Annotated in this window: 43 protein-coding genes and 1 pseudogene; 28 read left to right on the plus strand and 16 right to left on the minus strand. The window is 53.3% G+C overall.

The features are described 5' to 3' along the window. From DXY31_RS10465 to DXY31_RS10490, 7 genes are all read left to right on the plus strand, one after another. Positions 1-1340: hypothetical protein (locus DXY31_RS10465; RefSeq protein ID WP_170953665.1), on the plus strand; the 1340-nt coding region annotated here is incomplete at its 5' end. A 293-nt stretch (positions 1341-1633) separates the two neighbouring features. Continuing rightward, complete coding sequence (locus tag DXY31_RS10470; protein ID WP_244279697.1) at positions 1634-2995, plus strand: MFS transporter; 1362 nt, start codon at positions 1634-1636, stop codon at positions 2993-2995. Between the two features lie 19 nt (positions 2996-3014). Next, positions 3015-4199, plus strand: a complete 1185-nt coding sequence (locus DXY31_RS10475; protein WP_170953666.1) for a saccharopine dehydrogenase NADP-binding domain-containing protein — start codon at positions 3015-3017, stop codon at positions 4197-4199. A 38-nt stretch (positions 4200-4237) separates the two neighbouring features. After that, on the plus strand, positions 4238-4414 hold the full coding sequence (locus tag DXY31_RS17035; protein ID WP_170953667.1) for a hypothetical protein: 177 nt from the start codon (positions 4238-4240) through the stop codon (positions 4412-4414). Positions 4415-4546: 132 nt separating this feature from the next. Next, positions 4547-5263, plus strand: a complete 717-nt coding sequence (locus DXY31_RS10480; protein ID WP_114993729.1) for a class I SAM-dependent methyltransferase — start codon at positions 4547-4549, stop codon at positions 5261-5263. A 1-nt stretch (position 5264) separates the two neighbouring features. Next, positions 5265-6422, plus strand: coding sequence for an NAD(P)/FAD-dependent oxidoreductase (locus DXY31_RS10485; RefSeq protein WP_114993730.1), 1158 nt, complete (start codon positions 5265-5267; stop codon positions 6420-6422). Then, positions 6413-7510, plus strand: a complete 1098-nt coding sequence (locus tag DXY31_RS10490) for a type III polyketide synthase (protein WP_114993731.1) — start codon at positions 6413-6415, stop codon at positions 7508-7510. Before DXY31_RS10485 ends, DXY31_RS10490 begins: the two co-directional genes overlap by 10 nt. Positions 7511-7539: 29 nt before the next feature. Here DXY31_RS10490 and DXY31_RS10495 read toward each other — a convergent pair whose 3' ends face one another. Then, positions 7540-8202: a hypothetical protein gene (locus tag DXY31_RS10495; protein WP_114993732.1), complete on the minus strand. Its 663-nt coding sequence runs from the start codon at positions 8200-8202 to the stop codon at positions 7540-7542. A gap of 21 nt (positions 8203-8223) precedes the next feature. Next, a complete protein-coding gene (locus DXY31_RS10500) occupies positions 8224-8703 on the minus strand; it encodes a nucleoside deaminase (RefSeq protein WP_114993733.1) in 480 nt (159 codons plus the stop codon). A gap of 32 nt (positions 8704-8735) precedes the next feature. Between DXY31_RS10500 and DXY31_RS17715 the strand changes: the two genes are divergently transcribed. Further along, positions 8736-8858, plus strand: a complete 123-nt coding sequence (locus DXY31_RS17715; protein ID WP_256359627.1) for a hypothetical protein — start codon at positions 8736-8738, stop codon at positions 8856-8858. Between the two features lie 204 nt (positions 8859-9062). Here DXY31_RS17715 and DXY31_RS10505 read toward each other — a convergent pair whose 3' ends face one another. Beyond that, entirely contained in the window at positions 9063-10403 is a 1341-nt protein-coding gene (locus DXY31_RS10505; protein WP_244279699.1) for a carbohydrate porin, read from the minus strand. A 122-nt stretch (positions 10404-10525) separates the two neighbouring features. Between DXY31_RS10505 and DXY31_RS10510 the strand changes: the two genes are divergently transcribed. Then, complete coding sequence (locus DXY31_RS10510) at positions 10526-11260, plus strand: hypothetical protein (RefSeq protein ID WP_244279700.1); 735 nt, start codon at positions 10526-10528, stop codon at positions 11258-11260. A 64-nt stretch (positions 11261-11324) separates the two neighbouring features. Continuing rightward, positions 11325-11963 (plus strand): nucleoside deaminase, encoded by a 639-nt coding sequence (locus DXY31_RS10515; RefSeq protein WP_114993765.1) that lies wholly within the window; start codon positions 11325-11327, stop codon positions 11961-11963. 151 nt (positions 11964-12114) lie between these two features. On the opposite strand, the gene DXY31_RS10520 is transcribed toward DXY31_RS10515, so the two are convergent. Continuing rightward, on the minus strand, positions 12115-13452 hold the full coding sequence (locus DXY31_RS10520) for an FAD-binding oxidoreductase (RefSeq protein ID WP_114993735.1): 1338 nt from the start codon (positions 13450-13452) through the stop codon (positions 12115-12117). 189 nt (positions 13453-13641) lie between these two features. Beyond that, a complete protein-coding gene (locus DXY31_RS10525) occupies positions 13642-14862 on the minus strand; it encodes an MFS transporter (RefSeq protein WP_114993736.1) in 1221 nt (406 codons plus the stop codon). A gap of 285 nt (positions 14863-15147) precedes the next feature. Between DXY31_RS10525 and DXY31_RS17040 the strand changes: the two genes are divergently transcribed. From DXY31_RS17040 to DXY31_RS10545, 5 genes are all read left to right on the plus strand, one after another. Beyond that, complete coding sequence (locus tag DXY31_RS17040; RefSeq protein WP_170953669.1) at positions 15148-15294, plus strand: hypothetical protein; 147 nt, start codon at positions 15148-15150, stop codon at positions 15292-15294. Positions 15295-15989: 695 nt separating this feature from the next. Beyond that, on the plus strand, positions 15990-16145 hold the full coding sequence (locus DXY31_RS17045; protein WP_170953670.1) for a hypothetical protein: 156 nt from the start codon (positions 15990-15992) through the stop codon (positions 16143-16145). Next, positions 16145-16948 carry a hypothetical protein gene (locus tag DXY31_RS10535; RefSeq protein WP_114993737.1) on the plus strand — a complete coding sequence of 268 codons (804 nt, stop codon included), beginning with the start codon at positions 16145-16147 and terminating at the stop codon, positions 16946-16948. Before DXY31_RS17045 ends, DXY31_RS10535 begins: the two co-directional genes overlap by 1 nt. A gap of 37 nt (positions 16949-16985) precedes the next feature. Continuing rightward, positions 16986-17867, plus strand: coding sequence for an LOG family protein (locus tag DXY31_RS10540; RefSeq protein WP_114993738.1), 882 nt, complete (start codon positions 16986-16988; stop codon positions 17865-17867). Between the two features lie 228 nt (positions 17868-18095). After that, positions 18096-19664, plus strand: coding sequence for a multicopper oxidase family protein (locus DXY31_RS10545; protein WP_244279702.1), 1569 nt, complete (start codon positions 18096-18098; stop codon positions 19662-19664). 173 nt (positions 19665-19837) lie between these two features. Here the strand turns inward: DXY31_RS10545 and DXY31_RS10550 are convergent, their stop codons facing one another. Beyond that, positions 19838-21283, minus strand: coding sequence for a glycoside hydrolase family 13 protein (locus DXY31_RS10550; RefSeq protein ID WP_114993740.1), 1446 nt, complete (start codon positions 21281-21283; stop codon positions 19838-19840). A gap of 679 nt (positions 21284-21962) precedes the next feature. Here DXY31_RS10550 and DXY31_RS10555 point away from each other — a divergent pair. From DXY31_RS10555 to DXY31_RS10565, 3 genes are all read left to right on the plus strand, one after another. Then, entirely contained in the window at positions 21963-22970 is a 1008-nt protein-coding gene (locus DXY31_RS10555; protein WP_114993741.1) for a hypothetical protein, read from the plus strand. 230 nt (positions 22971-23200) lie between these two features. Continuing rightward, a complete protein-coding gene (locus DXY31_RS10560; RefSeq protein ID WP_114993742.1) occupies positions 23201-23419 on the plus strand; it encodes a hypothetical protein in 219 nt (72 codons plus the stop codon). 92 nt (positions 23420-23511) lie between these two features. Continuing rightward, a complete protein-coding gene (locus tag DXY31_RS10565; protein ID WP_114993743.1) occupies positions 23512-24762 on the plus strand; it encodes a chloride channel protein in 1251 nt (416 codons plus the stop codon). A 189-nt stretch (positions 24763-24951) separates the two neighbouring features. Here DXY31_RS10565 and fghA read toward each other — a convergent pair whose 3' ends face one another. The 6 genes and pseudogenes from fghA to DXY31_RS10600 all read right to left on the minus strand — a co-directional run bounded on the left by fghA (position 24952) and on the right by DXY31_RS10600 (position 35035). Beyond that, the gene (fghA, locus tag DXY31_RS10570; protein ID WP_170953674.1) at positions 24952-25818 is read right to left on the minus strand and encodes an S-formylglutathione hydrolase; all 867 of its coding nucleotides are present in this window, start codon (positions 25816-25818) and stop codon (positions 24952-24954) included. 8 nt (positions 25819-25826) lie between these two features. Beyond that, a pseudogene (locus tag DXY31_RS10575) lies at positions 25827-26269 on the minus strand (zinc-binding dehydrogenase); the annotation flags it as partial. 324 nt (positions 26270-26593) lie between these two features. Then, positions 26594-30160, minus strand: a complete 3567-nt coding sequence (locus DXY31_RS10580; protein WP_114993745.1) for a DUF1996 domain-containing protein — start codon at positions 30158-30160, stop codon at positions 26594-26596. Positions 30161-31272: 1112 nt separating this feature from the next. Further along, entirely contained in the window at positions 31273-32106 is an 834-nt protein-coding gene (locus DXY31_RS10585; RefSeq protein WP_114993746.1) for an NmrA family NAD(P)-binding protein, read from the minus strand. A gap of 1457 nt (positions 32107-33563) precedes the next feature. Next, a complete protein-coding gene (locus DXY31_RS10595; protein WP_114993748.1) occupies positions 33564-34748 on the minus strand; it encodes an iron-containing alcohol dehydrogenase in 1185 nt (394 codons plus the stop codon). After that, on the minus strand, positions 34745-35035 hold the full coding sequence (locus DXY31_RS10600) for an antibiotic biosynthesis monooxygenase (protein WP_114993749.1): 291 nt from the start codon (positions 35033-35035) through the stop codon (positions 34745-34747). The genes DXY31_RS10595 and DXY31_RS10600 overlap by 4 nt, the downstream gene beginning before the upstream one ends. A gap of 670 nt (positions 35036-35705) precedes the next feature. Here DXY31_RS10600 and DXY31_RS10605 point away from each other — a divergent pair. Genes DXY31_RS10605 through DXY31_RS10615 form a run of 3 tightly spaced genes read left to right on the plus strand, consistent with a single transcriptional unit; the run spans position 35706 to position 39194 of the window. Continuing rightward, positions 35706-36581 (plus strand): MoxR family ATPase, encoded by an 876-nt coding sequence (locus tag DXY31_RS10605; RefSeq protein WP_244279704.1) that lies wholly within the window; start codon positions 35706-35708, stop codon positions 36579-36581. After that, positions 36568-37425, plus strand: coding sequence for a hypothetical protein (locus tag DXY31_RS10610; RefSeq protein WP_114993751.1), 858 nt, complete (start codon positions 36568-36570; stop codon positions 37423-37425). Before DXY31_RS10605 ends, DXY31_RS10610 begins: the two co-directional genes overlap by 14 nt. Beyond that, on the plus strand, positions 37422-39194 hold the full coding sequence (locus tag DXY31_RS10615) for a transglutaminase domain-containing protein (protein ID WP_114993752.1): 1773 nt from the start codon (positions 37422-37424) through the stop codon (positions 39192-39194). Before DXY31_RS10610 ends, DXY31_RS10615 begins: the two co-directional genes overlap by 4 nt. Positions 39195-39527: 333 nt before the next feature. On the opposite strand, the gene DXY31_RS10625 is transcribed toward DXY31_RS10615, so the two are convergent. After that, positions 39528-40835 (minus strand): MSMEG_0569 family flavin-dependent oxidoreductase, encoded by a 1308-nt coding sequence (locus DXY31_RS10625; RefSeq protein WP_114993754.1) that lies wholly within the window; start codon positions 40833-40835, stop codon positions 39528-39530. Positions 40836-41001: 166 nt separating this feature from the next. Here DXY31_RS10625 and DXY31_RS10630 point away from each other — a divergent pair, with 166 nt between their 5' ends. The 7 genes from DXY31_RS10630 to DXY31_RS10660 are packed head-to-tail and all read left to right on the plus strand — an operon-like array spanning position 41002 to position 45841. Next, positions 41002-41484, plus strand: a complete 483-nt coding sequence (locus DXY31_RS10630; protein ID WP_114993755.1) for an MSMEG_0572/Sll0783 family nitrogen starvation response protein — start codon at positions 41002-41004, stop codon at positions 41482-41484. Between the two features lie 24 nt (positions 41485-41508). Further along, complete coding sequence (locus tag DXY31_RS10635; protein ID WP_114993766.1) at positions 41509-42507, plus strand: Nit6803 family nitrilase; 999 nt, start codon at positions 41509-41511, stop codon at positions 42505-42507. Then, the gene (locus tag DXY31_RS10640) at positions 42500-43591 is read left to right on the plus strand and encodes an MSMEG_0568 family radical SAM protein (protein WP_114993756.1); all 1092 of its coding nucleotides are present in this window, start codon (positions 42500-42502) and stop codon (positions 43589-43591) included. Before DXY31_RS10635 ends, DXY31_RS10640 begins: the two co-directional genes overlap by 8 nt. Before the next feature lie 2 nt (positions 43592-43593). Continuing rightward, positions 43594-44262, plus strand: a complete 669-nt coding sequence (locus tag DXY31_RS10645) for an MSMEG_0567/Sll0786 family nitrogen starvation N-acetyltransferase (protein WP_114993757.1) — start codon at positions 43594-43596, stop codon at positions 44260-44262. Next, on the plus strand, positions 44259-45236 hold the full coding sequence (locus DXY31_RS10650) for a sll0787 family AIR synthase-like protein (RefSeq protein ID WP_114993758.1): 978 nt from the start codon (positions 44259-44261) through the stop codon (positions 45234-45236). The genes DXY31_RS10645 and DXY31_RS10650 overlap by 4 nt, the downstream gene beginning before the upstream one ends. Before the next feature lie 52 nt (positions 45237-45288). Continuing rightward, positions 45289-45570, plus strand: a complete 282-nt coding sequence (locus DXY31_RS10655; RefSeq protein ID WP_114993759.1) for an MSMEG_0570 family nitrogen starvation response protein — start codon at positions 45289-45291, stop codon at positions 45568-45570. Positions 45571-45598: 28 nt separating this feature from the next. After that, entirely contained in the window at positions 45599-45841 is a 243-nt protein-coding gene (locus tag DXY31_RS10660; RefSeq protein WP_114993760.1) for a DUF1348 family protein, read from the plus strand. A 661-nt stretch (positions 45842-46502) separates the two neighbouring features. On the opposite strand, the gene DXY31_RS10665 is transcribed toward DXY31_RS10660, so the two are convergent. The 3 genes from DXY31_RS10665 to DXY31_RS10675 all read right to left on the minus strand — a co-directional run. Continuing rightward, positions 46503-50489 carry a DUF4347 domain-containing protein gene (locus DXY31_RS10665; protein WP_170953673.1) on the minus strand — a complete coding sequence of 1329 codons (3987 nt, stop codon included), beginning with the start codon at positions 50487-50489 and terminating at the stop codon, positions 46503-46505. Between the two features lie 179 nt (positions 50490-50668). Beyond that, entirely contained in the window at positions 50669-50977 is a 309-nt protein-coding gene (locus DXY31_RS10670; protein ID WP_137024962.1) for a hypothetical protein, read from the minus strand. Positions 50978-51191: 214 nt separating this feature from the next. After that, positions 51192-53266, minus strand: a 2075-nt coding sequence (locus DXY31_RS10675; protein WP_198410872.1) for a SwmB domain-containing protein, incomplete at its 5' end; no start/stop codon positions are given.

Genomic DNA, 53266 nt, shown 5'->3' on the forward strand with positions numbered 1-53266 from the left:
CGACGTTCAACGTACTAGGTGATACGTATGTGAATCCATTTGCCGTATCAGCAGATCCTGAGATCAATGGTTCCATTGATTCAGTGCTTGAGCAGTCTCATGACTCTTTAGATCTTGATCCTTCGTCTATCGAACCTCAAGATTTCTCGAGCGAAGTTATTGATGAACAAGTGCCAAGTGAAGGTATCGAGAAGTCAGTTCCCAAATCACTTGCTGGGCTCGATTCGGGTGAAACGCTGCTGCTTATCGGGCAAACCTTTCAGCAAGAATATCAAGACTTTATTACTGGTGTCGGCTTGACTCCAGCAGGCTCGTCCCATTATGCAACTTTTTATCTGGGTCAGGTTGAGCAGGGAGATGATTCCCCAAACTTGCAGTTCCTTGACTATGTTTCTGACAATAATCTGGGTGATTATGCATTAGTTGCTCTTAGCTTTAAGGACAACACAATGGCGGGTGGCTATGGGCAAATGATTGATGATAAGCAGCCAGACTTTAATCCTAATGCTGTTTATGATGCACTCGTTGATGTTGTGTCTGGTGACTGGGACGCTCAGATTGATCAGTTTGCGCAGAGTATGGCTGATCGTCCTGAAACACAATTTTTGCTACGTGTAGGCTATGAGGTTAGCCTTTTGTTATTTGGTTATCAGGGTGATGGCTACGTTGTTGACTGGATTAATCAGCAGGCCTCTTCGGGTGTGAATGTTTTTGATGACCCAAGTCAGATTGAAGATCTCAATACTGACGCCTATATCAATGCATATAACTATGTTGCTCAAAGAATTGGCGAAAGAGCGTCTAATGTAGAGTTTGGGTATCACCCTGTTAGGGGGTTCAACGATACCCAATTCTTGTATCCCGGAGTTGATAATGTTGATTGGGTAGGTTTTTCTGTCTTTAATAACGATGTAGGTATGGAGGTCAATGGAGTCTTTAATTCAGTTGAATCAACCATCGATTCAAATCTCGATCAAAGCATACAATTTGCTCAATCAAAGGGTCACGATATTGTGATTGCTGAGGCTGCAGCTCAATTTCCAGCCACAAGTGATCCTCGACAATTCATTGAGTATTTATCAAGGCTTGATGGTTTGATTGAAAGCTATGACGTTCGCGCTCTAGCGTATATTAATTCGGATTGGCCGTCCAAAGGATGGGGGCCAGAGTGGGGAGACTCTCGTGTCGAGGTGGATGACGATGTCAGGGAGTATTTTCTGTCAACTTTCGGAGAAGATTCTCGCTATCTTTATTCGAGTAACTCAGGTGCAGAACAAGATGATCAACACTTGTCGATGTCTTTGGGTTTCGATGTGCAGCCTTTGTCAGGGCTTGAGTAGCTAGGTTTGCGGAAATCCCAATAGCTATGCGCCGTGATCAGTTGCTGCTGATTTGCTGGGTAAAATATATCTGGAAGTTGTTGATGAGATCTTTTTTTAAAGCTTGTTGAAATTAATCTGAGGTTTGCTAGCAGATACCTTCTTTGGCATGGTCATCGGGAGAGCGCATTTTTCTTTGTTGTGTGTTGCTTGACGTTCTGAATGGCTGACACGGCGCGACCTCTGTCTCAATCGTGGCTAACAAGAAACATGACGATGTCTCAATACAGCCCCACCGCTTATTCCTATCAGCGATGAGTGATGCTCCAAAAGGATCGTCTGGTGGAAGACCCGCACATGATGCGGCCCAGCGCCATCTCAAGGCCTGCCATCTGCGCGCCAAGCGCGCCCGGCAGGGTTGGCGGCCTTGGATGTTGTTCGGCATCGCATCACTTTTCTACTTCTACGAATTCTTTGCAAGGGTTGCTCCCGGAGTGCTGCACTCGGAGCTGACAAAGGTTTCCGGCGCCAGTGAAGGTGTGTTCGGTTTCTCCATGAGTCTGTATTTTCTGGCCTATGCGCCTGCGCAGCTTCTCGTTGGCCGTCTGCTGGATCGCCATGGTGTTCGAGCTGTTGCGGCCCCGGCATCGCTGCTCGTTGCACTCGGATGCCTGCTTTTCGCCACATCAGACAACATCATCCTGATGGGTCTGGGACGGTTTCTACAGGGGCTTGGCAGTTCCGTGGCCTATCTGGGTGTGATCTATCTCTCCCTAATCTGGCTACCGCCTCAGCGTCACGGCATGATTCCCGGAATGGTTACCGGCATCGGCACGCTGGGGGCGGCGACAGCGCAGTTTCCCCTGCTGTTGATTTCAGATCACTTCGGGTGGAGGGTGCCGCTGTTGATCTGCACGGCGGCTGGAGTGATTATCGCTTGGCTGATCTGGAGCTTTCTTCCGAAACGACCGAACTGGTTTATGGAGCTGATGCGAGAGGATGGCTTTGATCCGGACAGTCCCGAGCCGATGGGATTTCAGATCAACAGAATTCTGCACAAACGCAGCCTCTGGATTCTTTCGCTTGCTGCCGCAGGTATTTATCTGCCGGTTTCTGTGATCGGTGATCTCTGGGGTGTGTCCTTCTTCAGCATCGAGACTGGTCTTCCCGATAATCAAGCCAGCCTGATCACCACCCTGGTGTTCATCGGCTTCGCGATCGGCGGTGTGGTCGCTGGCCACTGGTCTGACCGTATTGGTCGCCGCAAGGTCTTGTTCACATCAGGTGCCGTCAGTGCAGCCTGCTTTGCCTTACTGCTCTGTTTCTCAAGCCGTCTTCCGGTCAGCCTTGTGGCTGTGTTGGTGGCCGCTCTGGGACTCACCTCTGGCTGTCAGGTGCTGGCCTTTGTGATGGTTGCCGACACAGCAAAGCGGCATACGCGAGCGATCACGCTTGCCTTCGTCAATTTTATCGTGATGTTTTTCCCGGTGATTGTGCAGCCGGCCGTGGGTCTGTTTTCCCAATGGGGGCTGCCGGCGGGAACACGACCCTCATCCCTGCAGGAGCTGCAGGGATATGCCGTTGTGGTGGTAGGGATGCTGGCCGCGGCAGGCCTGAGTCTTCTTGTGCAAGACACCAAGCCGCGAGATGAGGAAGGCATTCTGTTGAGTCATTGAAAACAGGCAGGTCCCAGCAGTGAAGGAGACGCCATCAACTGTTGATGTGCTCGTTGTCGGCGGTAATGGGCGCGTCGGAGCTTCAACAGTGCGCTGGCTCAACCGGCTCTCCCGCCGTTACGCAGAAAGTACTCCTTTCAGGCTTGCCATCGGCGGTCGCAGCAGGGCCAATTTTGAGGTTGTTCGCAATCGACTCGATCTCCCGGAGCTCGTCTTCAGGCCAGTGGATCTCGAGGCTGGTTTTGAGGCGCTTGTCGCCGTCGTTCGTGGGGTCAAGTTGGTTGTGCATACGGCGGGACCGTTCCAGGGGCGAACGCAACCTGATCTGCTGCGGGCCTGCATCGATGCAGGGGTTCCGTATTGCGATGTCTGTGATGAGTTCAGCCTCAGTCGACATGCCAAGGACCTCTTTGGAGATGCTGTGGCGGCAGGGATTCCTGCCGTGGTGTCTTGCGGAATCTGGCCTGGAGTCAGTGCACTGATGGCGGCTGAGGCGGTGCAAAAGCTTGGCGGCCCGGAGAAGTGTGAACGCGTGGAGTTCAGCTTCTTCACGGCTGGAACCGGTGGGGCTGGGCCCACCATCGTGAGTGCCACCTTTCTGCTTTTGGCCAGCAGGGTGTTGACCTATGTGGATGACAGGCTCACGTTCAAGGAGCCATGGACCGAGCGTCGCGTTGTTGACTTCGGTGCAGGCGTGGGCAGCCATGCCTGCTTTTTGCTCGACAATCCCGATGTGCCAACCACCGTTGAAGCATTGGCCGTAGCCAACTGCGCTTCGCGTTTTGGCACTGCACCGGGGATCTGGAACAGTCTTTTCGCTGCCATGAAACTGCTTCCGAGCGATGTGCTCGTCAATCGCGCTGCGATGCAGGGTCTGGCTCTGTTTTCGATGCCGATCATCCGGGTGGTCGACAAGCTTGTCGGAGCCACCAATGCCATGCGTGTTGATGCGGTCAGCAACGGTGATTGCGATTCAGGTCTGCCCGCCAAGGTCACGTTGCGTTGCGTGCATGCGGATCTCGAAGATTGCGTCGGTCAGGCCACAGCAGCATTCGCGATCGAGATGCTGCGCGGATGCCCAGGCCTCTCTGCTGCTGAGCAGACCATTCCTGCAGGCGTCTGGTATCCGGCCGAGCTGCAGGCGAAGGCACGCAGCAACATCCTCCAGGTGGCCAGTGAGAAGGCTCTGCTCTGGGAGATCTGAGCGGTCAGTTCCACGGTTGCGGTCAGCAGTTCCTCGAGATGCGGTATTGGCATGCCGCGAAGGTCCCCGCCACTGCAGTAGCAGCCGAGATCACCGAAGCCGTTGTTGTCGGCGAGCATCAAAACAATGTTTGGCAGGTCATTGTCGGCCTTCCAGGAAAGGTTCCCAACGGCGCCTTTCATGTTCAGAGCGAGAGGCGTTTGTTGTTCCGATAGCTCGTTTCATTGTTTCGCTTCTCACAGCGAAGCTCATCTCACACAGTTGGGACCAAGGCTCCTGAATCAAACCAGCGCGAAGCAGTTGGCGCCGTGTGGCGCCTAGCTTTAACAACCTTTGACCTCAGTCCAATGATTCCGGGTCAGGCCCCGATGCTGCGTGATCGCAGGCCTGAGGTGATGGATCAGCCTGGTCTGGATCCCGCCGAACATGACCGGGCACTTCGTGGTCTGCGCAGAATCAATGCAGTCAGTCGCTGTGTTCCTGGACTGTTTCGCCATCTGGAGGCGCTGGCGCTTGAGTCTCCTGCAGAGCCTCTGAGTGTGCTTGAACTGGCCTGTGGAGGGGCCGATACAGCCATCGAGCTGGCCGCAATGGCTCAACGACGACAGCTGAACTGGTCGATCCAGGCCTGCGATCTGAATCCAGAAGCGATTCGCATCGCCCGTCGCAACGTCGCCAGGCACAACAGCAGTGTTGGTCTGTTCGTTGCTGATGCGCTGGCCCCTCCTGAGTCAGAACCATTTGATGTCGTTTACTGCACCCTTTTCGTTCACCACCTTGACCCTGCCGATGTGGTGCGACTGCTGGCCGTGATGGCTGCCCGTGCACGTCGTCTTGTGCTGGTGGATGATCTGATCCGCAGTCGCCTGGGGTACGCGCTGGCCTGGGCTGGTACTCGCTTGCTGAGCCGATCCTGGGTAGTCCATTACGACGGTCCGCTGTCGGTTCAGGCGGCATTCACGCCCTCGGAAATTCTCGAGCTCGCTGCCCAGGCCGGATTGCACAATCCCTTGTTGGAACGCAACTGGCCTGAGCGATACCGGCTTTGCTGGAGACCCAACTGAAATGCAAAAGAGCTGGGATGTTGTTGTGATCGGCGCGGGAGTCGCTGGTGGGCTGGCCGCCTATGACTGCGCGCGTCGAGGTCTGACAGTTCTGCTCGTTGAGAAGCGTTCTTTCCCGCGTTGGAAGGTTTGCGGTTGTTGCTTCAACGCCAATGCCTTGGCTGCCTTAACTGCGGTTGGGCTGCCGGACCTCATCGGTGATCAGGGAGGTGTGCCTCTCGATCAAGTGCGTCTTGGCTGGAACGGCAGCTCGCTCAATCTGGCTTTGCCCGGTGGCTGGGCCCTTTCTCGGGAGCGTTTTGACCAGGCTTTGGTCCATGCGGCTGAGGCCGCAGGAGCCACGCTGAGGTTCCAGACCAGTGCCGTTCTTGAGCAGACTTCCGCCAGTGAGCGAGTGGTGCGACTGCGTCCTTCCGGCGGTGCGCCAGCCGAGCGGGTTCGGGCCCGTGTTGTTCTGGTCGCGGCCGGTTTGCAGCATCAGGTCTTGGCGTCGAGCGATCATTCGAGGCTCCGGATCGCCGAGAGATCAAGGGTCGGAGCCGGTTGTTTCATCAACGACGACGATGATGTTTACGCATCCGGTGTGATCCACATGGCTATCGGCCGGCATGGATACGTTGGCCTGGTGAGACGTGAGGATGGAGCGCTCAACCTGGCAGCTGCTTTCGATCCCGCTGCCCTCAGGTCTGCAGGTGGAGCGGCTTGTGCGGCAGATCTGGTTCTACGTCGGGCCGGTTTCGCTGTTCCGCGAGCGCTGGAGATATCACGCTGGCAGTTGACCCCAGAGCTCACACGCCGAGCTGATGTGTTTGCCGGTGAGCGCTTTTTGCTGCTGGGCGATTCCTCCGGTTATGTGGAACCCTTCACCGGTGAAGGCATGGCCTGGGCTCTCGCTGCCGGAGCGGCGGTGGCTCCTTTTGTGGAGGAGGCCCAGGGAGCATGGAGCGGTGCTCTTGAGCGGCGTTGGCAACAGAGATTGGAGGAGCTGACGGTGAGTCGTCAGCGTCTTTGTCGACTGTTGTCGACATTGTTGCGTCAACCGCTTGCCACCGCTGCCGTATTCAGGTTGGGATGCCACTGGCCAGAAATACCTGAGCGTGTCATCAGCGCTCTCAATCGGGATGTTCCCCATACGGCTTGCTCTGATCCATGCCTCTGACACTCCATGGCATCGGTACTGCAGTGCCCACTCAGAGGCTGAGTCAAGCGGAAGCTGTGGAGGTGGCGCATCGGATCAATGCCGAAAGTCCCGATCAGGCCAAGCTGATGGCCCGGATCTATCAGAAAACCAAGGTGCTCAACCGTGGAAGTGTGCTGCTCGGCAATGATGCAGACCATGCCACCAGCCAGAAACGTCTCAGTTTTTACGGACCCGATAGTCCTGGCACCGCAGAGCGGATGCAAGCCTTCGACGATCATGCCGGCTGGCTTGCCCTGGAGGCCGTCCGTGAGGCGTTAGATGATTCCGGCTTGCCGCCATCAACGATTACTCATCTTGTGACGGTGAGCTGCACTGGCTTTCAATCCCCTGGGGTCGATCTGTTCTTGATGGACAAACTTGGTTTGTCCGCTGCGGTGCAGCGAACCCATATCGGATTCATGGGCTGTCATGGAGCGCTCAATGGCCTACGAGTCGCCCATGCTTACGCCGAGATGGATCCCAACGCCGTGGTTCTGCTCTGCGCCGTGGAGCTTTGCAGCCTGCATATGTCGTATGGCTGGCATCCCGAACAAGTGGTGGCCAATGCGTTGTTCGCCGATGGAGCGGCAGCCGTTGTCGGCTCAGCTGGTCCGCCATCCTCTGATCGGAACCTTGTGTTGCAGAGCAGCGGTTCGATGGTGATTCCCGATAGTGCTGATCTCATGCACTGGGAGATTGGTGATCACGGCTTTTCCATGGGATTGTCGCCGTTAGTGCCCGAAACGGTGGGGTCAGTACTGCAGCCCTGGTTGCAGGATTGGCTGCAGAATCGGGCCGTTGATCTCTCGGAGATACGCAGCTGGGCCGTGCACCCAGGTGGTCCGAGAATTCTCTCGACCTGTGCTGAAGCGTTGGCACTCGACACAAAGCTTCTGGAGGAATCCAGAGTCGTTCTCCAGGACCATGGCAACATGTCGTCGGCGACGATCCTGTTCATCCTTGAACGCTTGCGTCAGCGATCGGTTGCTGGCCCTTGTCTTGCGCTGGCTTTTGGCCCGGGGCTGAGTGCAGAGGTGGCACTTCTCGATCTTCACCATGCTGCGTAAATGTCTTCAGCGCCTGATCCGTCGGAGGGTCAAGGCCCTGTTGTGTTCCACGGAAAGCCTGGAACAGTGGAGAACACCATCAGCAAAAGCCCCTGCGCAACAAGAATGGTGCTGCAACCGACCAACGTCCAACGCTGGGACGCTGTGGACAACCAGTTGGAGTACAGGCGACTCAGCCATGGCACCAGCAGGTAGCCAGTGAGCAACACGGTGATCAGGTTGCTGATCACCATGTTGAGGGGTAAAGGTAGTTTGCCGAGCGTTGATCCCCCGAGCCACATCAGCAACATCACAGAGGGATATAACGCCAGCCAGACAAGCAGGTTCACCTTCCAGATGGGTGTTCGCGATGTTTCTTTGGCCTGAATCCACTGGTCAAAGGAGTTTGAATCCAGGCGGAAGCGATATCGATAGCCGATCAGTTTTTCTGCTTGATTGAGCAACTCTCTTCGCTGTGAGCTGTCCAGCCAGAGCAGGCACTGCTCCAGTTGCTCAAAGCGAACATGCGTGGTGACCTTCAGTTGTGAACCAGTGCCTGAATTCTCGTAAACAACATCCTGTCCGAGGTAACCGTTAAAAGCCTGTGCAGCATGATTCATACGCTCCTGAATGTTCTGATAGTCCTCACGCTGTGAGGCTTCGATTGAGCTGTGAATCGTGTAAACAAATCGACTTTCCGTTTGCTCAGACATGTTGACTCTGGCTTTTGAGGCTCAATAGCGTGCCCCGTCGGGCAGCTCGCGAAACTCATCCCACACGTTGCAAGCCTCGCATTTGAGGATCTGTGTGAGTTTGACCTCACGCTGATCCTTCGGTCTCTGCATGTCGTGATTGATGGCTTCATCGGAAAACAGATCGTTGTAATCCGACCAGGAGGCCGCGTAGAACACGTTACGAATGCCGGCCCAGTAGGCCGTGGCGTAACACATCGGACAGCATTCACAGCTGGTGTACATCACACAGCCAGACAGATCCCATGTCCCTAGTTTCTTGCAGGCCGCTCGGATCGCGTTCACTTCAGCATGAGCGCTCGGGTCAAGATCCCTGATCACGCTGTTGCCGGCCGAGGCCACGATTTCGCCATTCTTGGCAACCACAGCACCAAAGGGGCCCCCGGATTTATTGACGACCCCGGCTTCACGCATCTGATGAATCGCTTCACGCATTAGGGCTTCATCATGTTTTGCTGCCATGGCCAGGAGGAGCACTCTGTTGAATCTTGACGATGACCATCGCCAACGACAACGAAAGGCACCAAAACGAAAAGTTTTCGGCAGCCAATCATCAAACACCAGTTTCAATCGCAGCAGCTATCAAGGCGAAGCCGATCACTGCACTGCCAGCTTGACCGTGAACGGGTTCTGATCATGGAACGGGGGATGCCCTTCTTGAATGGTGTCATTCACCTGGCTGCCATGGCTGCAATCACAGCCATGAATCACTGATGGGAAAGAAGAGTGGCAAAGTGAAGCTGGAGCTCAGGTCTTTGGCGCAAGCAACGGCACACTCCATCGGTCCTTGAACCAAAGTCATCCGGACTTGGACAACGCACTCAAAACAGCATGGTGAGTTGCAGAAGACCACTGACCGAATCATCTTCTGCGTCACGGTCACCAACAAGAGGCAGCACAGTGACTGTTGGCTGAAAATAAAGCGAATCGGCGAGGGCGATTTGTGCATATCCCTGCAACATCAGCTCATTGGGATTGAACTCAGCTTCCAAAAATGGTTCGCTTCTATTGATCTTTGCCCATGAGACACCGACACCGATGCTGTCGTTCGGACGGCTTCCCAGAGGCCCCATCGCCGTGAACCCCGCCGTGACGGACGCACCCATCTGATTGCTGATGGACGGCGACCATCCAGCACTGAGAAAACCACTGATCCCACTGCTGTCCTGCTGAGGCCGAAAACTAGACAATCGCTGATTCAGCAGGGCATACACCCCCCATGCACCCAATTCGGTGAAGCAATTCGTGGTGCTGCCGCTTTGGCAGACCACAGATTCGCCCCCCTGCGACCAGGCACCTAACCCAAAGGATCCTGGTTTGCGAGCTTTACCAGCGACCCATCCACTCCCGGCTTCAGCGATGCTGAACAGCGGACCACTGAGAGATGGGGCATCTAGACCGGTCTGGACCGATGCATCACGGAGGCCTCCGCGACCGTCGTAGACACCGGCACTGAAGTAAGCACGGCCATCCAAAACATCAGGCTGTGCAGTGATTGTCAGTCCGAGAGCTGAGTTGGTGTAGCCCGGCAACCGACCCAAGAGCGTCGGCATGGAATAGATGGGTGTGAAGGCCAAGCTGGTGAGATTGTCAACCTGATAACGCGCCACATCGGTCTTATCAGGTCGGTTGATGTTGGCGAAGGTGATGCTGGTTGACTGCTTTCCAGCAATCACACGAAGCCGTCCATCCAAGAAATCCTTGCGAATGGCGAACTCAAACAGCTCCGAACGGTTTAGCGGAGGAGACGTAGTCAGGCTATTGGCTCCCTGCATACTTCCAGTGACCTGCCCAGCACCGGTTGTGGCATTCACCTGCAGTCCCTGAATCCAGATCCAGGTGTGATCGAGACCGATGGCTTTCCCCAGATCCAAACTTGCTTCCAGCAGCAGTTGTTGAACACCATTAACGGCGTTTTGATTCGAAACGCCTCCCGACCACTGGGATGTGCCATTTCCAACCCAAACACCACCGATGCGCAGAGCGCCATCAGCAGGAAGGCCCAGCAAACGCCCCAGTTCACCGGTGCCAGGAGCTGTCTGAGAAGCAGCCGGATTACTCGTTGGTGGGGACGACTGGGCCATCACTGGTGCAACGCCTACCCAAACGCATGCGATCAAGCCGCGAATCACTGTTGAACCAAGAGCATAGACAGCGTGCACCTAGCTCATGTCGATAAAGAACTGACAGGGCCAGCACAACATCTGCAGCACAAAACGGCAAGGTTGTATGACATCTCGTACTCAAGAAGCCATCGATTGAGGACAATCAGCGCGACTGTTCATTGGACGAACCGACAAAAGCGATGATCCGATTTGTATTGGCCGCACTGGTATTCGTCTGCGTCACACTGACTCCGGTCCTTCCTGTTTGGGCCGTTTCAGCTTCCGACCTGGAGTATCAACTCAGCAGCAAGGAAGGAATCTCTCGATTGCTGCCGTCTTTTCGTGATAAGAGGGGCCACTTCAAGGTGCCTGATCCCACAAAGGATCCGCAGGCGTTTCTGACGGCTCAGCAGACATTGACAATTCTCATTGATCAGGCCGAGAGTCTTGCCTTGAATCGATTAAGCCCCAACGACCTTCAACGACGGCTGAGTGAAACGCCCACGCACCTACCTCCACAATGGAAACGCGCTGAAATCGCCATACGGACGGACGGACGGACACAAAGCTGCGCCGATGAAGACATGGACTGCTCGGCCTACGGTTCAGGGTCATTTCTTAACACCCTGGAACCAGTGGAAGGCCTCAAGCAGGCTTTTTACACAAGCGTGAATAACCAAGGGGATGCAGAAGCACTGGTCTATCTCCAGCCAACAGCAGTTGCCAGCGTGAGCCGGATTCTCTTGGCAGCCTCAAACTCGGCAGGCGTCTGGATTCCAGCGGCCTATGCCCTGGGCCCAGCAGGCGGCGACGCCTTCTTGATTGTCAACAACTGCCTTGACCTTGCCGAAGCCAACAACGGCATCCTCAAACCGGCAGCGATGCTTGTCGCTGCACTGCAGTGGGTTGAGTAGGTGAAGAGCAGCAAACTCAAACTGTTGCCATGCTTTGGAGAGCTTTCGGTTATGGCTCGACTTCATGGCTGCAACACAACGCCCAGGACAACTTGTTAGCCCAGACCCTCGCCTGATTGATCGTCTTCTCAGTGTGATGGAAGATGAGATTGTGCCTCTGACATCACGGGAAGTTGTCAAAGGTAACAAGTTGTTCGGCGCAGCGATGTTGAATAAAAAAGACCTCTCAACCATTATCGCAGGCACTAATCAAGAAACACTTAATCCATTGTTTCATGCAGAAGTTCAAACAATCAACAGCTATTATAACTTAAAAAGCGAGCAGCATGTTGCCCCCAAGGAGGTTCTTTTCTTGGCCACGCATGAACCCTGTACACTCTGCTCGTCGGCGATTACATGGGCGGGATTTGACAATTTCTACTACTTTTTTAGTCACGAAGATTCCCGTGATTCATTCCAGATCGGGCATGATCTTAATATCCTCAAAGAGGTCTTTAAGCATGATCCAGGAGAGTATGCACGCGCAAACAATTACTGGACGGGCTATAGCATCTGCGACCTAATCGATAATTGCGATAGCAGCGACAAATATTCGTTCAATCAACGCGCCACATCGCTTCGTGGAACCTACCAGAAACTCTCCAGCCAGTACCAAAAAAGCAAAGGGCAATCATGTGACCCCGCTTATATTCCTCTGAACTAATCGAGACCGCTATCACATCGAACCATCGTGAAGAGTGGCTTAGAGTCGTTTAATTAATCATGAAACAGGTCGAATTGGACGAGCCATTCAGGAGAACAATCGGAATGCAATTGTAATTGCAGGAATCATAACTCTCAGGACTCCTCAGGGATCACATGCAAGCCGGTGACGGTGCATCGAGTGTCGGCAAGATCTGATCTGGATCCCAGCGGCGTTTGATCTCTTGCAAAAGCGCAAGATCCTCGGCATAGGCCAGCTGCAATTGACGTCCGTAGCGAATTGTTCCGGGATGGCGTTCCACCAAATAGACGTGGCAACAGATTGGGGCTAAGGCATCAAAAAGGGCATCAGACCATTGCCTCACCAAAGGCCCAGCCTGCCTGTCGTCAGGATGCCAGAGACCCGAAATCACAATTGACCATTCGGCATCTCGCCCCCTGTAAGTGGAGCTGTGCATCGCTTGATCGCGCACCGCTCCACCGATGTGTTGCAAATCAATTCGACAGAGAGGATTCGGAGCTCGTTGAATCGCTTTGTTTAGAGAGCAGGCTAGTGATTCCGTCTGGCCAGATTTCACGCTGATGGCATGAATCCAGGAACGAAGTCGCCGTCGCCGATTGGTATCTGCTGCCGGCTCGACCGGAAAGGTTCCGTCATGCAGGGGCATGTTGAAATCCGGTAAGTCCTCCAGGCCCATCACGCGATCCCACCAGACACCCAAGGAATCTGCTTCGGGTGGGGAATCGTCGCTATCTCTTGCGACGTTGACGACGTAGCTCAGCACAGCAGGCTCTTTGCTTTCGGGAGGGGTCCCCAACACAAATGAGCACGACCTGGATCGAGGCATGACTTCCGCCTCCTGCAGATAGCTTTGCAATCCCTCAAGAGCATGCAGGGAACGCATCACATCCAACGATTGTCGTGCGTGGGTCCGAAGCGTGGCCTCCGTGATCACAGCGAGAAAGGGCGCAGCTCCCCGCAGCAACCTCCAGGACGTAGGGTCCTGCGCTTCCCCCTGCAAGACAAACGGCGTGCCATCGGCGCGAACACCCCGCAACGCCACGATGCTGTCGAGGGTGAGACCGAGACTTCGGCTGAGATGGCCGATGCCGCCCATCAAGAGCAGACCAAAGCCGGGCGTTGCATGAGTGCCCACAGGGAGCATGCATTGATGGGGTGACAAATCCCGAAGCAGTGCTCCCATACCCACGCCTCCCTGCACCCGCACCTGATCTTCCTCAAGCTCAATGGCTGTGAAGTGCGCAGAAAGATCCAGCACCAGTGCTCCATCGGCCGCACAGAAGCGGCTATGGCCTCCGCTGCGTACCATCAGGGGCACACCGGCTTGGCGTGCCTGCAGAACAGCAGCAACCACATCCTGTTCGCAGCGAGGCCGAAGAATCATCAGCGGATCCGAAGCCGCAGCGTCACCGTTAAACAAGTCAGCGAGTGCTTGCTCATAGTCAGCATGCCCTGGATGCAAAGCCATTGACGTCTTCTAAAACGGAGGCGAGTGCTGAAGCCGTTCGTTCATGCTGAATGGCGTCTGAACCGTACGCACCAACAAGCGACAAAGCGCAACAGCGCTTTGGGCTAACAGAAACCAATTCAGCTGCTCGGCGCGGAAGTCAGAATGATGTCAATCGACGTATGGCGCGAGGGGTGCATCGCCAACGACTCATTCTCCTGAGCTGATCTCGCGAGCTGGTGAGCGAATCAACAGACTCAATACGGCTGCTATGGCCACTGGAACGATGAAGAAGCTCATGGACTGCTGGTAGTTCAGGAATGTGAGCCGTGACACCTCAGAGAGGTCCTCTCCGACGAGAGACATCAACAAACCTCCGCCTACAAACACAAATGTGAGTAGGAGCGGGGAGGCCACAGCGACTGCCTTTTCGGGAAGTTCCTGACGAACAAATGACAATCCCAGGGGCGCGGCCCCAAGTCCAAATCCAAGGACGAACATGGCCAGAAACGCCAGGGAGATGCTTAACGAGACACTGAATAACAAGACCATGGTGAGCAAGGCAAGCGCCGAAAACACCCTGGACGGAGTCGTCAGCCCCGACCGAGTAGCCCAGAGGCCACTGATCACTCCGCCAAGCGTGAGTCCAGACACGAGCATGGAGTTCATCGAAGCAGCACGGCCTGAGGTTGCGTCAAAAAGATCGATCTGAAAGCGGATATTCCAGAGATCCTCGAGAGCCAGGAAACAGGAGAAGAGACCGACGAAGTACAACGTCCCAACCCAGAAACGTGGCGACCTGGTGCACAGCACAAGAGACCGTCCAATATCGACCCAAGAAGGGACCATTTGTCTCGGCGATGCTGGACCCTGCGGCTGAGGCGACAACAGCAAAAGCATCAGCAAAGAGAGACTCAGTAAAACAACTGTGCTCAATCCAAACAAACGACTCGGATTGCTAATCCATGGCAGAAAAGCGAAGACGCCGGTTAAAGCTCCCACACCATTGGCACAGCTTTGGCTGATATTGAGCATCAGTGGAAAGCGGCGCGAATAAACCATCGAAACCACCTCGACAACACCAACAAAAGCTGATCCAAAACCAATTCCAAAGAGACACCTGGCCAGAAGCAACTGAGGAAAAGAGTCAGCAAATGCCATCACCCAGGCCCCAGAAGCGGCAATCCAAGCTGAAGCCACCATCAGCAGACGCATCGGAACGCGGATCAGCAGAATTCCTAGGAAAAATTGAGAGATGGAATAAGCAAAGAAATACACTCCACCAGCCAAACCAATCTGGGCCTCATTCAGTCCTAACTTTGAAGACAATCCACCAGCTGCGATTGCGTAACCAACAACACAAACTAAATTCATGCAGAAGAAGGTCTGCACAACGAGCCATTTCAATAAACCTGATCGGCCGATTTCCATGGCAAACACATTGTGATAGAACAGTAGCCACCAAAAGCAGCGATGGCATTAATCACTTCACAGGGGACCATTCAGCATGAAGGCAGCAAGGATAGTCGGCAAAGCGAATACCTTTTGAAGATGATGCAAAATTGTCAGTCCAAAGATATTCATGGCTTTCAATAACAATGATATGTTTCATGCACTGACAGTCAAAATAATCGATCAAAATAAATAAAACTCTCTATCTTCCTTCCTTGTGTTTAGGCATAGAAGTCTGCCAAGTACTCCCGGTATGGAGCACCTTTGACCCTTGGCGTTATCCGCATCGAGAGAGGTGACTACGTGCCCTGTCGTGTGGCTGAATGGCGAGTGGTTTTCTCAGAGCCAGCCGTGGAAGTGTTGCTGGGTGATAGAAGTATGGCTGCCACAAAGGCTCCCTATGAGTACTGAGGGTAGAGACCCCATCAGTCTTCTTCAGGGCCTTCAAGCCCCCTTTTTGTTGTCTCTTTGTCAACTCAGGAACTTGAAACCATACCCTTGTTTTCCTTAAGAACACCTCAGGGATACCGATTTCAATTGTTTACACCGATAACAAGAACTGACCCCTGAACCCACTGATGCAGCTGGGATATCAGGCATTCACTGTCAATTAAACTTCTCAAATGAGAGAAGGCCGCCCTTCCCGGTGGAAAGACGGCCTAACTCGCTCGTTTGTGCATTGTTCAACCCGTTACTTGTGGCAAAAGGAAGGGGTCGAAGCTTCTGGCTAGAGGCACCCTGGGGCCATTGGCTCTAGGTGTCGGGTTGTGACCTCCTAGGGCACCTAGGGCGGTGCAAGCGGAGTGTCGATTGGCGTGGCGCACAAGGTCTGCCTACCAAAGGACCAACCCAGGTCATTGTTGAGACTGTTGGAGCAGGGGCCAGAAAGTCAGTCTGCTTCTGCAATCTGCTCAGGTGGAGTATCGGCCGTCATGGGCTCCTCCGATGTCGTGGCCTTACTCTCCACCCGCAGTGGGCCTTTTGACATCGGTTGAATCGCGCATTGCCTTCCAAGGCAAAACCTCCAATAGTGGAAATGGCGTGGCTTGAGCGTTTTCGCTGATCTCAGGTCGTTATCCAGGCGACAGTTTTAAGGAAGCGCCCGGTTGTCCACGCTGATTCTTGAGTGGGAGAAACCGATGGACTACAGAGTGGACGCGGTACTGAGCGTCAGCGTGAAAGGAACCCTTGAGCGGTCAACAAGATTGCAGAAGCAGACGGCGAGTGTTGACGTCAGCAAATCAGCAACCCTGATTGGCTGATGACGGGATTCGCGAAAGAGATTGAGGTCGGTGATGGTTACTCATCCAAGCGGACCAAAGAGATCTTCAATCAGAACTTCAAGGACGCCACCCCTGATGAGATTGAGGCTTCCCAGAAGTGCTTCGATCACGACAGATGGGCTGAGGAGAACCAGAAACACAAAATTTGGAAACCAGACCTGTTGGCCCCTGTCCCAGAGGGGCAACAAGGCCATGGTGTGTTCGTGGTCAAGCACTCGAACACCATCACCTTCATGTGTGGGCTTTGGGCGGTTGTGCTTGCGCTTACCGACGAAGCAGGCAAGAGGCATAAATATCCGTTGTGGACATTAGGAGTGAAGACCGGTAAACGATTCCGATGCTCACCCTCAGGTATTCGGGAGCTGATCTTGGATCAGTTCGATGAGGAGACCTACACCGCGTGGAAACAGCTGGTGATGAGCAATAAGGAAGGGGCTTATGAAGCTCTTGCTTCGGCATGCGACTGGCTTGGTCACAAAAAGAAAGTCGGGTTGAGCTACATCAGCGGGCGCTCATCAATGCAGCTCTTAACCGAGCTGGGGATTCGATGCGAAAGAGACCATGCCTTCCTCTACCCCCATTACAAAAAGATGTTTGAGGAGAAGCTTTTGAATGAAACCAAGTCGGAATATGAACAGTGGCTGAAACAGGCTTCAAACGAACATCGAGAGATGTTCCGGCAGATGGTGGCGAACACTAAGAGAGAGAACCCAAGGCTCACCGAAGCAGGCGCACGACAACAGGTCATGATTACTCTCCATGAGATGGGCGTGATGACATAAAACCCTCTGCCAGCATGTTTGTATGGATGTCTCATCAATGTCTTCAGCATCAAGCGACTCCAGATTCCCAGTCGAAGATAAGCGCTTAATTGCGCAAAATCTTGATCAAATTGTCAACTCTGATACCTACAAATTGGTACAGCATGATCTTGATCTGATTAATAGCCCTACGATGCGCGGCGTTAAGATGCTTTTGGAGGTCGGCAAGCCTGAACTTCGCTTGGAGGAGGCTGGAATCACTTCCACTGTTATTGTATTAGGTGGAGCCCGAATTCAGGAGCGTTCAGAAGCAGAGTTAAGTCTAGCTAATCATCTGAATGCACTGGCTGCTGATCCCGATTCTGCCCTTCTTCAGCGCAAGGTTTATCAAGCCAGAAGGCTTGTAGATTTGTCGTGCTATTACGATGACGCCCGGGAATTTGCATTTTTAGTGTCTAGTCATGGACAGCAAAAAGATAAGGCATTGGATTGTGGCTCATCACCTGTGATTGTCACTGGTGGTGGCCCTGGGATCATGGAAGCTGGCAATCGCGGCGCTTTTGATGCTGGGTGTCGATCGATAGGCCTAAATATTGACATTCCGAATGAGCCTCCAAATCCTTTCATAACACCGGACTTATGCTTCAAGTTTAATTATTTGTCGCTGCGCAAGCATCACTTTATAATGCGTTCGGTTGGAGCAATCCTGTTTCCAGGGGGATTTGGTACTTTGGATGAAATGTTTGAGATTTTAACATTGCGGCAGGTGGGGGTGAAAAGCGCAATGCCGATCATTCTCTTTGGTAGTGAGTATTGGTCTCGAATCATTGACTTCGAATTCATGGCCAATTCAGGGCTGATTGATGACGAAGATCGCCAGTTATTTCAGTATGCTGATACTGCTATTGAAGCTTGGGATTTGATTCGTGAGCAGTTTTAAAGGCTTTCTTGAAAGGGTCTCCGATGGTCATCCTTGTGTGAAATGCTGTTGTTTCGCCTGGCTTCTTGCGATGCAAGTTGGCAGTTGGTCGCTTCGGCTCGTTTCAGCCTGCTGAGTCATCAAAGCTGAGAAGAGAATGCTTTTTAAGCGATCAGCAAGTGACCGTGATTAAACCAGTGAGGACTGGCTTAGAGATTCTTGCTTCGTCGTTCTTTTTTGCGATTAGGTGTGCTCGCTGCTCTTGTTGGCAGCGCAAGCCTTGAAGTGCTCAGGACAACCCAAGCCAAAGCTCGATCTTCCTGGGAACGATTCATCAGTCAGCCGGCATTGCAGCGACCCCGTAATGCAGAGACTGTCGTCCTTGAAATCGCAACGGCAGCGATCACTGTTCTCGGGCGAACAGTTGTCCGTGGCTGCATTCGTCAGCTTGATGGTCAGCGTGGGTACACCACGTCCCAACGCAAAGGCATCAATCTCGAATTGATCAATCAGTTGCCGGTGCCGACAACGGTGCATTGGCATGGGTTGATTCTTCCCAATGTCATGGATGGCGTGCCGTTTGTTACGCAACCGCCCATTCCCCCAGGACAACGCCAAAGGATCCACTACTCGTTGGTGCAAAACGGCACCTTTTGGATGCACTCGCACTATGGGCTGCAGACCCAAAGCTATGTGGCTGAGCCTTTTGTGATCCTCAATGAGGAACAAGAACGTTGGGCTGATCGAACGATCACTGTGATGCTGAGGGACTTCAGCTTCACGCCCGCTAGTCAAATTCTTGACAACGTTGTTGCTGGTGAGCGCGGCGGTGGTACCGCTATGGCCAAAAGCTTGGCTGATTTCGATTGGCACCAGCCGCGAATGCTGCTCACTCAACAGTGGGATCACGTGAAGCAGCGTTTCAGTTGGAAACAAGAGAAAGGGGTCTTGATGATGGCCCCGGATGTTGTGTATGACGCGCTGCTGGCGAATGAGCGCAGCCTTGACGCTCCAGAAATCATTGATGTGGAGCCTGGTGAAACTGTGGCGATTCGCTGGCTTGCGGGTAGCGCCTTTATGAGCTTCTTTCTTGACCTTGGTGATCTCGAAGGTGAGCTGCTTCGCACTGATGCCAACCCCGTGGAGCCGATTAGTGGATCAGTCTTTCAACTTGCTCTGGCCCAACGTTTGACACTGCGTGTCAAGGTTCCTGAAAAGCTTGGGGTCTTTCCATTGCTGGCCTTAGGTGAGCGCAGCAACCTGCGCTGTGGTGTGGTGCTGCGCAGTCATCCAAATCTCCATGTGCCCGATTTGGCACCGAAAACCGATCAGTGGACCGGACGCCTCGATTTCACACAAGATAAACAACTGCGCGCAGGAAGGCCTCTTGCCGTTCGTGCTGCTGATAACACAATTCCGATTGCACTGACAGGCCCTGCTCCCAAATACACCTGGGGCCTTAACCATCGGTTTTACCCCTATCGAGATCCCTACTGGGTGGAGCAAGGGCAACGGGTGGAAATGGTGTTCTCCAATCCCACCCCGATGGGTCATCCCATGCATCTGCATGGCCATGAATTTCAAATTCTCGAACTGGATGGTGTGCCCTTGGCTGGAGCCATGCGCGATACCGTTTACGTGCCGAAAGGCGGGACTTGCCGCATTGCTTTCGATGCCAATAATCCAGGGATTTGGGCGTTCCACTGCCATATCAGTTATCACCATGTGCGAGGCATGTTCAATGTGGTGGCTTATCGCTCCGCTGATTTGGGTTGGTGGAATCCAGCAGGCTTCGGTCATGAATACCTGCCGTTTTGATGCTCTCCTGACTGGCGTCTACCCCAGCTCGGCATTCCTTTTGCTCTGTATTGCAGCGATCTTCCGCGTGGCCAATGGATCCTTTGCTGAGTCCATGCACTGGAAAGCGTCTTTCGAAACGCTGCAACAGCTTGTACGCCGGTATCTTTTCGCTGTTTTCCACTCAAGGACTGTTATCTGGGAGATGTCCCCAGCAGCACTGCTGATTGCATCGAGATAGACCCCAATGCATTGTGCTGATCACTGCTCCAGAGAACGTTGGTAGTGGCTTGGGGGTCAGGTAATTCCAGTGGTTGGGTTCGGCTGCGATTGATCCACACCTCCAGCCCCTCTGCTTGGCCGATCAGTCCATCGCTGCCAGCGCATCTCCAGACCAGATCTGTCTGATGCAGGTCCGGATAGCTGTTGCGTAGTTTTGCCAATTGCTGGATGTAGGGCCTGAGGTCGGCTGACCAGCGTTGATCCCATGGAAAAGCCTCCCTGCAGGCCGGTTCTGGCCCACTGGATCGTTTGGAGCTGGGCCCGCCAGCCAGGCCAGTTTCTGTGCCGTAAAAAATGCACGGAGCACCGGGCTGCAGGAACAACAACAACAGTGCCAGCCTCATGGCTTTGAGATCCCCATTGAGACTGTGCAAGGCCCTGGGCACATCGTGACTGTCGAGCAGATTCATCTGCCCCCGGTTGACCTGCGGACGGTACCAAGCGGTTGTGGTGTTCCAGATGTTGATTAATTCCTTTGTGTTGAGGGGATTGAGTGGATAGCCCGGCTCTTGGTAGCCCTGACGTAACGCGTCGCCCCCAACCCAACCAAGGATGCTCCAGCCGATGCGGTAATTCATCACTCCATCGAAATGCTCCCCTTGGAGCCACGAACGTGCATCTCCCCAGATTTCTCCAACGATCCAAGCGTCAGATTTCACCTCTCGCACCACATGCCGGAATTCAACCCAGAAGTCTTTCGGTACTTCGTCAGCAACATCAAGGCGCCATCCATCGATGCCCCGTTCCAGCCAATGGCGTGCGACGGCGAGTAAGTAGTCCCGAACCGCTGGGTTGGAGTGGTTGAATTTCGGTAGGTCCGGGATAGACCACCAACAGTCGTATCCGCAACTCTCGCCGCTTCCTGGATAAGGATTGATAGGCCACTGCTTAATATGAAACCAATCCCTGTAGGGCGAGGCTTGACCGTTTTCCACAACGTGGTGAAAGGGCCAGAAACCTCGACCGCAGTGATTGAACACACCGTCGAGCACCAGGCGCATATCCCGTTCGTGCAATGCGGTAATCAAAGCATCGAGTGCAGTGTTGCCGCCCAAAAGTGGATCGACTTGGAAGTAGTCGTAGGTGTGGTAACGATGGTTGACGGCTGAACGGAAGATGGGCGTGAGGTAAAGGCAGGTTATTCCCATCGACTGGAGTTGATCGAGTGCATCGATCACGCCATAGAGATCACCACCCTGGAATCCCTGTTCGGTTGGATCACTACCCCATGGCTTCAACGCCAGGTGGCGCTGCTCCTCAACACGTCCACTGCGGCGGAACCGATCAGGAAAGACTTGATAGATCACAGCCTCTGCCACCCAAATCGGTGGATCGTTAAAAGCCGTGACTGACTGCAATCGTACTGAGCCTGCTGTCCTTTCTTTAGCAGGCAGCACAACGACCAATGCCCTTGCTGGACATTATTGGCAGCTGATGCAACCTCTGATGTGTCGGATCTCCTTCGCTAGTCAAGTCTCAGGCTCTGCAGCATTGGCCGCTATTGCGATCTCGCTTCCAGGGACTGGAATGGGGCTAAGAGTCCTGTCATTTCCTTGTCTCTGATTTTTTTGGGCAATCGCAGATGATTGTTGGCTTCCGTTATGTCCTGTCGACGAATCTTTGATGTCATGCTGTAAGTTTGGTCCTCTTTTTTGAATGCTTACGTCGATTCAGGAGTGATCTTTTGAACCTTTAAAAACTGCTATTATTGGCTCGAAGTGCTACCCTGTATAGTAACTTCGTCTTGCTGTGATACGGTAAATCTGGTTTTAATCGTTAATCGTTAATCGTTAATCGTTAATTGTTAAGCGTTGATCGTTGGGTATCTGTCTGGCTCTGATTCAATCAGGATGTGGATAAAGACAGGCCTAAATAACACTACTTATGATCGCTATGTAGTCAAGAACTCGTTTAAATATGGATGATGCAAGTTGTTGTTTCGGAAGCTACTTTGCTGTAGGTTCCTATGGCTTGTGTTCGGTAGGCATGTCAGCCCTGCCAAAGACCGCTAGGATTGAATATTCAATGATTTAATCCATGCTCGATACAGGGTATACCCGGGAGCAAGTTGCTGCACTTTTGTCTGCAATGCTCACCGTTGCGCCAGATCGAGACGATGAACATCGTCCTGCCAGGCATTTCGCGACGGCACTGCGTGACCATCTATTCAAGATGCCGGATCTCGATCTTGATAAACTCCCATATTCAACGCCAGAAGGTTTCACTGAAGTTTTCTTGGATGAACGTCAACGCATGCAATCACTGCAGCTGTTGATCATCATGCCTTACCTTTCGGGTAAACTTCATGATGACGATGTTCAACGGGTTGATCTCTATGCTCGCACGGCAAATTTATCCCCTGACTCACTCCAAGATCTTAATAACCTTGTGAACGGACGTATTAAAAAAGCCTTGATCTTGTATGGTCGCAGAGCAGCTAATGAATTCACGCCTGGAACACCTGTTCAGAAGCTTAAATCCATCGTAAGAGAGGTCCATAGCCTCGCAGGTGATAAAAAAAGAGCTGAAGTATACGAGCAACTTTCAAGCCTTGAGGAAGGAACATTTGGGAGAACACTCTATAATTTTTATCGCAATCGAGATTTTAAATTTCCAGGACAGAAAGGAAACTTAGGAGAGTCAGCGGTAAGGCACGATTGTGTTCATATTTTATCAGGAACAAACACTGATTATGCTGGAGAAATTGCTGTTTCAGCGATTGAAGCCGCGATGGCTAGTTCTGAAGTGGGATGGGAGATGGTGACAGAGGTTTTGGTTGATTTTCAACTAGGAATCGCCTGGACCCTGCCTGGTGGCATCAAAGCGGAGACGATGAATTTTGATCCGGATCTTTTTAGTAGGGGACTTGCTGTTGGGTCGAAAATCAATACGGATTTAATCCACGACTGGAACTTCTGGGATGATATTGAAACTCCAATCAGTGTTCTCAGGCAGCGTTTTGGTATCACTGATGTCGATATCGTTGATATGCCAGCTCCTGAAAAAGATCCAGGGGCCCAAACAAGTTATTGGAATATTGATTAGCTGATAATGACGGTTGTATAAGAGCGCGTTAGCTCAAATATTACTTCGAGGTGGTTTGCCGCTGAACACCTGTGTAAATTTTGTTGGTGATGCCTGAAGGATCATTCAATGGGTGGTTGAGGATGATTCCGTCTTGGCGCTCACGCTGATTTGCCAATGCCGTGGATAATTATATTCTTCATGAATTGGTAGAAAGTGATTGCTTTTCTTTTCGGATTCGAAGTAACAGGTTGTCGCGTTTCTGCACGAACGATCTGTCATCACCACCAGGGAAAAGAATTCAACCTTGTCGTATTTTCTTTTACGCCAGCAACCTGGGAGGCAGTGCGTTCCACAGCCAGATCAACTATCACCAGGTGAGTGGCATGTTCAAGGTTGTTGCTTCTCGCTCCGCTGATCTGAGTTGGTGGGATGCAGCGGGCTTCAGTGACGAAAGCCTGCTTGCATGAACGTCTCAGGTCTCACCATCAAGACAAACGCAACCGATCGATGACCAACGCATCAACGACAACATGGTTCATCTGTAACGCCAGCTCCTGAGATGACTTGGCTGTGGCTGCTTGTGCTCGGAGCCGTGCTGGGGCTGTTTTCACTGCCTTATCAGGCTCTCTCCAGTCTTGGACTCGTTCTTCAGAACGATCTCTGGCTCAGCCGCGAAAGCATCTCACCGGTTGCTGTCGCACTCGTGTTTGCTTCTTCCATGGCACTGGTGCTGCTGGGTTGGGGACCCTTGCAACAAGCGCGTGGGGGTGGGCTGACTCCTGTGATTGCGATACAGGACAACGTCTCCGGTCAACAGGCTTCACTCTTAAAACAACTCAGCTTGCAAACCCAACTCCAGCGGCTGCCACTGATGGTGCTCACCCATCTCGGCGGATTAACGGTTGGCATCGAATCACCCTCAGCCTCCCTGGGTGCCTCGCTGATGTTGGCCATCCGCAGGCGCTGGCCCCGGTTCACACCGCTTGCCGTCCTGCCACTGCCGATGCTCTGCGCCATCGGCGGCGGCGCTGGCCTGGGTGCCGCCTTTCGCTCTCCACTTCTAGGGGTGACCTATGCCATCGAAGAGTTGGGCCGCAGTTCTGGTCGCAGCTTGGTGTTGCCCGTGTTGCTGCTTAGCGGAAGTGGCGCTGGCATCAGCCTCTGGCTAGGGCCAGGAAGTAGCAGTCAAGCTGCCGTGGTGGGCGCTTTGCCGGTGGGGCTATGGCCCTATGCCTTGCTGGTCTGCGGGTTGTGCAGTCTGCTCGGATCGCTGTTCGTGCGCCTGCTTGTGCCGATGGCACGGGTCACTCAAGCAGCCCTTCAGCGCCATCGGTCACTGATGGCTGTTCTCATCGCTACTGGCCTGAGTGGTATGGGCATCGCCAGTGGGGGCTGGAGTTTGAACGATGGAAGCCTGTCGCTTCTGGCGATTCTGCATGGAGAGGTCGGGGGTGAATCAAGTACCTTGCTCTGGCGCTTTCTCAGCTCCTTACTAAGCATCGCCAGCGGTGCCCCTGGAGGGTTGATGCACGACACAATGACCCTTGGGGCCCTAGTTGGTGCACCACCAACCGGTTGGGCGGTGTTAGACGGCGCGAGTCAGGCCCAGCTCGGCGCCATTGGCTCCGTGAGTCTCTTCGCTGCCGCCTGCGGCACTCCCCTGTTCTGCGCCATGTTTGTGTTCATCCTGCAGGGCGATCCCGCAATGCTGCCGGCTTTGTTGCTGTGCAGCGCGGTTGCGGCCTCCTTGGCGGCGCCATTGCGTGGTGCAAGCTGGAATGAGCGGCAGGCTCTCCACCATGCTGAGTGACGTCTACTCTGCTGCTAGTGAGCAGCGTCTGGTCTCAATGGATTGGGGGGGACTGGACCCTGAGTTTTTCCGGCTTTCTGGGCAACTGAAGTTGATTGTTTTGCAGTGCCTGTACACCGGATGATCGATTGCAGCAGCTGCCTTTTTCTGCTTGTCAGACACCTGTCTCAACAAATGTCTTAAGTCTGTTCAAATGTCTGTCTTGAGAGCTCTGGCGTGATGGTCAATGTGGCGGTCGATCACGCTTGCCACGAAAAAATAGCTGTGGTCATAGCCCTCATGGATCACCAGCTCAAGACTCTGACCGCTTCTGACACAGGCATGGCGAAGGTCCTCTGGACGCAGCTGCTCTCTGAGGAAGGGATCAGCTGAGCCGACGTCTACCAGAAGGCAGTCATTCCTGAGATGACCATCCTCCAGGAGAGTCACAGCATCCCATCGACGCCATCTGAGCTGTTCTTCAGGTGTTGTGCCGAGCAGATGGCTGAACGCCTTCCGACCCCATGGGCACTGACCTGGGTGTGCAATCGGAGCCACTGCAGACACCGAGCGGTAGAGATGGGGATGACGCAGACCCAGCACCAGTGCACCGTGGCCACCCATGGAGTGGCCTGAGATCCCCAGTCGCTGATCGTCCAGGGGCACTTCAGTGCACAGTTGTGAGATCAGCTCCTCAACGACGAAGCTGTGCATTCTGTAGTGCAATGACCAGGGCTGCTTTTCGGCGTCCACATAGAAGCCGGCAGCATGTCCGAAATCCCACTGACCTTGAGGATCGCCAGGAACGTCATCCCCGCGTGGGCTGGTGTCTGGCATGATCAACGCAAGCCCGAGTGCGGCGGCACGTCGCTGTGCACCCGCTTTCTGAACGGCGTTTTCGTCATTGCAGGTAAGGCCTGAAAGCCAGATCAGGACAGGAACGCGTTCAGGCCTCGGTCCCAATGCCTGCTTTGGAAGAAAGACCCCAACCGTTGTGGAGCTGTTCAGCTGGTGCGATTCCAGTTTGTAGCGGCGTTGTTCTCCAGCGAAGCAGCGATGACAGTTGATCAACTTCATGGTTCTGGTCATTGCGCATAGAAATGAATGACAGATCGGATGCTTTCACCCCTGTGCATTAGCTCGAAGGCTTGATTGATCTCTTCTTGTTTCATGGTGTGCGTGATGAATCTGTCCAGGGGAATGCCCCTTTCTGAAAACTCTCGACGTAGCCAGGAAGCTGGTTTCGTTCTTCCACTCTTCCAAAAGCTGATCCCCGCCAGACCCGACCCGTCACCAGCTGAAACGGTCTCGAACTGATTTCCTGGCCTGCTCCCGCAACGCCGATGATTGTCGACTCCCCTCAGCCCTTGTGACAGGCCTCGAGGGCTGCATGGATGACGTCGATGTTGCCGATGGATTCAAAGGAATAGTCCACACCTCCATCGGTGATGCCGATCAGCACCTCCTGGATTGGTGTTGCATAGTCACGAGGGTTGATGCATTCGGTCGCTTCAAGCGGCTGAGCGATGAAGGGAGATCAGATGTAACTGAGGGCATCTCGTCAGAGGACAAATGTTTGGACTTTGGGCAGGTTTTGACTATGAAAACTGCCAGAAATTGTTCCATTCAAGATTCAGTTTGATCAACTTCACGGCTAGCTGACCATGGGCGTTGTTCTGTGTTTCGAACAGGCATAGGGCGGTTACTTCATTGCTGAACTGACAACAGACTTCAAGAGTCATTGAGAGTTTCTGACTCAACAACAAACGACTGAAGTCAACAGGGTGAAGACGTCAGTATTGTTGAGAGCTTATTTGTAGTCGGAAAGAATGTCCGAGCTGATTTTCGTTGTTTAGGTCAACAGAATTTGCTCCAATCCGATCTGCCCAGTTCGAATCTCAACAGCAAGATCGGTTCCAGTTGCAGATAGCATCCATGAGCTTGGATTCATCTGCTCCAGCTGGATCGAGCCAGTTCCCAGGTTGAGAGAACTCAAATCGAGCCGATCTTCAGCAGAAAAGCCAATGATTTCATCCGGATTGTCCCAGGTTGAATCATGGATCCCCTCAAGAATGAAGTGATCAGCTCCATCACCACCGATGAGTCGATCGGACCCGGGTCCGCCGATCAGAAAGTCATCCCCCTCGAGTGCCTCTAGTCGATCAGAGGTTTCACTTCCGATCAGCCGGTTTTCACCAGGTGTTCCCAGAATGGGGAGGATGGCCCGTTCACTGGAATAAGGCTGTAAGATTCCTGTAGGGATCGGTCGTACAGCATCACCATCAGTTCCTGCAAACAAGGGCAGGCGCAGAGCATCTTCTTCTCGCCGTGCAAACCCGTCCACCTGCTCACCAGTGGGTGCGGTCTCCTCCCAAGGCAGATGAATATGGTCGGCATGCAAGCTCCAACCCGGTGCGAATCCATCTTCGCCATTACGGAAACTGAGATCATTGTCACTAGCTTGAAGAAGCCGCTGATCCAGATCGCTGCCGGCTTCAGGCAGATTCATGTAATCAGAGCTCACCAGGTGAAGGTTGTTGTCGATTCGGCCGTAGTGAATCTGCAATTGCAGTTGAGGGATCAGTAAGGGATGCGCCTCTGAGCCTGATCCATAGGTGAGATGGCTTTTGTGATCGTTGCTGTCAAGCTGATTTCCGTTCCAATGGTCTGGAAAAATAATCACAGCCTGAAGAGGTAAATCACGCCACTCATCACCTAGGGGAATGTGGTCATAGGAGGATGATTCACCGATGTAATTCCAGAACACTTCAGCCCGGGATTGGCGTTGATTGGGTTTTGCCGATCCAGTGATCATCTTCAATCCTGTTGGCATATTGACCAAAAGATTCGGATCATTGGGCTGAAGCACGCTGTAGTAGGCGATTGAGCTGGCTTTGGGTGTGACATAGCTCCAATCCCCTCCAAGCCCATCTGTGCCTTCGTTAACCAAGCTGGGTGTCCAGTAAGTGGAAAAATTGTTGGTTGGTTGTGCCGCTGTGCTTCCTGCTCTCAGCAAAGAGCTAACGGTTGAGTTCTCATCGGTGCTGGTATTGGCAAAGAAGTCATGGGAATGCATGAATTGCGCATTTCCCGGCGCAACGATCGGATCAGCCGCGGCCCTGTGGCTGAAAGCGATATTCGAGACAAACTCTCCCTGGGAGAAGCCCGTTAGTTCAAAAGCGTCTGCATCCTCATCCGCAGGTTGTTCATCGCCATTTCCTTGTTCAGCTGTGCCGATGATCTGATCCAGATTGAGATCCAGCTGAAAGAGGAGCTCATTGCTCTCGTTGGTGGTTTCAGCAGGTCCCTGCTCACCAGTGAACATGCCGCTGTCGTTCAGTATCCAGTTGAAATCACCCCAAGGTCCACGATCGAGCACGCGGATCCGTCCCATGGCATCCACTGCAGCGCCGACAAGTTCAGCCTCTTCCCGCACCAGGGGAATATCACCGTTCCAGTAGTTGTCGTTACGGCGAATGAGCAGAGGTTCATCACTCCCTTTCTGGACAAAGGCCTGTCCGGTGGCGTCGTCCACCCACAATCTGGCGGTACCGGAATCAGCGATCAAGCGACGATTGGAGGCATCGTTCGAATCATCGGCGTCCTCGCCAGCAGGTTGTTCATCGCCATTTCCTTGTTCAGCTGTGCCGATGATCTGATCCAGATTGAGATCCAGCTGAAAGAGGAGCTCATTGCTCTCGTTGGTGGTTTCAGCAGGTCCCTGCTCACCAGTGAACATGCCGCTGTCGTTCAGTATCCAGTTGAAATCACCCCAAGGTCCACGATCGAGCACGCGGATCCGTCCCATGGCATCCACTGCAGCGCCGACAAGTTCAGCCTCTTCCCGCACCAGGGGAATATCACCGTTCCAGTAGTTGTCGTTACGGCGAATGAGCAGAGGTTCATCACTCTCTTTCTGGACAAAGGCCTGTCCGGTGGCGTCGTCCACCCATAATCTGGCGGTACCGGAATCAGCGATCAAGCGACGATTGGAGATTTCCTCGGTCTGGATCGTTGGCGTAAAATTTGAAATATATCTTTCATCAAACTTTGCACTGCCAAGACTAGTTTCATTGCCTTCAGTGAACAAGCCCCAATCATCATCAGGTCCTTTCCATGATTCATCACTGAAGTTGAAATAAAACATACTATCAAATATCGCCATGTCATTTTCAATGTAACTACTTACTTCCTGAAAATATGTCTTCATGTTGTCTGTGTTTGTGACTTGATCTGCGTAGCCGCTGCTTTGCCACCCTGTTTCACCCAATATCAATGGAGTATCAACAAGATCAAAGCTGTCCAGGACAGACCGAAAAAGAGTTTCATCTGCTTTCAAGATCTCAACTTGGTCCTGTGGAGTCCATTCAGGGTTGGAGCGATTGTCAAAAAAACCTGCATAGGAATGCACATTGATGTAATCCAGTTCCTCAAGAAGCTTGTCGCCTTGTTGACTCCAAAAACTGCTGTTTGGTCGTAATGTTTCGCCTGCAAAGTTATAGGTGATCGATAAATCACTACGTTCGCGAAATATCTGAACCTGCTCACGAACGTCTGACACCCCTAGGGCATTGGGATTCCAGTCAGCAAGCTGTTCGTTCCCAAGGCTGAATCCCAGGATGTACTGCTCATAGGGTTGAGTCACCTCCAGAGCCTGGTCTATTAATTGCGCTGCATCACTTTCATTAGTGATATAAATACCAGCTTGTACCTTCAAGTCAAGATCCATCTGGTTGATTGCTTCGAGGATTCGACCGGTGTAAGCGTTAGTGCCCCAAGTACGGATCGTGTCGAAGCCAAGAGCTGAGACCTTGAGTAAGGCTGATTCCAGCCGCTCCTGATTGAGCCATTGTCCTTGAGAATCGATTGAAAACCCGATTCCGCGACGACCTTCCCAGAACGGTCTGGTAGCTGCTTCAGTATTGGAAAAATTGTTTGTTGTTGCCTCTTCAGAAGCTGCATCGCTTGTTGCGAACTCAGAACTCCCATCACCCGCATTGATTTGATCAGCATTCGTTGCAACAGCAGATTCGAAGCCATTTGTTAGATCTTCACCAACCACACTGAATTCAGTGCTGGCCAAGGTTATAGATCCTTCCGGGCTGGTCTCCATTACCTCAATTCGATAAGCACCACTCGCTGCTGGCGTCATTAGTAGTCGCCAGTGCCCATCATCAGCAACTACTACACCTTTGTGAGTCGTCTCCTCGCCAAATCTGCCCTCCGGTCGCCAGTACTGTCCGGAGTCAAGGTGGAGAATCCTGACCTCAACGGCAGTCCCAATTTCACGGCCGGGTAATTCGCCGTAGATCCCTGTTTCGACGCCTGTCTGCATGACGACGTCGTCGTCTGGCCATATCAGGATGTTTTCAATCATGAAGGGATGTGGATGAATGCCACTAATGATCTTTCTCAACATGCGCCGAGCTAATCCATCAGTTGTGACTCACTTCCCAAAACGTGTAACTAAATCTGACTCATCATTAAAAAGACAATCGCTGCGTTTCGTTACACCGGTAAGGTTGATCGACTAGAAGTATTGCCCGGGGCTTTTAGTGCCTTGTTGCTATGGCTCAATCGCTATGGTTTGTCAAGTCTTGATGTGAAAATGATTGGGTTGCTATCCCGGAGCTCTTTAGAGAGGAGTCATCGAATTGATGGAAAGATCAGCAGCAATCATTCCATCTGTATTTGGTAATCGTGCTATGGCGCTTGGTTGTCGTGCGAGCTGAGCCGTCGTCACTGGTTCACAAAAGATAGCTTCTGATGAGGAATAGCCTGCTGGATTGATGGTCATTCGCCAAGCGCCTCTGGAGTTTATTTTTGCTATTGCTATTGCCTGATTCTTCGATGAGTCTGAAGTAGGGTTTGCCGTTATTGTTTTCATGAAGGCTGCTTTGTAGAAGGCTACTTTGGGGAAGGCTATGTGAGGCTTGCTCTTCGCTGCACTGCTTGAAACTGCTAATGAGTCTTGTTGTGCGTAATTACTGGCTTATTGATGCGGTTTTGTAAAAAAATCAGCCCCGAATGGCACTAAGAATCTGATTGTTGCGACTTTGCCTCATTCGACACTTTGCTAAGACCGCCGCTGATCGCTTCCACTGGGCAGAATGATTGGCATGACATCTGAGCTCAGTAGCTGCTTGGTAGGTCTAGCTTTCAGATCAACGTGCCCCTGGTGGCGGCTGGCAGAATCGTGATAGTTAGGTAGGCTCGTGTAAGCGAAGGCCAACATCCTTAAGATCAGTCCAAGGTGGCAGTCGTAAGAGTTGGGGTTGTTACTCAAAAAACGTAGATCGAATTGCCGGAGCTAGCCTCTGGAGATGAGCTTGTGCTGGGTTTACAGGCAAAACTGCGACGAGGTCGTAAGTTTCAGGGGACGTCAGGTTCCCAATCTCTTCTGTCAGTCGAGCAGGTCTTTTGTCTGATTCGAGCATTGTGCTCAGGTCTGTAAGTCTTTCGGTACCGATGCTTCTCAAGAGATGATGATGAGCATATTCATTGGATGTGTTTTACATTTTCATTGTTATTTCAGCGAAACTGCTCAGCATAGTCGGCTGCAAATGTTTTAAAGGTGCGTGGAGTTTTCCCCGTGATCGAAGCAACTTCATTTGTTGTGACTGCAGAGCTGCCTGAGCCAATTCGGCTGTAAAGACCTATTACGTGATCTGCTAGAAACTCAGAGACGCCAACATCCAACATAATCTTGCGATATTCGCTGCAGTCCATGTCGTAGTAGTTGATTTTGCATCCAATTGCCTTGCCCAACAGTTCCACGGCTTCAGGAAACGTCAACAGCTCCGGTCCAGTGAGTCGTAATGTTTTCCCTGCGTAACCATCCTTGGTTAGTGCTACGACAGCTGCGGCTGCGATATCACGAGTATCGATAAACCCTACCTCTGCAGTGCCGACTGAACAGATTGCAAACACATTTTGTTGGCTGATGTTCTCAGCTTGGGAGAGGAACATCTGCATGAAGTAGTTCGCTCTGATGTGGGTGTAGAAAAGCCCGGATTTTTCCAAGTTTTGTTCCGCCTGACCGTGAATCCGGGAGACTGAATCATCCCCGTTTGGATCAGCACCCAGTGAGGAGAGTCGTGCGTAATGGTTTACTCCGACCTGTTTGGCCGCAGCGATCAGATTCACCTCCATCGTTAGCTGATTTGCAACCGCGGGTACGATCGCGAAAACGGAATCGGCCCCATCTAATGCAGCAACAACAGCTGCTGCATCTTCAAGGTTGACTGCCAGATCATCAGGGTGTGAGGGATGTCGACTCAGCCCACGTACTCGATGTCCCTGGCTTCGGAGCAATTCGGCTGTATGACCTCCAACATTTCCTGTCGCACCAGTGACAACAATCATATTCTTTGCTTTTGACTTAGGTTTTGATTCTCATCTCGACTCTAGGTCGAGCTTTGTCTATTGATTCGTTACCGATTAATCCCGTCAGGATTTTCCTCCATTGCTGTGTCAGTGCCTAGATGAAGAAAGCAGGCTCTGTTGCTCAAGCCCGAGTTTCGCACTCAGATTGGCAGCGTCGCAGCTTCCTCCTGTTCGTCCCCTCAGCAGTTACTGATTGGATCAGGGCCCTGACTTTTGATTCCCAGCGTTGATTCGCTGTCTTGGTTTGTACGAGCGTTCAGGTTGCGATCGCGTCAGTCAACAGAATCAATCAATCAATCCATACGCGCGTCTCCGACTGGTTTCAAGTCGTTGATGCGGAGCTGAATGGTGTCCACAGGTAGTGTTTTTGCCGTCGCTATGCTTGGCCTTTACACCGGTAGTAGTGTTTTGGTATGACCTGACTCTCTTCCATGACCTCAGCCGATCGCCATGCCATCCGTCAGATGCTCCGCTTTCAGCTCCAATTGGATAGGGAGTGGAGCTGCAAGAGCGAGGCGGAGCAGTGGGACGAGGTTGATCGGATCGAAAATCATGATCAACTTGAGTGGATTGCAGCCTGGGGAGGGGTTAAATCTGCTCGGAGCAGGGTCGAGGCAAGGCGAGAGGCTGCTTCGAGCATGGTTGAAAACCAACGTGTGTTGAATGTGGGGCGTTACAGCGAAGCTGTTCAAAGGATTTCGTCAGCAGGGCCAGTTTTGGCAGGGTCGCTTTCGTCTGTTGTTAGTTGTGCGGAATGACATGACACTAAGTTGTTGTTGGAAACGGGATAGGTAGGCAGGCTGGCGTCAGCAAATGCCAGTAACCTTTGCTTTTATTTGACAAGTAGATGTCAGGGTTGGGGCTATTGCTCAAAAACGTTGATCGTTTCCCGATGTTGTGTTCTTCAGAAGAATGAGTCTGTGCATTCACTGAAAAGAAGTATGTCGTCAGTCAGTCTTACAGTTATCCCTTTCAAAATGTTCGTTGCTGCCTCTTAGCGCTTGGTTGCATAAAGAGTTTTGAGGGGTATGTCTCTCGGTTGTCCTTGCAAAGTTGTGAAATAGGGCTTGTTACAACGCAACTGGTTAGTTCATCAGACCTTGAATATTGATTGGATCAATTGCCCCTCTTTAGAGCGATTAAAAAGGTTTAGTGTTCATGGTTCCGGTTGGCATTGCGCCTTGACGGAGAGTTGGAGTTCCCTTCCTTACCGAGAGGTGCTGCTGTTCAAGCTCGGGCTATCAATTAGGACATGGCTATTCAAGAGGTAGGCTCTTGTGGGAGTCTTTTTTCTCGAAGTGCCACCTTGGGAATGCCTTAAGTCTGTTGGCTAGTTCCGAAAGTCACCAAAACGGGGGCGTAAACGTTTGATGCATTCATTCTTTTATCCGTCCAATGCCCCTGTTCAGCGCCAGAGAATTGCCAAACGAACCTGTCTATAGCCTTGTTTGCAGCAATATCTTGATTTCTGATGGTGTGAGTGCAATGGGATTGTTGCGGTTGCTTGCTGCCTCAACGATGCGATCTAGATCTGCAGCGGTGATGCCGTAACTTCCCAGGCGGGGAATTTTGAGTTCCTCTACCCAATTGAGCAAGCTTTTTGTGAAGTGGTCTACGGCAGCCTTGTTGTCACTGAGGCTGCTACCACCTGGCATCAACCGACCAACACGGGCCATCCGTTCAACTGCTGGATGATGGGGATCGCGTTGTTGCAGTGCGCTCCAGTTCTGTTGCTGAGCGGCAGCCATCAACGTTCCACAAATCACGCCGTGGGGGATCGCGAACCATCCCCCAATCGGCCCAGCCAGGCCATGAACAATTCCCAGGCCGGCATTCGCTAATCCAATTCCAGAACAGAGCGAGCCGTAGGCCATGCTTAGACGCACTTGCGGATCGGAGGATCCCTCTCCACAAGCACGCCGCAAATTCGGCACCAAGTGCTGGAGCCCGCTCCAGACAATTGCGTCGCTCAGCGGTGTTGCCATGGGAGAGAGAAACGGCTCCAGCAGCTGGGTGAAGGCGTCCATACCGCACGCTGCCGTGACATCAGCATCGGCACCAGTCAGCAGAGAACCATCAAGAATCACTGTGTTGGGGACAAAGTTGTCATGGCGTAGTGACTTCTTGTAGCCATTCGGTCCCACATGGCTCAGCACCGCATTTTTGGAGACTTCTCCACCGGTTCCTGATGTGGTGGGAATCGCCAGGAAAGGCAGGGTGATTCCGCTGTGGGCCCGACCACGGCCTACGCCCTCCAGGTGATCGAGCACGGAATTTCCGTGGGGAAGCATCGCGGCAATCGCCTTGCCGAAATCGATTACGCTGCCGCCGCCAATGCCAACCACAGCATCAAGGCCCTGGTCAAACCACTGCTGGGTAACGCGATCCACCAGCTCTGTACTGGGTTCTCCTGTAGAGATCACACGGGAATATTTAGTACCAGCGTCTTTGATTAAGCACTCCACCACGCTCAGCTGTCCCATCGCCTCCAGCGAAGCCTGTCCTGTCACAAGCAGGACAGATTGAGCGTTATGTGAGCGCAGCCAATCTGTGATCTCTTGGAGCGTTCCCATTCCGCAGTGAATCGGCGGGACGCGCGCAAAAGAAAACGAAACCGTCATGGGGCGACGGATTCGTAAGCAACACCTTTCCGCGGCTCAGCCATCCAATCTGCGACGGTTTCCTTCCACTTGAGGTAATGCGGCGTGGTCTTGTGTGCCGCTGCAGCAGCCTCGGATTCGTACGCCTCGTAGAGCAGAAACAGAGTGGGGTCGTCTTTGCTTTGAAGGAGGTCAAAGCGTTGATTGCCTGGCTCCTGGATGGATTCCCTGTGATTCAGTGTTGAAGCCTGACGGAACTCCTCGATCCGATCAGATTTCACGTGGATGTGAACGCAAGTGACGTGCATCGGAGACCAGAGACACAGTGAAGTTCTATCCAACCATCTCCCGCGCAGATCGCAGATTGCTTGGGTTATGAGCTGATTTGGCTGCTGATGAGATTGCCGAATGAGAGGACTTAAGGCGTCGGGGTCAGGTGATCCGGTCGACGATCAGCTCGTAGTCATTGGTAGGAATCCGCGTCGGGATGAGTTCTTAGTAACTTCAGAGGGGGCGTCATCCGGTGGATGACAGCGCTTGATCACTCGCATCCATCCCACCTGTAAATGCACCCACCGCCCCATGTTGGCTGTTGATGACCGTGTCCATCGACGAGGTTGAGTTGGCGGCAACCGGCGTGGCGTGTGGTGCTGTTTTGCGCAGGGGTGGGTGGTTTCACACCGGCCTGATCCATTCCTTTACAGAATCACTGCATTGATGGGGTGCGTGGTGGCTGAGCTGGTGTAAATCCTGCTGACCAGAGCTGGCCCTGGTGGACGCTGTTGCCAATTTGGAGTTTCTAATTGCAGTTTGCTTAGCGGAGCTGACCCTGCGTTGTCTTTGGTTTGTTGTGCAACTGGGCACGACCAAGGGCAACTGCTTGAGTCAGTCAGAGCGTTGGCAACAGCTTCTTCATTAGGCCTGCCAATCTGTATGGGAGCTTGTTCTCTTTCTCCGGTGACTGCTGAGCTGCTTCAGTTGACGAAAACTGTTGGTGGCGTGCTGCTCGGTAAGGAGCACCAGGTGCGGCTGGCTTTCAGTTGTCTGCTGGCAGGGGGGCATCTGTTGATCGAAGATCGCCCCGGAATGGGCAAGTCGACCTTGGCCGAAGCACTGGCAACCGTGTTTTCGCTGGCATTCAAGCGGGTGAGCTTCACCAGTGACCTGCTTCCCGCTGACCTGACCGGGATCAACATTTTCCATCAGGCGGACGCAACCTTTCATTTCCAGCCGGGTCCTTTGTTCACCCAGGTGTTGCTGGCTGACGAGATTAACCGCGCCAGTCCTCGCACCCAAAGCGCACTGCTGGAGGCCATGGCGGCTGGGCGCTTGAGTATTGATGGCATCAGCCATACGCTGCCACAGCCCTTTTTTGTGATCGCCACCCAGAACAGTCTGGATCAGGTGGGTACAAGTTCTCTGCCTGAGGCGCAACTCGATCGTTTTCTGATGCGCGTCAGTCTTGGTTTCCCCGACCGCGACGCGGAGCGTCAGCTGCTTCGCGGTGTTGGCTCTCCTGTTGAGAGTCTGCAAGGGGTTGATGATCAGGTGCTGCTTCGGCTGCAGCAGCGCTGCGCGGCTCAGTACTGCTCCGAGCAGCTGCTGGAGTACGTGCTCGACCTCGTGGAGGCGACCCGGCGCAACCAGGAGGGCCTGTCTCCAAGGGCCAGCCAGGGGCTTGTTTCGGCAGCACGCGCATGGGCACTCATCGATGGCAGAGACCACGTGCTGGTTGACGACGTGCAGGCGGTGTTGCCGGCCGTGGTGGAGCATCGCCTTGATGCCGGCTGCCCAGCGAACGCAGGCACGCCCCTCAGCACCGATCTCCTGGAGCGGGTGAATGCGTTGCGATGAGCTCAAGCTCGGACTGAGATCCCTCTACATCGTTCCCAGCCGCTTCGGTCTCCTCTGGCTTGCCGCGGCGGCGTTTCTGCTGCTGGTGGCGATTCAGACCTCCAGTAACAGCACCTTGCTTCTTGGCTTTCTGATGCTGGGCGTGATGCTGCTGGCGATGTTTCTCACCCACGACACGCTGCATGGTCTGACTTTGCGCTGCGGTCAGCCAGCTCCCGCATTTGCCGCTGAAAGCACCACTTACCCGCTGATTCTGGAAACCCGTTCGCCACGGCCTCCGATGCGTCTGCGCTTCCGCGACGGGTCTGAGGCTGCAGACCTGCAGTTGGCAGCGGGAATCACAACGCTTGATCTCCCCTGGACTCCGCAGCGTCGTGGCTGGCAAAGGCCACCCCAGCTGCAGATCGAGACCATCGCTCCTCTGGGCCTGTTCATCTGCTGGATGCGGTGGCTGCCTCCACAGGCTCAGTTGGTTTGGCCACGTCTTCACTCAGGTCCAGTGGGCGAGCAGTCAGCGTCTCAGTCCCGCGATGGTCTGGATGAATGGCACGATCTTCGCGACGTGCGTGATCAGGAGAGACCATCCGTTGTTGACTGGACCGGTGCCGCCCGGGGGCGCCCGCTGCAGGCGAAAGTGTTCACCGATCCCAGCAATCAGGTGTGGATGCTGGAACCGGCGTCGGGTCTGCCATTGGATCGGGCTGTTGAACACCTGGCTCAGCGGGTGATGCAGTTGCATCAGCAGGGTGTGCGTTATGGACTGCATCTCCGCGGCAAAACCCTGGCACCGGATCTGGGTCTGCGTCATCGCAATGCCTGTTTGGAGGCATTGGCGACAGCATGATCCGCAGGCCGCCAACAGGAGTGCTGGCCTGGTGCGCCTTCCCGCCGTTGCTGCTGCAGTGCTTTGTATTGAACAGCGCAGCGGCGCTCACCTGGCCGACCTGGGCCCTGGTGATCTGCGCCATGTTCAAGTTGAGCGAGTCCCGCAGGCCTTTTGACTGGCGGTTGGTGGCGTTGCTGCAGTTGCTGTCAGCGGGGTTGCTGGCGGCACAGCTGCAAAGCCTGTTGGCTTCTGCTTTGCAGTTGATCGCCGTTTGCAGCGCACTTGCAGCTCTGCTCAGTCATGAGCTCCAGGGGATGTTGTCATTTCGTGGATTGTTGCAACGCAGTCTTCAGCTGCTGGCGGCAGCTCTGCCTCTGGCCCTGGTGCTGTTCCTGGTTGTTCCTCGTCTTCCGCCGTTGTGGACAACGCAGTTTGGTCCTGCGCGCGGTGCTGTCACCGGGCTCTCTCCTGATCTCGACCCGCTCAGCATCGCGACATTGGCATCGGTGCAAGCCTCCGCTGCCCGCATAACCGTGCCTCAGGGAGTCGTCTTGCCTATGGATGCCTACTGGCGTGTGCTGGTACACGAGACGTTTGACGGACGTCGTTGGCAGCACCGTGATTCTCCCGCACCGCCGAAATCTCTCAGAGATGGGCGCAGTACTGCGGCGATCAGCCAGTGGTGGGTTGTCGAACCCTCCGCAACCCGTGCGCTCCCTTGGGATGGGCGTTCGGCTCCGGTGGCTGCCAATCAGTGGATCGCGCCGGAGGGGGAGCTGTTGATGGATGTCTCTTCTCGACAGCGCCGGGCCTATCGATTGCAGGCCAATGGAAATGCGCAGGACTGGCGACGCCGGCCCCCAATGGGGAGTGAGCGGCAGCTTCCAGCCGATGGATTGCTTCGTCTCAGGCAGCTGGGAAGAGGGTTCAGCAGCCTGCCCAGTGATCGTGAGCGCTTGGCAGCAGTCGAGCAATGGTTTCGTAGTCAGCCGTTTCGATACAGCCTTCAACCTGGATCAGCGCTGGATCTCGATGACTTTCTGTTTGATCGCCAGGTGGGGTTCTGCGGTCATTACGCCAGTGCCCTGGCGGCGTTGTTGCGCTCGGCAGATGTTCCGGCCCGTGTTGTCAGCGGTTATCGAGGCGGCCAGCTGGTGAAACCCCTGGGCGGGGTCGACTACCTCGAACTGCGCCAGAGCGATGCCCATGCCTGGGTGGATGTCTGGTTGAACGACGAAGGCTGGCAACGTGTCGACCCGACGCTCTGGATCGCCTCCACTGCTCAGAATTCTCTCCCTCAGCAACTCCCATCAGCTCTGCGTTCAGAGACGAAGCTGGCCTGGTGGCAGTGGATCCAGCGGCAATGGTGGGGCCTGGATCTGGTCTGGACCCGTTGGTGGTTGGGTTTTGACCAGTCCAGTCAACAGATCTGGTTGCAACGGTTGTTCGGTGACCAACAGCGATGGCTCGGTCTCACAGTGCTGTTTGCCTCGATGGCCGCTTCCGGTCTGGGTTGGGTGATGTTGCGCCACGCGCTGGCAGGACGCCAACCGCTTGATCAGTCGTTGCGCCTGCTTGCACGGCTGGGTGTGCTGCCCTTGCCCGGCGAAAGTTTTCCAGCACTTTGCGAGCGTGCTTCACATCTTCATCCTGATCAGGCTGATCTGTGGATGGCTATGGCTGAACGGCAGCAGCTGATTGCCCATGCCCGGCTCAGTGATTCACGGCGCCGGGATCTGCTGCACCAATGGCGCATCATTCGCCGACGTCTTCGCTCATACCTCTGAGGATCTAGTTTTCTCTTTCATGGATGGAATGGAAATTATTGTGCATCGACACTGCAACTGCTCAGGCCTCTGGCTCGCAGAATCGTGGGTAGATGACCTGAACTGTGTGGCGGCGAGCAGCATCCAATCTGAGAACCAAAGCTGGCCCCGATGGCTGCAGCTGCTACTTAGCCTTTCATTGCTTGAATTGGTCTGCGGGGCTAATCCCTGAGTTAACTCTGGGATTTTGTGAAACTGGGATAGATGGTGTGCAACTGAGGTCTTGGTGGTTTCTTGAAGCTGGCTTGTAATTCGTTTCCTGTCAGTTGGATCTAATGGGTGAAACCCCAGGTTCTATGACCCCAAGATTGCCGTGCATTCAAGTTTTTCTAGGGAGGCATCGCGACGCTGCAAACGCAGGCTGATGACCCTGGCGAGATATCGCGCATCATCGGCAACGCCGCAGAAGCGCCCGGAGCCCCAGGTATGTAGCCATGGCAAACCGATGAAATACAGGCCGGCGCTTTGGGTGACCCCGCGATCATGGGCAGGCAATCCACTCCCATCAAAAACGGGCGCATCAATCCAGCTGAAATCGCCGCGATATCCCGTACACCAGATCACCGCAGCAAGGGGCTGTGTATTCAAATCAATGCCAGGGTCATCCACGGGTGGGGGTTGCCAACAGGGGGAATACGCCTGTTCGATCGGTGCAGCAATTCCCTCCTTTTCGATCCAGCTGTCAATGCTGCTACGAATGCGGCAGTACACAGCATCGGCCTGATCAAGATTGGCGGCTAAATCATTGGTGAAGCCGATGTGGTCTCCGGTGATGCTGGATAGACGACCATGCAAGTGCATCCCTTCCATCGCACGTCGGCGCAGGTCAATTTCACGACCGCCGTCACGTCCGGTTAGGTAATGGTTGGTCTTCGCTCGGACGGTCCGTGGGTCTGCGTGATCGCTTATCGGCATGGCGTAGTAGCCCATCCGGTCCAGCCAATCAACAACGTCCTTGCCGCGGTAACGGCGCGGAGATCGTGGGGCTCGTCCCACACTCAGATGGACAGAACGCCCTGCAAGATGGAGGTCTTCGGCGATCTGGCTACCTGATTGGCCATTCCCGACCACCAAAACAAGGCCCTCGGGGAGAGCATCAGGGTTTCGGTAAGAACGCGCATCGATTTGTAGTAACGAGCTGGGCAGACGTTCGGCGTATGGATGACGACGGGGTCTGTGATATCCCCCAGTGGCAACGATGACGTGTTCGGCATCGATCACCCCCTCGCTGGTGACCAATCGGTAGCCATTGCCAATGGGTGTCAAACGTTCGACAGCGATTCCTTCGCGTAAATCAGCGTTGACATGCTGAGCAAAGCGCTGGAGATAATTCACAATGGACATCTTGTCCATGAAGCCGTCTGGCTGATCGCCGTCGTAGGGGAAATCAGGCAGACGGCATTGCCAGTTTGGTGTGACTAAACAAAACGAATCCCAGCGTTGCTGATCCCATGCATAAGCGACACGGTGTTTTTCGAGAACGAGAGGTTTTAGCCCTTGCAGTTTCAGTTCATGAGCTACGGAAAGACCAGCCTGGCCTGCTCCGACGATGACAACAGAACGGCGCTTTGCAGTTGCATTCTGGGTTGATATGACGTGCATTAACTCAACATACCTAATAACTATGGGAAATCTTCCGCTGCCGATGTAGCTGAAGGCACAAAATGAGGAAAGTAGAATTTTGGATCTGACCTGGATTTTTGTCGCATTGGGCACATCTCGCGGCCGGACGATTGGGCCACGATTTAGTCAATTATGAAAAGATTACATGCCTGCAGTTGACCGTCCCGCCAATCAGCCCGGTGATTTCCTTGTCGATTATGAGGAGAAAGTCTTCCCCGATATTAAGGCCGATCCAGGGGAAAAAGCCCTGGTCACATTCCATACAGTGGCCTTCGAGGGATCCATCGGCCTTGTCAATCTCCTGCAAGCCAGTCGTCTGATTTCCAAAGGCTTTGAGACTTCAGTCTTGCTATATGGTCCTGGCGTCACCCTAGGTGTCATGCGTGGGTTCCCTAAGCTTGGTGATGCGGCGTTCGACGGGCATTTGAACTTCAATGCCCGTCTCCAGAAGTTCATGGACCAGGGCGGAAAAGTGTATGCCTGTCGCTTTGCTCTGCAGGCGCTTTATGGTCATGGTGAAAAGGCCTTAATGCCTGGAATTACCCCAGTTAATCCACTCGATGTTCTTGACATTGTCCTGATGCATCGCAAAGAAGGCGCTTTCATTCTTGATACTTGGACGCTCTGATTTTTACTTTGGGGTTTGTTCACTTTGTCTACAATTAAGGTTGCTGCAGCCCAGATCCGTCCTGCCCTTTTCAGTCTGGACGGATCCCTACAGAGGGTGCTCGATGCCGTGGCTGAAGCAGCATGCCAGGGTGTTCAGCTGATCGTATTTCCTGAAACATTCCTCCCGTATTACCCCTATTTTTCGTTTGTTGAACCACCGGTTTTGATGGGTCGTTCCCATCTGGCCCTCTACGAACAGGCCGTGGTGGTACCCGGCCCGGTAACTGATGCAGTTGGTGCTGCCGCACGCCAACACGAAATGCAGGTTCTCCTTGGTGTGAATGAACGTGATGGTGGGACGCTCTACAACACGCAGCTGTTGTTTAACAGTTGCGGCGAGATTGCTTTGAAGCGGCGGAAAATTACACCGACTTATCACGAGCGAATGGTCTGGGGTCAAGGTGACGGATCAGGCCTGAAGGTGGTGCCCACTCCACTGGCCCGCGTCGGAGCCCTGGCCTGTTGGGAGCATTACAACCCCCTTGCCCGTTACGCCTTGATGGCCCAGGGAGAGGAGATCCATTGCGCTCAGTTTCCCGGCTCGCTGGTGGGGCCGATCTTCAGTGAACAGACCGCCGTCACCATGCGTCATCACGCCCTGGAAGCAGGGTGTTTCGTGATCTGTTCCACCGGTTGGCTGGATCCCGATGACTATGCGTCGATCACGTCGGAGTCAAGCTTGCACAAAGCTTTTCAAGGGGGTTGTCATACCGCCGTGATTAGTCCCGAAGGTCGTTATCTTGCTGGCCCTTTGCCTGAAGGTGAGGGGTTGGCGATCGCCGATCTGGATCTCGCACTGATCACCAAGCGCAAACGGATGATGGACAGTGTCGGCCATTACAGCCGTCCTGAACTGCTGTCTCTTCACATCAACAGTACGCCCGCGGTTCCCGTTCAAGACATGACCACTTCGACGGTTCCACTAGAGCCAGCCACGGTTTCCGATGCAATTTCATCGATGGAGGGGTTGAACCATGTCTGAGCTTGGCCGCTTGGTTACTGAACTCCAGGTGAATGGGGTTCGGGTTGACCAAGTGAAGGGCAACCCTGGAAGGCGGGGAGGGGCTGGTCCCTCCGATCACCGGGCGCTTGAGCTTGATGGCACCACTTTTATGGTGCCTGTTTATAACGATGCCTCCGCATCGTCGCCCTACAGGCTGGCGTCCAGAGGCCACGCTCTGTTGATCGAGGGTCCTGCGCAGACCTGTGCTCCAGAGATTTCAACTCCACGGGAGCCTGCGTTTTACGGCCTGGCGACTGCCGATGGAATTTCATACCGGTCCATCGCCTTGCTGCACAGCAAGGATGTCCTGGCGACCACGCTGCTGCAGACCTGCATGCGTTTCCGAGATCGATCGCAGTCCTGTCAGTTCTGCGCCATTGAACAGTCGATCGACAACGGCGCGTTGATTCGCAAAACCCCCGAGCAGGTTGCGGAGGTGGCTGAGGCTGCCGTCCGGCTGGACGGGGTCAAGCAACTGGTGATGACCACCGGCACGCCCAACAGTGATGATCGCGGCGCTCGCCTGATGGCCGATACCGCTGAAGCGGTGAAACGTCGTGTGAACCTCCCGATCCAGGGTCAGTGTGAACCGCCAGAGGATCCAAGCTGGTATCGGCGCATGAAGGAGTCTGGAATAGACAGCCTTGGCATGCATCTTGAGGTGGTGGAGCCGGATGTGCGACAGCGGATCCTTCCGGGGAAATCGGAGCTCAGCCTTGAGCGCTATTACGAAGCCTTCGCGGATGCCGTTGCGGTGTTCGGTCGTGGCGAGGTGTCAACCTATCTCCTGGCCGGTCTTGGCGACAGCAAGGAGGCCCTGCTTGCCTGCAGTCGCCGCTTGATTGATCTGGGGGTCTATCCCTTTGTGGTGCCCTTCGTTCCGATTTCTGGAACGCCACTCGAGAGTCATCCTTCACCAGATAGCTCCTTCATGGTCGACGTTTATCAGGGTGTTGCCGCAATGCTGCGATCGGGTGATCTGCACTCTGATCAGATGTCCGCCGGTTGTGCCAAATGCGGCGCCTGCTCGGCTCTCGCGCTGTTTGAACAGGTGTCCTCTTAGCCATGGTTTCTTGTCTGGATCCCAGCAGCCGTGGCATAGGTCGTAGCACCAGTTCGGCACCGCACGTGTTCATGCCCTCCGTGCGTGGCGGGATCGGCATCGATGCCGACGACTTTCGCCTGTCGCCCACGGCGAGTTCAGACCGTTTCACGTTTCATCTGCTGCGTTTCGATGCCACGCTCCTGCAGGGGTACTGGTCGTTGCGACGGGGCATTTTCTGCAGTGAACAGCATGTGTTCGAGCGCTCTGATTGTGATGAGCTCGACGCGATCGCCTACCCGATTGCTGCGCTGCACCACAGCTCCGACCCAGCCCATGACGACGCCGCTGGCACCAATGTGGTCGGCGTGGTTCGGATCGTTGAGACGGAACCGCGTCTCTGGTATGGCGGCCGTCTTGGTGTGCATCGTGATTTCCGCTGTCATAACCAGATCGGCAAAGGGTTGATCTGGAAAGCTGTCACCACAGCGAATGGTTGGGGATGCGACCGCTTTCTCGCCACGGTGCAGATACAGAATGTTCGCTTTTTCCGTCGCTTGCACTGGATCTCGGTCGATGAGCTTGAGATACGCGGCATACGCCACCACCTGATGCAGGCTGACCTCGCCTACTACTCACCGTCCCGTGAGCAACGTCCGATCGCAGTGTCCCAGGTGTCGTTCGCGGCGTGAGTGACGAACGTCTTGTGAATGCCTTGCTCAGGAAAAGTGGCCTTCTGGCCAAGGGGGACGTTCGCTCAGCGGCTGCCACCTTTCGCCATCAACCGTTTCCACAACTGGGATTAGCCGGGATGTTAGGTGACGACACCGCTGTGGTGCCTGCCCAGACCGGCAAGCTGCTGTTGGCCTGTGAGGGGATGCATCCCGACCTAGTCGAGGAGGATCCTTGGTTCGCGGGCTGGAGTGGGGTGCTGGTCAACCTCAGTGACATCGCGGCCATGGGTGGTCGACCGCTGGCTCTTGTGAACAGTGTGTGGAGCGGCCATGCCGAGGGAATGAGCGCCCTGCTGGAGGGAATGCGCTTTGCCTGCGATCGCTTTGGCGTCCCGATGGTGGGTGGCCATTCCAATCAGCAGAGCTCCTATCAGGCACTCTCGGTTGCCGTTTTAGGTGTGGCGGAGGGTCCAGTCCTCTCCGCGCGCGCGGCATGTCCGGGTGATGAGCTGTGGTTGCTGATCAACAAGGCCGGAAGCTTTTACCGCCACTACCCCTTCTGGGATGCCGCGACCCATGCATCGCCTGAGCGACTTCGTACACAGCTGGCACTGCTGCCGGCTCTGGCTGCCGCACAACTGGTGCACGCCGCCAAGGACATCAGCATGGGTGGAATGACCGGCACCGCGGTGATGTTCGCCGAAGCCTGCGGTTACCAATTGATCCTTGATCTGGATGCTGTGGAACGTCCTGATGACGTCCCAGACGAAGCCTGGCTTACCTGTTTTCCAAGCTTCGGATACCTTCTGGCTGTCGACCCCACGTGCACCCGATCCCTTGCGCAGATGCTGTCGAGCGAAAAGACGCTGATTTGCTGCCGAATCGGACACTTTGCCGAGGGTGATTGCAGCGTGCTGTTGCAACAGGCCGGGGTGAAGCATCGCTTCTGGGATGGAGGCGATGGGCTCACTGGTTTTGGCTGTGTTCGATGAGACAGTCATAGTCAATGTGGCCGTGCAGGATCTTTGAATTTGGCGATGATCAATGCCTGAAGTTCGTTTTCAACTGGAGTGGCCTGACGGGCAGTCCAGCACTCTGTATTCGCCATCTACGGTGATTCTGGATTATTTACAACCCGGTGATTCGCTGTTGGTTTCTGAGCTTGAGTCGCGTGGCGTCGAAGCGCTTCGCGCGGCATCAGAGCGAGTTCGCGAACGTTATGGTTTTGCCTGCACGCGCACCCATGAAGAGGAATCCCAGCTGCGCCAGTGGATCTCCCGCTACAGCTCCGATGACATCGTTCGTGTTGTTGGACCACTGACTTGATGATCACTGTTTTACTAAGCCGCCTTCAATGTCTGCCCCCCCCCCCCTCTTTCTTCTCACAATCACCCTTGAAACTGCCCGTCAGAAAGTGCCTATGGCTGAAAATGTCTGGAACAGCAAAAATTCAGAAAAGGTATCACTTGCTTACATCGAGAGTAGCGTTCGGCTAAACCGCAGTGAATTCATCTATGGCCTAACGAAACCTATAGGAGCAGATGGGATTTATACCACTTTTCTGGATGTCGATAAAGATGATTTTTCTGGCCGATGATAGGGTTGATTGTATCTGATTTTGGTATTAATCTTTTAAGATAGGTATGCTTTGGTGATGGCTGTGAATGAAGATTTCAAATTGCTATTAATTCCTTAATTAGCGGACGATGCACTGTTTGAGTTTTAGCAGTATTCGGTGAAGACGAGAGAGCGCGCATATATAAACTGGCTTGGCTGAGTAGCTTGGAAATTCCCTCTTTTAAATCGTCTCTGGCTTGTCAGTAGAGCAGCTTACGCCGTGTTTTGGCCGGTAGTTCCACAAACAGCGATTTCGAAACGGTTATCGCAGTCACGAAGGTACGATCTGAGGGCAACTGAGGGCATCTCAGTAGAGGAACAAAGCTGGCCCTGGTGGCTCCCGCTGCCACTTAGCTTTAGTTGCAGGAGCAGGTCTGAGGGGCTTGTTCCTAAGTTGTCCCTCATTTTTGTGCAACTGGGCAGAGTTATGTGTATCTGAGAGTGATCGCATCACAGGCCAACTCTCGACAGAGATAACCGTCGTAGGCATCAAGCCAAACGTTCGAGAAGAAATGCAAAAAGCATTTCGAGAACGAGCGAAATGATCAAGCAACTCTGCAAATGCTTAACTTCCAATAGCCATAATCTGCAATGCAGATGTAATTAATTTAGATTCTCAACAATTAATCGTAGTTTGAACCTTATATCAGTGTCACCTGCTCCGAGTCCTTGATGCCAAGGAGTAGCATGATTTGATCACCAGATAAATCTGTGAACATCAAGCCATTGTCAACATTTGTCCAGCTCCCACCTTGAATCATTGCAAGATCAATCTTGTCTTCGCCAACGGTGTAGTCCTGAATCAGCGCATATCCATCACCTGAAACACCCCGGAATGTATCAATACCTAGATCTCCCCAGACATCGCCTTGGCTGACAGCCAAGACATCATCATCTTTTCCACCTCTATACGTAACACCAGCAGCCGCTCCAGTGATGAAGTCGTTGCCACGATTTCCATTCACCCAACTCCCAGAATCGGCAGCAAGAACTTCAATCCTATCTCCATCATCTCCGCCAAGATATCGACCAAGTCCTCCACGCAGAATTATTTGATCTGCTCCTTTATCGCCATTGATATAGGAATCAATTCCGCCGAACACCTCAAAAGTGTCTGCTCCTTTGCCGCCAAAGTATTGACCTTTCTGGCCAGCACGCAAGACAAATCGATCATCGCCCTTATTGCCATTGGCATAGTTATTCTTGCCTCCTGTGACCTCGAGATAGTCGTTGTCGTTTAAAAGCGCAAAGTTGAAATTGGATTGATTGATCAGTGAATCAACCTTGTGAGTCCAATATCTGCGTCCGTTGATGAGCAGGTTTTCAAGGGTTTGTGCCGTGTTGCTATTGCTGTTAAGGCTGCTGCTCACGTCACTAGCTGGAGTCGGAGTCGGAGTCGGAGTTGGAGTGACTAACGCTTTAACAGCCGAGGTGGCGCTGGAACTGACACTTTCAGCTGTTCCTTGCTGATCGGTGTAACTGGCGGTGACGCTGATCGCAGAACCGACGTCAGCTTGAACCAGCGTGTATGTCGTTGATGATGGATCAGGGATATTGATTGCTGTTCCAGATCGCCTCCAGCCATAGGCAATCGTGCCGAGACCATCAGCATCAGCGAGGGTGTGGGATGCCGTTAAGGTCTGGCCTTGTGTTGGCGTGCCGCTGATGGTGACCGAACCTGTCGGTGCATCGTTGACATTGGCAACAGCTGAAGTGGCGGTGGAGGTGACACTTTCTGCTGTTCCTGCTCCGTCGGTGTAACTGGCGGTGACGCTGATCGCAGAACCGACGTCAGCTTGAACAAGCTCATAACTTGTCGATGTCGCACCAGAGATCGACGAGCCAGCTCGCTTCCATTGGTTGGTAATCGTGCCGAGGCCATCGGCATCAGCGAGAGTGTTTGCTGCAGTTAAGGTCTGGCCTTGTGTTGGCGTGCCGCTGATGGTGACCGAACCTGTCGGTGTGCGGTTTGGGATATTGGAAACAGTGACAGCATTTCCTGTTAGATCCTCGATGTTGACCGAGGAATCAGCTCCCGGTGCCCAGTCATCAGCAGCGGCGATGTTGTAGGTGGTGCCTTGGGTTGAGGCGGTGCCGTTCTTGTTGAGCAGGGAATCGAGGTTGCTCTGATCGGTGCTGTTGAGGGTGATGCTGGCGGCTGTCGCCGATGTCAGTTCAACGTCACCAGTGGTGAGGGTGTAGGTGCTACCGGAGCCACCGGTGATGGTGAGCTTGGAGACGTCGATGTCGTTGCTGGAGCCGGAATAGGCGGGCAGGTTGCTGCCGGTAAGAGCGAGAACACCGCTGGAATCGTCGTAGCTGGCTGAGCTGAGGCTTGGTGCGGCGACATTGGAGACGGTGATGGCGTTTCCTGTGCTGTCGGCTGGTGAGGAACTGGAGCCTGGATTCCAGTTCAGAGCAGCGGCGATGTTGTAAGTGGTACTTCCGCCGGAGGAGGTGCCATTTTTATTGAGCAGGCCGGCGAGTTGCAGTTGATCAGCCGCGTTGAGGGTGACGGAGAAGGCGGTGGCTGATGTGCGTTCAACGTCATCTGAAGTGAGGGTGTAAGTGCTGCTGCCTTCTCCAGTGAGGGTGAGTTTGGAGATATCGATATCGTTATCTGCGCCTGCATTGACCTTGAAGTTTGTCCCCGTCACAGACAGGACGCCGGTGGAAGCGTTGTAGCTGGCGGATGTCATTGCAGGATCAATCCACCAATCGCCGTTGCTATCAAGCTTGGCAATAAAGACGTCATAACTACCCGCTGATGTGAGTGTGTTACTGCCAAATGTGGCGGAGTAAAGGAAGTCACCAGTAACAATCGTGCTGTTGTCGCTTAGGACGGAGATGCCACGGCCAATCTCCCGACCTGTTCCACCGGCATTTTTAGCCCAGAGATAATCGCCGTTGCTATCGAGCTTTGCAATAAAAACATCCTTGTCACCCGCTGATGTGAGCGTGGTACTGCCAAATGTGGCGGTGCCGTAGAAATCGCCAGTCACAATAGAGCTGTTGTCGCTCAGGCTGGTAATGGCAACGCCCCTATCAGCAGAACTGCTACCGCCTTGCTTGGCCCAGAGATAATTGCCTTCGCCATCAATCTTGGCAATAAAGACATCTTTACTACCCGCTGATGTGAGCGTGGTACTGCCAAATGTGGCGGTGCCGTTGAAATAGCCAGTCACAATCGAGCTGTTGTCGCTCAGGCTGGTAATGGCAATGCCCCTATCATCCGAACTGCTACCGCCTCGTTTGGCCCAGAGATAATTACCATTGCTATCAAGCTTGGCAATAAAGACATCATAACTACCCGCTGATGTGAGGGTGGTACTGCCAAATGTGGCGGTGCCGTTGAAAAAGCCAGTCACAATTGAGCTGTTGTCGCTCAGGCTGGTAATGCCATAGCCCCTATCATCCGAACTGCTACCGCCTCGTTTGGCCCAGAGATAATTACCATTGCTATCAAGCTTGGCAATAAAGACATCATTATTACCCGCTGATGTGAGCGTGGTACTGCCAAATGTGGCGGTGCCCTGAAATTCGCCAGTCACAATCGAGCTGTTGTCGCTCAGGCTGGTAATGGCATAGCCCTTATCATCCGAATTGCTACCGCCTCGTTTGGCCCAGAGATAATTACCATTGCTATCAAGCTTGGCAATAAAGACATCATCATTACCCGCTGATGTGAGCGTGGTACTGCCAAATGTGGCGGAACCACTGAACCGGCCGGTGACAATCGAGCTGTTGTCGCTCAGGCTGGTAATGCCATAGGTCGTATCATCAGAACTGCCACCGCCTTGTTTGGCCCAGACATAATCGCCGTTGCTATCAAGCTTGGCAATAAAGACATCTTTACTACCCGCTGATGTGAGCGTGGTACTGCCAAATGTGGCGGTGCCGTTGAAATAGCCAGTCACAATCGAGCTGTTGTCGCTCAGGCTGGTAATGGCATAGCCTTGATCCTGGAGTGTTCCACCGCCTGATCTTGGGAAGGCAGCTAGTTGATGTGGCCAGCTCAGAAGCTGTTGCGCATTGATCGGTAATTGCGGTGATGGAGCATCATCACGGGACGTCAACTTCCAATGCGTGAATCCATGTCCCAGCTGCCCCAGCGGCAGACGACTCGCCCAGACCGTTGCGCCGCTGAACTCCTCCAGCAGGCTGATGAAGCTTGATTCGGCCCCTGTCGAGCAGCTCCAGAGCATCAGCTTTTGCAGGCCCCATTGCGCCAGTTGCTGATGCCGATCGATGAGCGACTGGCTGCTGATCGTGTGGTTGCCAACATGAAGTTGGCCTGCACTGCCATGGCTGATCCAATGCAGGTTCGCAACAGGGTTGCCTAGCTGACGTCGCCAGTTGAGCTCCTGGCTGAGGATGTCGAAGGGGTGATCTGTTGCTTGCAGCCACAACACAGGGAGTGCCGTTCTGGCGAGTAGATCTCGGATCTGCGGGCAACTGCCATCGGCAACGATCAACGCCGTTGGTTGATCAGCTCTGACTGCGGTTGTTGGAGAAGAAGGGTCAAGCTGTGATGATCTCTGCAGGCTCACCATGCCACTGCTGATCGAAGCGGAAGGATTGCGGCGGGATGGGAGATGGGAAGAGGGGAGACGCGAGTGCTTGGTCAATATTTTGGTAGTAGTTTGAAACATGTATCTAGATATACTAATTAATGGCGGGCTTAACAATGTAATTCATGCTACACAGTTTTAAGGCGATTTGCTGCCAGATTGAATGTTCGGTTTGATGCGATTAGCGAGACTGTGTCGTGTCTGTGAGGCGGGTGACCGGCTTAATTAATGATAGATTAATTGCGGTTCATTCGCTTCAATATTAATCCCCAAGAGATAAGAGTCGATCTGTAATCGGTGAAGGTGGTGCTGTTCAAGCTCGCGTCGAGCGATTCGCTCTCTTGGCACATGTTTGAAATCGTTGTTGAATCATTGATCAGGAATGGATTGAATTCAACAAGTTTGGTAATTGTGCGGGGCGATGGAGGAGAGGCAATGATGAGAGCTGAATTGGATTTGCTGATAGCAATCAGGGTTGGTTCGTGTGCATTGAATTGGTTGGCCAGAACACCTGGGAGAATGGGATGGGGCTGAGATCCGTCCATCAGCTTGATATCTGTGAATCGGGGGATGCCAAGCAATCTGAGGGCAACTAAGGGCATCTCGGCGCAGGACCAAAGCTGGCCCTGGTGGCCGTTGCTGACATTTTAGAGGGCTTTGCTGCAAGAGCTCTCAAGGGCTTGTCCCTAAGTTGTCCCCGGAATTCTGTGCAACTGGGTAGGAGTCTGTGCAACTCCGAGATCCTTGTCTGACTGAGCGTTAAGCGAGAGGATCCATCACCGCCGGATTCAAAGCAAAGTTATCATCAAGTGTGATCGCTGGATCCGAAATCAACCTGGCTTGTCTAGTGTTTTCGATAGTTAAAATATCTTTTTGTTGCGTTGATAACTCATCCATAAAACCGTCTGCTTTTTTGATCTGTTTTTTGCTCAGACCAGCGAGCTGATCATCTGTAAAAGCGCGAGCTTGTCGGCTATTTAATGCGTTAAGGGATTCGGACCTTAATCCAGAGATCGCGTCAGGAGCGATCTCTGAAAGATTTTTTGGCTTAAAGCTGGAAAGCTCTTCTGCATCGAGGGTCTTGAGTTGACCTTTCTGTAGCCCTGTTACTGCATCTTTTGAGAGTTTGCTGAGCTGACGCTTACCCATTGCTACAAAAACACTATCGCGCAGGACTGCTATTTGTTTCGAGGTGAATTTTTTAACGGCATTCGGCGAGAGATCTTCGAGTTGTTGACCTGATAAATGACCGACAAATTGTGTTGTATTTTTGAATCGTTTATTGTTTATTCCGGCAAGTTGATCGTCAGTAAAAGCGCGGACTTGGCGTTTTTTTAACGCATCAAGTGATTTGGGCTTTAGCCCAGAGATTGCCTCAATGGGAAACGCTTTAAGCATTCTTGGCTTAAAAGCTGATAGTTCAGCTCCAGAGAGGGTGCTAAGTTGCCTTTTTTGTAGGCCTGTTATCGCCTTTTTTGAGAGTTTTCTTAGTTGAGGCTCATCCATTGCTGAGAAGACGTGTCTGGAGAGTGCTGCAATTTGTTTTTTGGTGAATCCCTTAACAGCTTTCGGAGAGAGGCTAGAGAGTTGAGTTTTCGAGATGCATTTGATCGCATTAATGGGGATTTTTTTGATCTGATCTCGCGATAAAGTTGCAAAAGCTTGTGTAGTGAATGCTGCCATTTGTTCGCAGCTGATACTGGATATTGTGACTAGAGGGAAACTTCTTAGGGAATCAGCGTCATTCCCAACGATGTCTTGAATGGCATATTCATCATCTCCTTTTGTTGGATCATTGTAATCAACAGTGGCTGACTCACCAGTTGTAATCGGTGTGGTTAGGGTTAAAATGACAGTATTATCATCAACAGTTACATCAGCAACATCATTGGTGGCAGAACTCGTTGTGACTTCGAAATCTGATTGATTGGCTGTCGCAGAAGACAGCTCCTCGTCATAGGTGAGGATGACTTGTGTGCCTGCCGTATTAGTTTCAGCAGTCGATAATGTTGGTGCTATTGTGTCAGGAACGGTGGAGTTATTGGCGACTGATAAACCACTTAGAGAGGCGGCATCATTCCCAACGATGTCTTGAATGGAATTTACATCATCTCCAGTCGTTGGATCATTGTAAGTAATAGTGGTTTGCTGACCAGTTGTAACGGCTCTGTTCAGGGTTAAAATAACAGAGCTGCCATCAACAGTTACAGCTGTCACGGCATTTGCGGCAGAAGCTGTTGAGACCTCGAAATCTGATTGATTAGCTGTCGCAGAAGACAGCTCTTCATTGTAGGTGAGGATGATTTGTGTACCTTCTACATTGGTTTCAGCAGTGACAAGTCTTGGTGCTCGTGAATCATCAATAACAGTAATTTCTGCAGTATCACTATTGCTGGAGAAGTATTTCGTAGAGCTGACGTCAATGATCTGCAGGCCGCTGGTGTCGTCGGCGACGAAGGCGGTGTTTCCATAGGTAGAAAGGCTGACGCCATAGGCCCAGCTCGAAGTATTGAAGTTGCCCTTGAGTGATGGGTTGGTGGGATCACTGACATCGATGATGTCCAGGCCGTGACGCCCATCGGCAACGAAGGCGGTGTCGCTATCGGCTGAGAGGGTGACGCCATTGGCAACACCCGAGGTGTCGAGGGTGGTGGTGAGTGTTGGGCTGGCGGGGTTGCTGACATCAATGATCTGCAGGCCGCTGTATCCATCAGCCACGAAGGCGGTGTTGCCATCGGCGGAGAGGGTGACGCCCCTGGCATAGCCCGAAGTATTGAAGTTGCCCTTGAGTGATGGGTTGGTGGGATCACTGACATCGATGATGTCCAGGCCGT

This window comes from Synechococcus sp. UW179A (assembly GCF_900473965.1).
GTDB lineage: Bacteria > Cyanobacteriota > Cyanobacteriia > PCC-6307 > Cyanobiaceae > Synechococcus_C.

Bases quoted from the DNA above. Each gene is read 5' to 3' on its own strand.
- DXY31_RS10515 (WP_114993765.1), top strand. From the start codon at position 11,325: ATGGCTGCAACACAACGCCCAGGACAACTTGTTAGCCCAGACCCTCGC.
- DXY31_RS10630 (WP_114993755.1), top strand. From the start codon at position 41,002: ATGCCTGCAGTTGACCGTCCCGCCAATCAGCCCGGTGATTTCCTTGTC.
- DXY31_RS10615 (WP_114993752.1), top strand. From the start codon at position 37,422: ATGATCCGCAGGCCGCCAACAGGAGTGCTGGCCTGGTGCGCCTTCCCG.
- DXY31_RS10610 (WP_114993751.1), top strand. From the start codon at position 36,568: ATGCGTTGCGATGAGCTCAAGCTCGGACTGAGATCCCTCTACATCGTT.
- DXY31_RS10595 (WP_114993748.1), bottom strand. From the start codon at position 34,748: ATGACGGTTTCGTTTTCTTTTGCGCGCGTCCCGCCGATTCACTGCGGA.
- DXY31_RS10485 (WP_114993730.1), top strand. From the start codon at position 5,265: ATGCAAAAGAGCTGGGATGTTGTTGTGATCGGCGCGGGAGTCGCTGGT.
- DXY31_RS10655 (WP_114993759.1), top strand. From the start codon at position 45,289: ATGCCTGAAGTTCGTTTTCAACTGGAGTGGCCTGACGGGCAGTCCAGC.
- DXY31_RS10495 (WP_114993732.1), bottom strand. From the start codon at position 8,202: ATGTCTGAGCAAACGGAAAGTCGATTTGTTTACACGATTCACAGCTCA.
- DXY31_RS17715 (WP_256359627.1), top strand. From the start codon at position 8,736: ATGACCATCGCCAACGACAACGAAAGGCACCAAAACGAAAAGTTTTCG.
- DXY31_RS10555 (WP_114993741.1), top strand. From the start codon at position 21,963: ATGCTCGATACAGGGTATACCCGGGAGCAAGTTGCTGCACTTTTGTCT.
- DXY31_RS10600 (WP_114993749.1), bottom strand. From the start codon at position 35,035: ATGCACGTCACTTGCGTTCACATCCACGTGAAATCTGATCGGATCGAG.
- DXY31_RS10480 (WP_114993729.1), top strand. From the start codon at position 4,547: ATGATTCCGGGTCAGGCCCCGATGCTGCGTGATCGCAGGCCTGAGGTG.
- DXY31_RS10565 (WP_114993743.1), top strand. From the start codon at position 23,512: ATGACTTGGCTGTGGCTGCTTGTGCTCGGAGCCGTGCTGGGGCTGTTT.
- DXY31_RS10670 (WP_137024962.1), bottom strand. From the start codon at position 50,977: ATGGACGGATCTCAGCCCCATCCCATTCTCCCAGGTGTTCTGGCCAAC.
- DXY31_RS10500 (WP_114993733.1), bottom strand. From the start codon at position 8,703: ATGGCAGCAAAACATGATGAAGCCCTAATGCGTGAAGCGATTCATCAG.
- DXY31_RS10525 (WP_114993736.1), bottom strand. From the start codon at position 14,862: ATGGAAATCGGCCGATCAGGTTTATTGAAATGGCTCGTTGTGCAGACC.
- DXY31_RS10585 (WP_114993746.1), bottom strand. From the start codon at position 32,106: ATGATTGTTGTCACTGGTGCGACAGGAAATGTTGGAGGTCATACAGCC.
- DXY31_RS10520 (WP_114993735.1), bottom strand. From the start codon at position 13,452: ATGGCTTTGCATCCAGGGCATGCTGACTATGAGCAAGCACTCGCTGAC.
- DXY31_RS17035 (WP_170953667.1), top strand. From the start codon at position 4,238: ATGCGGTATTGGCATGCCGCGAAGGTCCCCGCCACTGCAGTAGCAGCC.
- fghA (WP_170953674.1), bottom strand. From the start codon at position 25,818: ATGAAGTTGATCAACTGTCATCGCTGCTTCGCTGGAGAACAACGCCGC.
- DXY31_RS10640 (WP_114993756.1), top strand. From the start codon at position 42,500: ATGTCTGAGCTTGGCCGCTTGGTTACTGAACTCCAGGTGAATGGGGTT.
- DXY31_RS10660 (WP_114993760.1), top strand. From the start codon at position 45,599: ATGTCTGCCCCCCCCCCCCTCTTTCTTCTCACAATCACCCTTGAAACT.
- DXY31_RS10470 (WP_244279697.1), top strand. From the start codon at position 1,634: ATGAGTGATGCTCCAAAAGGATCGTCTGGTGGAAGACCCGCACATGAT.
- DXY31_RS10625 (WP_114993754.1), bottom strand. From the start codon at position 40,835: ATGCACGTCATATCAACCCAGAATGCAACTGCAAAGCGCCGTTCTGTT.
- DXY31_RS10580 (WP_114993745.1), bottom strand. From the start codon at position 30,160: ATGTTGAGAAAGATCATTAGTGGCATTCATCCACATCCCTTCATGATT.
- DXY31_RS10535 (WP_114993737.1), top strand. From the start codon at position 16,145: ATGACGGGATTCGCGAAAGAGATTGAGGTCGGTGATGGTTACTCATCC.
- DXY31_RS10540 (WP_114993738.1), top strand. From the start codon at position 16,986: ATGTCTTCAGCATCAAGCGACTCCAGATTCCCAGTCGAAGATAAGCGC.
- DXY31_RS10645 (WP_114993757.1), top strand. From the start codon at position 43,594: ATGGTTTCTTGTCTGGATCCCAGCAGCCGTGGCATAGGTCGTAGCACC.
- DXY31_RS10490 (WP_114993731.1), top strand. From the start codon at position 6,413: ATGCCTCTGACACTCCATGGCATCGGTACTGCAGTGCCCACTCAGAGG.